Origin of the sequence: Neolewinella maritima (assembly GCF_923081025.1) — a bacterium.
GTDB classification, from domain to species: Bacteria; Bacteroidota; Bacteroidia; order Chitinophagales; family Saprospiraceae; genus Neolewinella; species Neolewinella maritima.
Map to the genome: position 1 here is coordinate 1 of NZ_CAKLPZ010000004.1, position 57,671 is coordinate 57,671.

At 57.8% G+C, this 57,671-nt stretch carries 52 protein-coding genes, 1 tRNA gene and 1 pseudogene (1 of these 54 running past the window's edge); 17 read left to right on the forward strand and 37 right to left on the reverse strand.

Going from position 1 to position 57,671, the window contains the following annotated elements; genetic code table 11:
- Positions 1-39: 39 nt before the first annotated feature.
- Positions 40-381, reverse strand: a complete 342-nt coding sequence (locus MJQ68_RS14220; RefSeq protein WP_238751799.1) for a hypothetical protein — start codon at positions 379-381, stop codon at positions 40-42.
- Between the two features lie 135 nt (positions 382-516).
- Here MJQ68_RS14220 and MJQ68_RS14225 point away from each other — a divergent pair, with 135 nt between their 5' ends.
- The gene (locus MJQ68_RS14225; RefSeq protein ID WP_406613005.1) at positions 517-1,605 is read left to right on the forward strand and encodes a hypothetical protein; all 1,089 of its coding nucleotides are present in this window, start codon (positions 517-519) and stop codon (positions 1,603-1,605) included.
- Here the strand turns inward: MJQ68_RS14225 and MJQ68_RS14230 are convergent.
- Positions 1,574-1,957 (reverse strand): hypothetical protein, encoded by a 384-nt coding sequence (locus MJQ68_RS14230; RefSeq protein WP_238751800.1) that lies wholly within the window; start codon positions 1,955-1,957, stop codon positions 1,574-1,576. The two genes, MJQ68_RS14225 and MJQ68_RS14230, sit on opposite strands and share 32 nt — an antisense overlap.
- Positions 1,958-2,055: 98 nt before the next feature.
- Here MJQ68_RS14230 and MJQ68_RS14235 point away from each other — a divergent pair, with 98 nt between their 5' ends.
- A complete protein-coding gene (locus tag MJQ68_RS14235) occupies positions 2,056-2,778 on the forward strand; it encodes a DUF4488 domain-containing protein (protein WP_238751801.1) in 723 nt (240 codons plus the stop codon).
- Here MJQ68_RS14235 and MJQ68_RS14240 read toward each other — a convergent pair.
- Positions 2,776-2,847, reverse strand: a tRNA-Arg gene (locus MJQ68_RS14240). The genes MJQ68_RS14235 and MJQ68_RS14240 overlap by 3 nt on opposite strands.
- Before the next feature lie 50 nt (positions 2,848-2,897).
- Entirely contained in the window at positions 2,898-3,446 is a 549-nt protein-coding gene (gene msrB, locus MJQ68_RS14245; RefSeq protein WP_238751802.1) for a peptide-methionine (R)-S-oxide reductase MsrB, read from the reverse strand.
- 97 nt (positions 3,447-3,543) lie between these two features.
- Here msrB and amaB point away from each other — a divergent pair, with 97 nt between their 5' ends.
- Genes amaB through MJQ68_RS14260 form a run of 3 tightly spaced genes read left to right on the forward strand, consistent with a single transcriptional unit; the run spans position 3,544 to position 7,386 of the window.
- Positions 3,544-5,073, forward strand: a complete 1,530-nt coding sequence (amaB, locus tag MJQ68_RS14250) for an L-piperidine-6-carboxylate dehydrogenase (RefSeq protein ID WP_238751803.1) — start codon at positions 3,544-3,546, stop codon at positions 5,071-5,073.
- Between the two features lie 3 nt (positions 5,074-5,076).
- A complete protein-coding gene (locus tag MJQ68_RS14255) occupies positions 5,077-6,114 on the forward strand; it encodes an NAD-dependent epimerase/dehydratase family protein (RefSeq protein WP_238751804.1) in 1,038 nt (345 codons plus the stop codon).
- A 3-nt stretch (positions 6,115-6,117) separates the two neighbouring features.
- Positions 6,118-7,386, forward strand: a complete 1,269-nt coding sequence (locus tag MJQ68_RS14260; protein ID WP_238751805.1) for a glycosyltransferase — start codon at positions 6,118-6,120, stop codon at positions 7,384-7,386.
- A gap of 75 nt (positions 7,387-7,461) precedes the next feature.
- On the opposite strand, the pseudogene MJQ68_RS14265 reads toward MJQ68_RS14260, so the two are convergent.
- Positions 7,462-9,171, reverse strand: a pseudogene (locus MJQ68_RS14265) (amidohydrolase).
- 99 nt (positions 9,172-9,270) lie between these two features.
- Between MJQ68_RS14265 and murA the strand changes: the two are divergent.
- A complete protein-coding gene (gene murA / locus MJQ68_RS14270; protein WP_238751806.1) occupies positions 9,271-10,584 on the forward strand; it encodes a UDP-N-acetylglucosamine 1-carboxyvinyltransferase in 1,314 nt (437 codons plus the stop codon).
- 5 nt (positions 10,585-10,589) lie between these two features.
- Positions 10,590-10,904 (forward strand): DUF4286 family protein, encoded by a 315-nt coding sequence (locus tag MJQ68_RS14275; RefSeq protein WP_238751807.1) that lies wholly within the window; start codon positions 10,590-10,592, stop codon positions 10,902-10,904.
- Between the two features lie 25 nt (positions 10,905-10,929).
- Here the strand turns inward: MJQ68_RS14275 and MJQ68_RS14280 are convergent, their stop codons facing one another.
- Positions 10,930-12,141 carry an N-acetylmuramoyl-L-alanine amidase family protein gene (locus tag MJQ68_RS14280; protein ID WP_238751808.1) on the reverse strand — a complete coding sequence of 404 codons (1,212 nt, stop codon included), beginning with the start codon at positions 12,139-12,141 and terminating at the stop codon, positions 10,930-10,932.
- A gap of 43 nt (positions 12,142-12,184) precedes the next feature.
- Here MJQ68_RS14280 and MJQ68_RS14285 point away from each other — a divergent pair, with 43 nt between their 5' ends.
- Both MJQ68_RS14285 and MJQ68_RS14290 read left to right on the forward strand, forming a co-directional pair.
- A complete protein-coding gene (locus MJQ68_RS14285) occupies positions 12,185-12,847 on the forward strand; it encodes a heme exporter protein CcmB (protein ID WP_238751809.1) in 663 nt (220 codons plus the stop codon).
- Between the two features lie 48 nt (positions 12,848-12,895).
- On the forward strand, positions 12,896-14,305 hold the full coding sequence (locus MJQ68_RS14290; RefSeq protein WP_238751810.1) for an L-serine ammonia-lyase: 1,410 nt from the start codon (positions 12,896-12,898) through the stop codon (positions 14,303-14,305).
- 1 nt (position 14,306) lies between these two features.
- On the opposite strand, the gene lptE is transcribed toward MJQ68_RS14290, so the two are convergent.
- The 19 genes from lptE to MJQ68_RS14385 all read right to left on the reverse strand — a co-directional run bounded on the left by lptE (position 14,307) and on the right by MJQ68_RS14385 (position 35,126).
- Positions 14,307-14,813 (reverse strand): LPS assembly lipoprotein LptE, encoded by a 507-nt coding sequence (lptE, locus tag MJQ68_RS14295; RefSeq protein WP_238751811.1) that lies wholly within the window; start codon positions 14,811-14,813, stop codon positions 14,307-14,309.
- 78 nt (positions 14,814-14,891) lie between these two features.
- Positions 14,892-15,584, reverse strand: a complete 693-nt coding sequence (locus MJQ68_RS14300; RefSeq protein WP_238751812.1) for a Crp/Fnr family transcriptional regulator — start codon at positions 15,582-15,584, stop codon at positions 14,892-14,894.
- A 105-nt stretch (positions 15,585-15,689) separates the two neighbouring features.
- Positions 15,690-16,283, reverse strand: a complete 594-nt coding sequence (locus tag MJQ68_RS14305) for an NUDIX domain-containing protein (protein WP_238751813.1) — start codon at positions 16,281-16,283, stop codon at positions 15,690-15,692.
- Between the two features lie 27 nt (positions 16,284-16,310).
- On the reverse strand, positions 16,311-16,679 hold the full coding sequence (locus MJQ68_RS14310; RefSeq protein WP_238751814.1) for a cupin domain-containing protein: 369 nt from the start codon (positions 16,677-16,679) through the stop codon (positions 16,311-16,313).
- 9 nt (positions 16,680-16,688) lie between these two features.
- On the reverse strand, positions 16,689-16,925 hold the full coding sequence (locus MJQ68_RS14315; RefSeq protein WP_238751815.1) for a hypothetical protein: 237 nt from the start codon (positions 16,923-16,925) through the stop codon (positions 16,689-16,691).
- Positions 16,926-16,935: 10 nt separating this feature from the next.
- Entirely contained in the window at positions 16,936-17,574 is a 639-nt protein-coding gene (locus MJQ68_RS14320; protein WP_238751816.1) for a DUF420 domain-containing protein, read from the reverse strand.
- Positions 17,558-18,202 carry a hypothetical protein gene (locus MJQ68_RS14325; protein WP_238751817.1) on the reverse strand — a complete coding sequence of 215 codons (645 nt, stop codon included), beginning with the start codon at positions 18,200-18,202 and terminating at the stop codon, positions 17,558-17,560. Before MJQ68_RS14325 ends, MJQ68_RS14320 begins: the two co-directional genes overlap by 17 nt.
- Before the next feature lie 150 nt (positions 18,203-18,352).
- Positions 18,353-18,772, reverse strand: coding sequence for a cytochrome C oxidase subunit IV family protein (locus tag MJQ68_RS14330; RefSeq protein WP_238751818.1), 420 nt, complete (start codon positions 18,770-18,772; stop codon positions 18,353-18,355).
- A 43-nt stretch (positions 18,773-18,815) separates the two neighbouring features.
- Positions 18,816-19,823 (reverse strand): cytochrome c oxidase subunit 3, encoded by a 1,008-nt coding sequence (locus MJQ68_RS14335; protein ID WP_238751819.1) that lies wholly within the window; start codon positions 19,821-19,823, stop codon positions 18,816-18,818.
- A 55-nt stretch (positions 19,824-19,878) separates the two neighbouring features.
- Entirely contained in the window at positions 19,879-20,469 is a 591-nt protein-coding gene (locus tag MJQ68_RS14340) for a cytochrome c oxidase subunit 3 (RefSeq protein WP_238751820.1), read from the reverse strand.
- Positions 20,470-20,474: 5 nt separating this feature from the next.
- Entirely contained in the window at positions 20,475-21,386 is a 912-nt protein-coding gene (gene cyoE, locus MJQ68_RS14345; protein WP_238751821.1) for a heme o synthase, read from the reverse strand.
- A gap of 95 nt (positions 21,387-21,481) precedes the next feature.
- The gene (locus MJQ68_RS14350) at positions 21,482-23,338 is read right to left on the reverse strand and encodes a cytochrome c oxidase subunit I (protein WP_238751822.1); all 1,857 of its coding nucleotides are present in this window, start codon (positions 23,336-23,338) and stop codon (positions 21,482-21,484) included.
- A 32-nt stretch (positions 23,339-23,370) separates the two neighbouring features.
- Complete coding sequence (locus MJQ68_RS14355; protein WP_238751823.1) at positions 23,371-24,891, reverse strand: OmpA family protein; 1,521 nt, start codon at positions 24,889-24,891, stop codon at positions 23,371-23,373.
- Between the two features lie 120 nt (positions 24,892-25,011).
- Positions 25,012-26,799 carry a hypothetical protein gene (locus MJQ68_RS14360; RefSeq protein WP_238751824.1) on the reverse strand — a complete coding sequence of 596 codons (1,788 nt, stop codon included), beginning with the start codon at positions 26,797-26,799 and terminating at the stop codon, positions 25,012-25,014.
- 40 nt (positions 26,800-26,839) lie between these two features.
- Positions 26,840-27,772, reverse strand: a complete 933-nt coding sequence (locus tag MJQ68_RS14365) for a c-type cytochrome (protein WP_238751825.1) — start codon at positions 27,770-27,772, stop codon at positions 26,840-26,842.
- Between the two features lie 26 nt (positions 27,773-27,798).
- Positions 27,799-28,404, reverse strand: a complete 606-nt coding sequence (locus MJQ68_RS14370; protein WP_238751826.1) for a DUF3341 domain-containing protein — start codon at positions 28,402-28,404, stop codon at positions 27,799-27,801.
- Positions 28,405-28,422: 18 nt separating this feature from the next.
- Positions 28,423-29,910: an NrfD/PsrC family molybdoenzyme membrane anchor subunit gene (gene nrfD / locus MJQ68_RS14375; protein WP_238751827.1), complete on the reverse strand. Its 1,488-nt coding sequence runs from the start codon at positions 29,908-29,910 to the stop codon at positions 28,423-28,425.
- An 11-nt stretch (positions 29,911-29,921) separates the two neighbouring features.
- On the reverse strand, positions 29,922-33,512 hold the full coding sequence (locus MJQ68_RS14380) for a TAT-variant-translocated molybdopterin oxidoreductase (protein ID WP_238751828.1): 3,591 nt from the start codon (positions 33,510-33,512) through the stop codon (positions 29,922-29,924).
- Positions 33,513-33,566: 54 nt separating this feature from the next.
- Positions 33,567-35,126 (reverse strand): c-type cytochrome, encoded by a 1,560-nt coding sequence (locus MJQ68_RS14385; RefSeq protein ID WP_238751829.1) that lies wholly within the window; start codon positions 35,124-35,126, stop codon positions 33,567-33,569.
- Between the two features lie 258 nt (positions 35,127-35,384).
- On the opposite strand from MJQ68_RS14385, the gene MJQ68_RS14390 reads away from it, so the two are divergent.
- The gene (locus MJQ68_RS14390) at positions 35,385-36,854 is read left to right on the forward strand and encodes a glycoside hydrolase family 130 protein (protein ID WP_238751830.1); all 1,470 of its coding nucleotides are present in this window, start codon (positions 35,385-35,387) and stop codon (positions 36,852-36,854) included.
- Here the strand turns inward: MJQ68_RS14390 and MJQ68_RS14395 are convergent.
- A complete protein-coding gene (locus MJQ68_RS14395) occupies positions 36,851-37,867 on the reverse strand; it encodes a glycosyltransferase family 4 protein (protein ID WP_238751831.1) in 1,017 nt (338 codons plus the stop codon). The two genes, MJQ68_RS14390 and MJQ68_RS14395, sit on opposite strands and share 4 nt — an antisense overlap.
- Positions 37,864-40,146 (reverse strand): glycosyltransferase family 4 protein, encoded by a 2,283-nt coding sequence (locus tag MJQ68_RS14400; protein ID WP_238751832.1) that lies wholly within the window; start codon positions 40,144-40,146, stop codon positions 37,864-37,866. The genes MJQ68_RS14395 and MJQ68_RS14400 overlap by 4 nt, the downstream gene beginning before the upstream one ends.
- 356 nt (positions 40,147-40,502) lie before the next feature.
- Between MJQ68_RS14400 and MJQ68_RS14405 the strand changes: the two genes are divergently transcribed.
- Both MJQ68_RS14405 and MJQ68_RS14410 read left to right on the forward strand, forming a co-directional pair.
- A complete protein-coding gene (locus tag MJQ68_RS14405; protein WP_238751833.1) occupies positions 40,503-41,441 on the forward strand; it encodes a ParB/RepB/Spo0J family partition protein in 939 nt (312 codons plus the stop codon).
- Positions 41,442-41,460: 19 nt separating this feature from the next.
- A complete protein-coding gene (locus MJQ68_RS14410; RefSeq protein WP_238751834.1) occupies positions 41,461-42,120 on the forward strand; it encodes a DUF5683 domain-containing protein in 660 nt (219 codons plus the stop codon).
- Here the strand turns inward: MJQ68_RS14410 and hemC are convergent.
- Genes hemC through MJQ68_RS14425 form a run of 3 tightly spaced genes read right to left on the reverse strand, consistent with a single transcriptional unit; the run spans position 42,104 to position 45,164 of the window.
- Entirely contained in the window at positions 42,104-42,997 is an 894-nt protein-coding gene (gene hemC / locus MJQ68_RS14415; protein WP_238751835.1) for a hydroxymethylbilane synthase, read from the reverse strand. The two genes, MJQ68_RS14410 and hemC, sit on opposite strands and share 17 nt — an antisense overlap.
- A gap of 12 nt (positions 42,998-43,009) precedes the next feature.
- Positions 43,010-44,443, reverse strand: a complete 1,434-nt coding sequence (gene asnS / locus MJQ68_RS14420; protein ID WP_238751836.1) for an asparagine--tRNA ligase — start codon at positions 44,441-44,443, stop codon at positions 43,010-43,012.
- 31 nt (positions 44,444-44,474) lie between these two features.
- Positions 44,475-45,164, reverse strand: a complete 690-nt coding sequence (locus MJQ68_RS14425; RefSeq protein WP_238751837.1) for an endonuclease III domain-containing protein — start codon at positions 45,162-45,164, stop codon at positions 44,475-44,477.
- Positions 45,165-45,207: 43 nt separating this feature from the next.
- Between MJQ68_RS14425 and MJQ68_RS14430 the strand changes: the two genes are divergently transcribed.
- The 3 genes from MJQ68_RS14430 to MJQ68_RS14440 are packed head-to-tail and all read left to right on the forward strand — an operon-like array spanning position 45,208 to position 46,632.
- Positions 45,208-45,972, forward strand: a complete 765-nt coding sequence (locus tag MJQ68_RS14430; RefSeq protein ID WP_238751838.1) for a sulfite exporter TauE/SafE family protein — start codon at positions 45,208-45,210, stop codon at positions 45,970-45,972.
- Positions 45,969-46,205 carry a MoaD/ThiS family protein gene (locus MJQ68_RS14435; protein ID WP_238751839.1) on the forward strand — a complete coding sequence of 79 codons (237 nt, stop codon included), beginning with the start codon at positions 45,969-45,971 and terminating at the stop codon, positions 46,203-46,205. Before MJQ68_RS14430 ends, MJQ68_RS14435 begins: the two co-directional genes overlap by 4 nt.
- Before the next feature lie 10 nt (positions 46,206-46,215).
- Positions 46,216-46,632: a molybdenum cofactor biosynthesis protein MoaE gene (locus MJQ68_RS14440; RefSeq protein ID WP_238751840.1), complete on the forward strand. Its 417-nt coding sequence runs from the start codon at positions 46,216-46,218 to the stop codon at positions 46,630-46,632.
- Positions 46,633-46,676: 44 nt separating this feature from the next.
- On the opposite strand, the gene MJQ68_RS14445 is transcribed toward MJQ68_RS14440, so the two are convergent.
- The 5 genes from MJQ68_RS14445 to MJQ68_RS14465 form a co-directional block, all read right to left on the reverse strand.
- Complete coding sequence (locus MJQ68_RS14445) at positions 46,677-47,705, reverse strand: HesA/MoeB/ThiF family protein (protein ID WP_238751841.1); 1,029 nt, start codon at positions 47,703-47,705, stop codon at positions 46,677-46,679.
- Positions 47,689-48,168: a cyclic pyranopterin monophosphate synthase MoaC gene (gene moaC, locus MJQ68_RS14450; RefSeq protein ID WP_238751842.1), complete on the reverse strand. Its 480-nt coding sequence runs from the start codon at positions 48,166-48,168 to the stop codon at positions 47,689-47,691. Before moaC ends, MJQ68_RS14445 begins: the two co-directional genes overlap by 17 nt.
- A gap of 12 nt (positions 48,169-48,180) precedes the next feature.
- A complete protein-coding gene (gene moaA, locus MJQ68_RS14455) occupies positions 48,181-49,155 on the reverse strand; it encodes a GTP 3',8-cyclase MoaA (protein ID WP_238751843.1) in 975 nt (324 codons plus the stop codon).
- 70 nt (positions 49,156-49,225) lie between these two features.
- The gene (locus MJQ68_RS14460) at positions 49,226-51,916 is read right to left on the reverse strand and encodes a valine--tRNA ligase (protein ID WP_238751844.1); all 2,691 of its coding nucleotides are present in this window, start codon (positions 51,914-51,916) and stop codon (positions 49,226-49,228) included.
- 84 nt (positions 51,917-52,000) lie between these two features.
- The gene (locus MJQ68_RS14465; RefSeq protein ID WP_238751845.1) at positions 52,001-53,179 is read right to left on the reverse strand and encodes a trans-sulfuration enzyme family protein; all 1,179 of its coding nucleotides are present in this window, start codon (positions 53,177-53,179) and stop codon (positions 52,001-52,003) included.
- Between the two features lie 122 nt (positions 53,180-53,301).
- Here MJQ68_RS14465 and MJQ68_RS14470 point away from each other — a divergent pair, with 122 nt between their 5' ends.
- Both MJQ68_RS14470 and MJQ68_RS14475 read left to right on the forward strand, forming a co-directional pair.
- The gene (locus MJQ68_RS14470; protein WP_238751846.1) at positions 53,302-54,354 is read left to right on the forward strand and encodes an RluA family pseudouridine synthase; all 1,053 of its coding nucleotides are present in this window, start codon (positions 53,302-53,304) and stop codon (positions 54,352-54,354) included.
- A complete protein-coding gene (locus tag MJQ68_RS14475) occupies positions 54,351-54,854 on the forward strand; it encodes a DUF1415 family protein (protein WP_238751847.1) in 504 nt (167 codons plus the stop codon). The genes MJQ68_RS14470 and MJQ68_RS14475 overlap by 4 nt, the downstream gene beginning before the upstream one ends.
- 2 nt (positions 54,855-54,856) lie before the next feature.
- Here the strand turns inward: MJQ68_RS14475 and MJQ68_RS14480 are convergent, their stop codons facing one another.
- Positions 54,857-56,251, reverse strand: coding sequence for a T9SS type A sorting domain-containing protein (locus MJQ68_RS14480; protein WP_238751848.1), 1,395 nt, complete (start codon positions 56,249-56,251; stop codon positions 54,857-54,859).
- A gap of 142 nt (positions 56,252-56,393) precedes the next feature.
- Positions 56,394-57,671, reverse strand: partial view of a Kelch repeat-containing protein gene (locus tag MJQ68_RS14485; protein ID WP_238751849.1) — the final stretch only. It continues 1,551 nt past the right edge of the window; the window shows 1,278 of its 2,829 coding nt (coding positions 1,552-2,829); the start codon falls outside the window, past its right edge; the stop codon is at positions 56,394-56,396.

Genomic DNA, 57,671 nt, shown 5'->3' on the forward strand with positions numbered 1-57,671 from the left:
ATCAGTAGCTCTACCAACTGAGCTACGCTAGCTTACTGTTTACCCCACCAGCTTAGCCGCCTCCACGTACTTCCAGAACAGTTGGAGGTCGCTCTGTGGGGTACGAACAAGGCCGGGTGATCCGCTCCAAACTCGACGAAGCCGCTTCCCACTGGGGAGCGGCTTTCGTCGTTTTATATCTTTGGTCCGCGCTACCTCTCCCCCACCATCCGACCCGTACCTCCCTCCACGCTCCGCTACCTCCTGCTCGCCGCGGGTCTGCTGCTGTGGACGATCAACTGGCTGTACAACCGACCGCTGTTCATCGACGAGGCCAACGTAGCTCGCAACCTGTTTGACCGTAGCTACGCCGAGCTGTTCGTGCCCCTGGATCACGAGCAATACGCGCCGCCACTGTACCTCGTATTCACCAAATTACTGGGCGAATTGCTTGGGTACCGGGAGTGGGTGCTCCGCATCCCCGCACTTATAGGCGGAATGACTGCAGTAGTAAGTATATGGTATATAAGTAAGAAAATGCTGGATGAGTACTGGGATTTACTCCCTCTCGTGCTCCTCTTCGGGAATCCGTTCGTCCTGCGCTACGTGACCGAACTAAAGCCGTACGGCCTCGACCTCGGCCTGGCGGCGCTACTAATCGCTCTACACCTTCGGGGGGCTCGGCACCGCACTGTAGGATTAGGTAGCTGGGCAGCGATCGGTAGCCTGGTACCATGGTTCTCGCTACCCAGTGTCTTCGTCCTTGCTACGGTAGGATTACGGGAACTACGGTATGATCGCCGCTGGTTGCTTGTCATCACGGGCTGGCTAGCTTCTTTCGCGCTGCTATACGTGCTCGTACTTCGCCCATCGATCGGGAGTAACTACCTCAACGATTTTCACCAGGATTACTTCCTCCCGCTGCGTCCTGATACGGCAAGCCTTGCTCAAGTAGGCCGTATTGTCTCGCGCTTGCTGCGCCTTTGTTTCGGTCTGACTCTCGTGGCACAAGTCTGGGGCGCCTTGCTGCTGCTAGCCGGCGGTCTACTCGCGCCCCGCAAGCTCTGGTTACTGCTTCCCCTTGGCATCGTAGTGGCAGTGTCGGGTATGCAGTTGTATAGCTTGATCGACCGCCTGATCCTGTTCGTCCTTCCGGGTGTCTGGGTAGTTGCCGCGCTTGGTGCGCAGAACCTGGCGGCCTACGTCCGTCGATCCAGACCGGCGTATGCAGTAGTGATTGTGCTCACACTGCTACTGGCGGGCGGCGGCAATATCTATTACAGGTACTGGCAGCCGGAGCACACGAGCGACGGCCGGGAGTTAGCAACCTACGCTGAGGGGCCACACACATACATTGACGAGAGCGCGGTACCGGTGGTGGATTATTACACGCGGATCCACCCGGCGACGCGCTACACCACGGCAGCAGCTAGAGCGCGTACACCACATACTGGACAGAGCAACTACACACTCCTATTCGACGTGATGACGGAACAGACTATACGTGTACGCGCAGAAAATGCAGCAGAGGCGGCGGCGGCGCGCGGGTGCGAAGTAAAGGAAGTGGACCTATTCCGGGCCCGCGTGGTGGAGCTTAGATGTCCCGTACGGAATTCCGATCCGTAACGACTTCCAGCAGCTCGCGTAGGAATTGGATCTGACCGGGGCTCAGGGTGTTTTTTAGTGCATCTTTGACGGTAAGGAAGGTACCCGACTCCAGTTCCTTAAGACGCTCCTTGAGTTCTCCGGCGTCTTCGTACAGCATTTGCTTTAGGCTGGGGATCTCGTGCCAGTCCCCCTCTACGGCAACGGCTTCCTCACGGTCGGCGGCCGGTTCCAGGGCAATGAGGTCTGGATTGTCGCGACGAAGCTCGGCTTCGGGGAGTCCCCACTCGTCGGACTGCTGCGTCAGAAAGACCTCCAGGCCGCGCTCACGAAACCGATAAATAATTAAGCGAGCTTTTTTGCGGAGTCCCATGGAAAATGTATTCAACTGCCTAATGGTGCAGGCGGGTATAGGTTCAAATATACAACGTTGCCCTCCTTCGAATCGTTACCTGCCCATAAGCTACCACTATGAAATATCTACTTTTTCTACTACTTGCAAGCCCCCTGTGGCTATTCGCTCAGTCCTCCCCTACCCCGCTGGAGGGCGCCTGGGAGAGCAGCTTCGCCGGAGGAGATGATGCGTCAAACGATCTACTGCTCATTGTGCAGGACGGATTCTTTGCCATGACGGCCTACAACGACAGTACCGCCCAGTTCATCGCCACCCTGGGGGGTAGTTATACTATCGAAGCCGATACCTTTATGGTTACCTACGAGTTCGACTCGTCCAATCCGGAAAACGTAGGCCGCACCGTAGCCATGCCCTTCGCCGTTACGGGAAGTCTGCTGGTCTTCAACGGAGATAAAGCCTGGCAGCGTCTGGATGACGGAAGCGGCGAGCTAGCCGGAGCCTGGGAGATTACAGGGCGCAAGCAGGACGGTGAGATGCGCCGCCGGCCGGTCACCGGACCGCGCAGGACCATGAAAATTCTATCCGGTAGTCACTTCCAGTGGATTGCCTATAACACCGAAACAGCGGAGTTTCTGGGTACCGGTGGCGGACGCTACTCCGTCAACGACGGACAGTACATCGAGTATATCGACTTTTTTAGCCGCGATCCACAGCGGGTGGGTAAGCAACTGAGCTTCGACTACAAAATCAGAAATAACGAGTGGCACCACATGGGTGTGAGCAGCTCCGACCAGCCCCTGTACGAAACCTGGGGGCACCGCCCGCCGGCCAGAAAGTAGCCCCAGCAAGACTCGAACTTGCATTTTCGGTTTAGGAAACCAACGTTCTATCCCTTGAACTATGGGGCTCGGTGGTCGCGATTGACCTGAGCAGCGGCGACAAATATACGGTAGCCCCGCTACAGGTCTTCGGCCGGAACGAAGTTGAGTGCTACCCCGTTGATGCAGTACCGCAGACCGGTGGGCTGAGGACCGTCGGGGAAGATGTGTCCCTGATGACCCCCACAGCGCGCGCAGCTGACTTCAGTGCGCTTCATCCCGTAGCGGAAGTCGCTGTCTTCGGTCACGTAAGCCGCATTGATGGGCGCATAGAAACTCGGCCAGCCCGTGCCGGACTCGAATTTAGTCTCACTACTGAACAGCGGCAGACCGCACGCCCGACAGGCGAACACGCCGGCGTGCTTCTCTTCGTTCAGTGGACTCGAGAAGCTGCGCTCCGTACCGTCTTCCCGCAACACGTTAAATTCCTGATTGGTCAGCAGTTCCTTCCAGTATTCGGTGGTGGTGTCGAAGGGCTCGACCTGTCCTTCGGTAGCGGGGGGATCGTAGCGGTAGTCGGGCCGCGTCTGCTCGGGGCTGGCCGCCACGTCACCGGATGCTACCGTGGTCTGTGAGGTGGAATTGCAGGCAAGTAAAATAGACAAACTGAGGAATACCAGGTAGCGCATAACGGGGACTTTGCCGGTACAACACCCGCACCCGGCGGGCCGGTTCATTCCGGGCTGCCGGCATAGTGTTACCTTCGCGACGCCCAACCACCATAGCATGAAAGAATTTTTGAAGACCCTAGGCCTTACCGAAGACAACGACGGCAGCAGCACCGGCCAGCAGGGGATGCACAATCCCGACCAACACCTGGAAAGCCACTCTCCGGTAGACGGTGCGCTGATCGGTCGCGTCAGCGTGACCACCCCCGAGCAGTACGCACAGATCGTCGGCGCCGCCACGGCCGCCTTTGCGGACTGGCGCATGGTGCCCGCCCCCCAACGCGGCGAGATCGTACGGCAGTACGGCCAGGCCCTACGCGAGAATAAAGACGCACTCGGCCGCCTGGTCAGCTATGAGATGGGTAAGAGCCTGCAGGAAGGCTGGGGCGAGGTACAGGAGATGATCGACATCTGCGACTTCGCCGTGGGGCTCAGCCGTCAACTATACGGATTTACGATGCACTCCGAGCGCGTCCTGCATCGCATGTACGAACAGTACCACCCCCTGGGCATCGTGGGCATCATCTCGGCCTTCAACTTCCCAGTCGCGGTGTGGAGCTGGAACGCCATGCTGGCCCTCGTTTGCGGCGACGTCGTAATCTGGAAGCCCAGCGAGAAGGCCCCCCTCTGCGGCGTTGCCTGTCAGAAGATCTGGGCGCAGGTCGCCGCCAATAATAAGCTATCCGAAGGCATCTGCTCCTTGATCAACGGCGACTACACGGTCGGCGAACTTATGACAAAGGACGGGCGGGTCCCCCTCGTCTCGGCCACCGGCTCTACCCGCATGGGCAAGATCGTAGCCCAGACCGTAGCCGGTCGCCTCGGCAAGACACTGCTCGAGCTAGGTGGCAATAACGCTATCATCATCACCCCCTCGGCTGATATGGATCTGGTGCTCACCGGTGCCCTGTTCGGTGCTGTTGGCACCTGCGGACAGCGCTGTACCAGTACCCGCCGACTCATCATCCACGAGAGCCGCTACGAAGAAGTGCGTGATAAACTGGCCGCTGCGTACGGACAACTGTCCATCGGCGATCCCCTGGATGAGGGCAACCACGTCGGGCCACTTATCGACACCGACTCGGTGAATACGTACCTCAAGGCCATCGAAGGCATCAAGGCCGAAGGAGGCACCATGGTTGTCGACGGAGGTCGCATCGATGGGCTCGGCTCGGACTGCTACGTGAAACCCTGTATCGCCGAAGTAGCTACCGACAGCGCTATGGCACAGCAGGAGACCTTTGCCCCCATTCTGTACCTGATGAAATACTCCACCCTGGAGGAAGCCATTGCGATCCAGAACAGTGTACCCCAGGGACTATCCTCCGCCATCATGACCACTAATATGCGCGAGAGCGAGCGCTTCCTCAGTGCAATGGGTAGTGACTGCGGTATCGCCAATGTCAACATTGGTACTAGCGGAGCGGAAATTGGCGGAGCCTTCGGCGGCGAAAAGGAAACCGGAGGCGGCCGGGAATCCGGTTCCGACAGCTGGAAGGCCTACATGCGGCGGCAAACCAACACCATCAACTACTCTACCGAACTCCCTCTTGCCCAGGGCATTACCTTTGACCTGCAAGCTATCTAGTATATGCGTTACCACCTCGTTTCCGGCGGCTGCGGCTTCGTTGGCCGCAATATGGTCAAGCGGCTCTATCGCACCACCTCCGATAAGATCTTATTCGTCGATAACCTCAGCGTAGGCACCCATCCCAGTACCTGGCTGGAGGCGGACCAGGTGCGCAAGGAAGGCGACCTGGAGGTCTACGGGCCCGATGAGCGACTACTGTTCCTGCACCAGGACTTTCGCAAATTCCTGCGGGATATCATTGATGATAGCAACTTCATCACCAATGCCTACGCGCCGGACTTCACCCGCTTCAGCGATGTGTTTCACTTCGCGGCTATCGTAGGGGGTCGGTCCACCATTGAGGGAGACCCCATGAAGGTGGCGCTGGATCTGAGTATCGACGCTGAGTTTTTCTATTGGGTCACCCGCCACCAGCCCGACCGCACCCTCTATCCCTCCAGTTCGGCGGCCTACCCCATTGATCTACAGACGGAGGGCGACGCGATCGCACTGGCCGAGTCCGACATCAACTTCAAGAAGATGGGGGAGCCGGATATGACCTACGGTTGGTCCAAACTTACCGGAGAGTTCCTAGCTAAGGTGGCCGCGGAACACTACGACCTCAAGGTCACTGTCATCCGCCCCTTCAGCGGTTACGGGGAGGACCAGGACCAGACCTACCCCATCCCCGCCATCGCTGCCCGTATCGCCCGCCGCGAAGATCCGGTCGAGGTATGGGGTACGGGCCGGCAGGGCCGCGACTTCGTCCATATCGATGATGTACTGGACTGCATCTTCTTCGCCATGGAGCGGGTCACCGACGGCACGGCCATCAATATCGGCCGGGGCGAGTTGCTCAGCTTCATCGACATCATCCATACGATGTGTGACATCGAGGGCTACTCCCCCGAGATCAAGCAGTTACTCGACAAGCCCGTAGGCGTTTTCAGTCGCTACTCCAATATGGACCTGGTGCACGACATGGGATGGCGCGCTACGATCTCCGTGCGCGAGGGTATGACCCGCGTACTGAATGCCCAGAAGCAAGCGCAAGCCTAAGCCATGTCCCGACAGACTATCGTGTGCTTCGGCCCCGGCCCCAAGTTCAAGGGAGGGATTTCGAACTACAATACCTCCCTGGCCAAGGCCCTGGACCGCCGTGGCGACTGCGACGTGCACATCGTAAGCTGGACCCAGCAGTACCCGGCCATCATTCCCCGCGAGTTTGTTGACAAGACCAGCCGGGTCGATCTCCTGGAAGGGACCAATGTGAAGGTCCAGTACGTACTCAATTACAATAACCCGCTGAGCTGGCAGCAGACCTACCGTCGAATCGTGGCGCTGCAGCCCGCTAAGGTGATCATTCAGTGGGCCATCGCCATCCAGGGTATTCCTCTGGGCTACCTGGCCCGCCAGCTCCGTAAGCATCCTGAGATCGAAGTGGTATTCGACCTACACTTCGTGATCCAGAAGGAAAACAGCAGCCTCGACCGCCGCCTCACCCGCTTCGGCATTGCCCGTGCGGACACCTTCATCGCCCACGCGTACAAGACCGTGGACGAGCTCAAGGAGCTCTTTCCTCAGCGTGAGTTCGCCGTAACGGAGGCGGGCACGCGGGTGCCGGGTCCTACCAATATAATCAAGCTATACCATCCCATCTATGAGCTCTTCGCTCCGCAGGATGACTTCGACGTAGCCGCCTTCAAGCGGGCTAATCAGTTGCGGGAACATGTCTTCCTGTTCTTCGGCTTCATCCGCAAGTACAAGGGGCTCCACAATGTGATCCGCTCCTTCGCCCAACTCGCCGAGCGGCGCGACGACGTGAGCCTGATCATCTGCGGAGAGTCCTTCTGGGACACGCTGCAGGCCGACAAATGGAGCACCAGACTGAAGAACACCCTGTTCGGCTTTGCTAAGAAACTCTTTCTAGCCAAATCAGACGATGAGCGCGACTACCGTCCCCTGGAACTGCTGGATACACTCGGCATACGTGACCGCGTCATGGTCAAAAACGAGTTTGTCGCCAATGAGGAAGTTCACAAGTACTTCCAGGCCAGCGATGCCGTGGTGTTGTTTTATTCCTACGCTACTCCCTCCGGGGTCGAATCCATCAGCTACAATTTTCAGCTACCGGCCGTAGCTACCCGCGTAGGTCACTTTCCCGAGACGATCAAAGACGGCTTCAATGGCTACCTGGCCGAGCCGGAAAATATCGACGATATGGCCCGACAGCTGGAGCGTATGATCACCGCCCCGATCCCCCGGGAGAATGTGCGGGCTACTACGGAAGACATGAGCTGGGACAACTATGCGGCTGCGATCCTCGCCTAGGTCGAGGCGTTGCACGCCGAGTGTATGTCGATACCCGCTGTGACTCGGCGTACAACGCCTCGACCTTATTGCAGCCTAATATTCTTTCCTCCCGGATACATAGGTCGCCAGCACTTCGGTACTGAGGATCTGATCATCTGCGCAATTGGTGAGGTCATTGCTGAGCAGTACAAAGTCTGCCTGTAGGCCCGGCACCAGCGTGCCCCGCACATCTTCCTGAAAGGCGGAATAGGCCGCGGCGGCGGTGTAACTGTGCAGGGCTTCCTCCCGTGTCATGGACTGCTCCGGGAAGAATACGGCCTTACCGTCCGCCCGGGCGCGGGTGACGCTGGCGTAGAACGACTCGATGGGGTTCACGTCTTCTACCGGGGCGTCGGTGCCATTGGTAACTACGGCACCGGCGTCGATCAGACTGCGCCAGGGGTAGGCACCCGAACGGGCGCGCTCGGTGCCGAGGCGGGTCTCGGCGAACAGGGCATCGGACGTACAGTGGATGCCCTGCATAGCAGCGATCACACCAAGCTTGGCGAAGCGGGGGATATCATCCGGATGGATGTGCTGGGAGTGCTCGATACGCCAGCGCTTGTCGTCGGTAGGGTCCACGTACTTGGCCATCAGGTCGAGGGTCTCGCGGTTGGCCCGATCGCCAATGGCGTGTACGCAGAGCTGCATGTTGTGGGTAATGGCAAGTTGGGCGATGCTGTCTACCGTGGCTACCTCCGTGGTGTTCTGACCGGTAAAGCCGGGGTTGTCGAAGTAGGGTTCCAGCAGCCAGGCGCCGTAGCTACCCAGTGCACCATCCAATTCGGTTTTAATGGCGCTGCACTCGAAGCGCTTGCCGTAGTGCGGTAGTCCGTCCATATTACCGGCCATCTCGTCGTAGGAGTGGCGTAGCATCACCCAGAGGTTCAGTCGGAGGCTATCGGCGGCATCAAGCTCCCGGTACCAATCGACCTCCCGGAACTTCGTGCCGGCGTCCTGAAACGAAGTGATGCCATTGCGGAGGCACTCGTCCTGGACGGCGCGGATACCCGCCAGCCATTCTTCCTTGCGGGCTTCGGGGGTCATGGTCTGTACAAAATTCTGGTAGGCATCGGTAATCAGATCCATGGCTCGCTCCTCAAATACCCCGGTGGGGTCGCCGGCCCCGTCGCGCAGGACGCGGCCGCCGCGTGGATCGGGCGTTTCGCGCGAAACACCCGCCAGGTCCATGGCTTTCTGGTTGGCAAACAGGGCATGGCCGCTGGCGTGCCGGAGTACGACCGGGTGGGTCTGGGTCATGGCGCTGAGTTCATCGTGTACGGGATATCCACCTACGCTATGGTTGTGGGGTTCATCCCACTTCTCCTGATGTCAGCCACGACCCGTGATCCAGTCGCCCTTGGGGGTATCCTCGGCACGTTCGGCGACTATGGCTACAATCTCTTCCCAGCTGCGGGAACGCAAAAAATTGAGGTTGCGCAGGCTACTTCCCAAGCCGCTAAAGTGGGCGTGGCCCTCGATGAAGCCGGGCATCAGAAACGCTCCGTCAGCATCTACCCGCTGGGTAGCTGTGGTGAGTGAGGCGGACCAGTCGGACGTGTCCGCGTCCATCCCGACCCGCTCGATGGTTCCATCTGCTGCCACCAACAGGGCGGTAGCGGGGGGCAGGTCCTTACCGGACCAAATTGCTGCGTTGTAGACCAACAGACTGGCAGAATCATTCCCCGCCGGGTCATCGTTGCTTGTACAGGCGGAGAGACAGAAGAGGAGGAATACGAGTAGGCAGCGCAGCGATACGATCATGCCACAGATTACGGCATTATTTGGAGAAGCACCGTATTGCGCTAGCTATCGGGGCCCCGCCCCCTGGCTATACAGTGGCCTTTTCCTACCTTGCCGGCAATGACGACGAACGGAACATTTATCGTGGAGGGCGGCCACCGACTGAGTGGCGAGATCATCCCACAGGGAGCAAAAAACGAAGCACTACAGATCCTCAGTGCTACCCTACTGACGGCAGAAACCGTAGTGGTGGAAAATCTGCCTGACATAGAAGATGTCAACAAGTTGCTCGGTCTGCTGGACGGACTCGGCGCCGAGGTAGAGCGCGTAGACCGGCAAACGGTACGGATCACCGCAGCGAACATCAACCTGGACTACGTGCTGAGTCCTGACTACGTCCGGGACGCCCAGCGTATCCGCGGATCGGTCATGCTTATCGCACCGCTTCTCAATCGTTATGGCCGCGCCAGTCTGCCCAAGCCGGGGGGGGACAAGATCGGGCGCCGCAGACTGGATACCCACCTACTCGGACTGCAGGCGCTGGGCGCCAACTTCGACTTCGACAGCGAGCGTAATATCTACGCCTTCGAGACGGACGGGCTCAAGGGCACCTTCATCCATATGGAGGAGATCAGTGTGACGGGCACCGCCAATGTACTGATGGCCGCCGTACTCGCGGAGGGGGAAACCACCATCTATAACGCGGCCTGTGAGCCCTACCTGCAGCAGCTGTCGCACATGCTCAACAGCATGGGTGCACAAATCGAAGGCATTGGCTCTAATTTGCTGAAGGTGCAGGGAGTGAGTCGCCTCGGTGGATGTACCCACCGGATGCTGCCCGATATGATCGAGGTAGGCAGCTTTATCGGACTGGCGGCCATCACCCAGAGTGATATTACCATCAAGGACGTGCGACTTGATAAGCTGGGCGTTATCCCACGGACCTTCGAAAAGCTGGGTATCCAACTGGAGTATCACGGAGATGATATCCGGGTGGTGCCCCAGGACCACTACGAGGTGCAGAGCTTTATGGATGGCGGGGTGCTCACCATCTACGATGCACCCTGGCCGGGCTTCACGCCGGATCTGATCAGTATTGCGCTGGTGACGGCCATTCAGGCCCGGGGCTCAGTACTGTTCCACCAGAAGATGTTTGAGAGCCGGCTGTTTTTCGTCGACAAGCTGATCGATATGGGCGCGCAGATCATTCTCTGCGATCCGCACCGCGCTACGGTGATCGGTCTGGACCGGCGTACGCCACTGCGGGGCATCCGCATGACCAGTCCGGATATTCGTGCCGGGGTGAGTCTGCTCATCGCGGCGCTCTCGGCAGAGGGTACCAGCCGGATCGACAATATCTACCAGATCGACCGGGGCTACCAGAATATTGATACGCGGCTACAGGCACTGGGCGCACAGATCGTCAGGGAATAACGCCTATGCTACTCTACAATATCACGAATAAGATCGACCACACCATTCACGACGAGTGGTTGGGGTGGATGCAACAGGCCTATATTCCTCACGTCATGGAGGCTGGCGTATTTGAAGACTACAAACTGAGTCGACTACTGGGAGTGGATGAGTCGGACGGCATCACTTATGCCCTGCAGTTCACGGTATCTAGCCGGCCGGCCTTTGACATTTACCAGGAGAAATACGCCTACGCCCATCAACAGATGCACGACCTGCGGTATAAGGGCAGTTTCGTGACCTTTCGGTCGCTATTATCGGTGGTAGACCACGGGGCGTAACGAAGTAGCCACTTGATATTCGGTCCTAATCCATCAGTCCGATCAGGAGCCAGTCAGCCAGTAGTTGCCGATTCGCCGGGCTTACGATCCGCACCTGGTCGCTGGCATTGGCGATGTTAGCCAATTCGATGTACACGCTACTGGGTTTGGTCTCGCGCAGCATGTGCAGGTCGCGGTAGCTCACGGTGCCCCCGTAGCCCCGGCCCGGCCGGTATTCTTCGTACTTCCCCTTCAGGGTACTCAAAATCTTTTCCGCACGCTTCGCACCCACCAGATCGCCCTCCGGGTGGTACAGGAATACGTCGAGTTGCTGTCCGCGGTGCCGGCTGTCGATGTGGATCGCTACCATGGTTTGGTCCGTGATTCCCTTAGCCAAATTCTCCTCGTAGAGTGCGTTGACGATATCCGAGCGCTGAAAGAGGCGCAGCTTCTGGTTTCGGGGCAGGGAAGCACCGCCCCAGACGGTCTCGTCCCGGTCCGGCTCCAGGTACTTATCGTCGCGAATCCCGTCGTTTTCATCCCGCACGATCATGTAGGGCGTACCTCCGTGCTCCAGGATGTTGCGGCATAGGCGCAGCGCTACGTCGTAGGCGTATTCGTCTTCGGCCAGCAGGTGACCCGCGCGCCGACCGATCGCGCCAGGATCAGGCCCGCCGTGCCCGGCAACGATATAGAAGATACGTCCCGCCATGGTCCGGTCGATGAGCGGTACCGTAGCGTAGGTCGGCCCGAAGATGTTGAAGGTGCGTGGTGCGGCGGTGGTGGACTGCGACGGCACCTCGATGATGGGCCGGTCGGTCGGTAGGGTAGCCGGAGTGACTGCACCGAAGGTGCTACAGTGATCGATGTGGTGGGGTACATAGAGTAGGCCATCCTGTCGGTAGTCGCGACTGCGCAGCCGCCGTTTTAGCAGCCACATATTGTAGGCTTTGATCGCTACCGCACGATCCCAGTTTTGGTCACGGGTCGTGGTACGAATACTCTCCCCGTCGTAGGGCAGTACCGTAATGGGCAGCTTGTACTGGCGGCCTACCAGCAGTTTGCTGTTGGGATTGAGGTAGTTGATGCGGCGAAACTCGGTGATGTTGCAACCGTGGTCGATCAGATCGTACCGCCGCAGTAGCGAGTAGATGCCGTCGCCCCGCTTCACCTCTACGTTCAGGTACTCTACCGCACCGGCGCATGTGGAGCCCAGCACGAGCAGTAGAAAAAGCATTAGGCGGAAGGAAGAGCGCATACCGTGTAGTTTCAGCGACGCACCGGTTATCTTTGCCGGCAGTATGTCCCTGCTCCGGCAAATTTATAAACTCCTGCGTTGGGAACTCACCCTGGAGTGGCGGGACAAATACGCCATCGGAAGTGTACTGCTTTACGTCGTGGCTACGGTCGTTATTGTCTATCTGGCCCTGCTACAGGGACTGAACGCCGACACCTTCAACGCCCTCTACTGGATCATCCTCTTTTTCGGGGCCACGGTAGCCGCCGGGCGGAGCTTCCTGCGCGAAGGCGGTAGGCGGCACCTCTACTACTACACCCTGGCCGATCCACTGGCCCTGCTCTTCAGTAAGCTACTCTACAACCTACTGGTGATCTGGCTGATCAGCGGACTCACGTTTGTCCTACTACAGCTATTCGCCGATCAGGTCAGCATCCCCGCTCCCCTACCCCTGTTTCTGGCCACGCTACTGGGAGGCATCGGACTATCGGCGATCCTTACCTTCGTCTCTGCCCTGGCCGCGCGCGCGGGAGGCAACGGTACGTTGATGGCGGTACTGTCCTTTCCCCTGGTGATCCCGCTGCTCAAACTGCTGGTGGATAGCGGTACCTATGCGATGGACCTGGGTATCGACGATCCATCACGTCCTATCTTTCTCATTCTGGCCGTTGATCTCTTAGCGATCGCGGTGGCCATTGTGTTGTTTCCCTTCATTTGGCGGGATTAGGTGCACCCCACTACCGGCCCTTCCCACGTTATTCTCCAAACACCCCGCATGGTCACCCGTCTATCCGTTTTCGATATCTACAAGATCGGTGTCGGACCGTCCTCCTCCCATACCCTGGGTCCGTGGCGGGCTGCCCTCGATTTTCTCACGGTACTCGACCGGGCGGGGTCGCCGGTGCAAAGTATCGGAGTACAACTGTTCGGAAGTTTGTCCAAAACGGGACTGGGACACGGCACGGACATTGCGGTCATGTTAGGCCTACAGGGGTACGATCCGGTGACGATCCTCACGCAGCAGATCCCGACGATCATCGACCGGGTACGCACTGAACGCCAACTTCAACTGCACGGCACGGCGGTTCCCTTCGACTACCGCAACGACCTGGTGTTTCAACCAACCACCCACCCGGGGCATCCTAACACCCTAACCTTCACCGGACTACTCGCCGATGGTCAGTTGATCATACAAACGTATTATTCCCTGGGTGGAGGCTTCATCGAACGCGAGGGGGAGGAAGTGACCGAAGAAGTGGTGTATCCCTTTATCCACGATGTATCCTCCGGGGAGAAGATGATCCGCTTGTCCCATGCTTCCAAAAAGACAGTCACTCGCCTACTCTACGAGAACGAACGCTGCATCTACTCCAGTCAGGAGATACACAACCGGATCGAAGCGATCTTTCAGGTCATGCTAAACTGCGTGTACCGCGGCTGCCATACCGAAGGTGTCCTGCCGGGCGGACTGAACGTAAACCGCAGGGCCGCCCATCTATCCCGCAAGCTACTGGCGGGCAAGAGCTACCCCGACCGCAAGAGTTGGCTGGAGGCGATCCGCAGGACGGCCCGCGATTTCTCGAACGTCAACCAGTGGATCAGCTGCTTTGCCCTGGCGGTCAATGAGGAGAACGCCGCCCTAGGACGCGTGGTGACCTCCCCTACGAACGGCGCCTCGGGGGTGATCCCCGCCGTACTACTATATCACTACCTCTTCGGTAACTTCGGAGAAGATGACTTGCTGCGGTTCTTCCTCAGTAGTGGACAAATCGGTGCCCTATTCAAGCAGGGGGCTACGATCTCCGCCGCGGTGGGCGGGTGCCAGGCGGAAGTCGGGGTGAGCTCGGCCATGGCAGCCGCCGGCCTGACCGAGGTACTGGGAGGAAGCACCCGACAGGTACTGCAGGCTGCGGAGATCGCTATGGAGCATCACCTGGGCCTCACCTGTGATCCTATCGGAGGGCTGGTCCAGGTGCCCTGCATCGAGCGCAATGCCATGGGAGCCATGAAGGCCATCACCGCCGCCAACTTGGCACTGGCCGGTAATGCCGCACATGCGGTAGTCAAGTTTGATGAGGTGGTCGCTACCATGTGGGAAACCGCCCAGCACATGCACAGCAAGTTCAAGGAGACCGCGGAGGGGGGACTGGCCGTTCACGTTTCCGTGGCGCTACCCGAATGCTAATCTACCAGTCGCCGGCAAAGGCGCGGTTGAAGATCTTTTCGTTGATGTTATCCAGGATGGTCTCTACGGCTTCATCCTGTACGCTGGCCAGAGACACTGCACCGTCGAAGGGATAGAAATCAGAGAAGTTACTTTTCCACCCTTCATCCGTGGGGTCCCGCAGGTTTTTGTACTCTACGGCAACGACGATGGTCAGGTGGTTCTGCTTGGAGAAGGCGGCCACATCGCCTGCCGGACTTGCACCCTCGGCGGTCACGCGGAAGTCGACCAGTGTGCCGATCAGTTGGATGTCCGGGTTATCCTCCGTGATCACTAGTCTTGCCTCATCGCGCACCTTATCCCGCAGCGTTTCCGTGGCATCCAAAAACAAGGTAGGGGGAGCCGTGAGGGCGTTGTTTTTGAAATTAGGCACATAGGCAGACTGTACGCCCTCCGGAATGGATATGCCCCGGAAGGAATAGCAGGCCGTCAGCAGTACGGAAAAAGCAAGCAGAGTGAGGTAGCGCATCGTGTAGCTAAACGAAAAAATCCCTTCCGGCGTTGCCGGCGGAAGGGATAAGGTAATTGGGATTACGGGAGGACTGTACTAGGCTGCACTAGCCAGCAGTTCGTCCATATCACGTACCAGAATGCGGCCGCGATTAAAGTAAATCAGGTTCTCTTTACGCAGATCGTTCAGGACCAGGGTCACGGTCTGCCGGCTGGTGCACGTAATATTGGCGATATCCTGATGGGTTAGACTATGCTTCAGGAGCATCTCGTAACCTACGCGACGACCGCGTTCGGTCACCACCTGGTGCAGGAAACCGACGATGCGACTGCGTGCGTCCTTAAAAATTAAGTTCTCCAGCTTGTTCTCGGCTGCCATCATGCGCTTGCCGAACAGACCCAGGATCTGGCGACTCAGCAGGGGGTTGCCAAAGACAATACGCTGGAAGTCGGCTACGCGGATCGTGTAGTAGTGCACTTCTTCCTTAAGCGACTGGGCGGTTTCGTTGCGGGTCACCTCTCCGACCAGGCTTAACTCGCCGAAGATGGCGTCGGGGTGGATGAGCTGCTTGATGACCTCCTTACCCTCGTTGCTGTGGGTACTGATCTTGATGGGCCCCTTGGCTAATAGGTAGATATGGTCGCTTGCGTCACCGGGCTGGTAGATTATCGAGTAACGTGGCTTGGTCTTGAACTCCATGGTCTCGGCCAGCCGCCGCTTCTCTTCAGTAGTGAGACCATCAAAAAGATCGAAATTTTCGAGCAGGGAGATTTTATTCGCGGTATCCATTGGGTGACATTGAGGGTTAAGCAAGAGCGCCGGTGGCGGCCGGGACCAGCTAAATGCATCGTCCCTTTGTCTTCTAGACCCCGATTGTCATACGACCCCCTAAGCTTACACTGTTTTATTTTGAGAATTCTTTCCGTCGGTTCCCTTACCTAGTGTGCCATCTAGTAGCGCAACACGCTGCAGGGCCAGAATACTGAGGGCATCCGTGATTCGTCCGTCGAGCGTCATGGCTATTGCTTCCTCCAACCGCAGCCTGCGTACGCGCAAGTCTTCTGTGTCTTCCGGTTCGGCGGCCTCCTGGCGTAATCCTTCCGCCAGATACGCTACCCCCCACTCATCGGAAACGGAATTACTGAGGTGGAACTCCATAAGCTGCGACCACCGGGTGGCGACCAGCCCCGTCTCTTCCTTCAGCTCACGTTGAGCGGTCTGTAGGGGGTCTTCCCCGACCGGGCAGCCGCCCTCGGGGATCTCCCAACTGTAGGCATCCAGCGCGTAACGGTACTGACCGACCAGGTAGGTATAGCCGTCAGCATCTACCGGTACGATGCCGATCGCGTGGTTTTTGTAACGGACCAGTCCGTAAATACCGTCACTACCACCCGGAGTGACGACCTCGTGGTGCTCGATCTTTATCCAGGGATTTTCGTAGGGTGTACGGACGGATTTGGTCGACCACGGATTCACTGCTTCTGCCATACGGCGAAGGTAGTTCGGTGCGTAGGACTACAGTCGGTCGTAGCGGCTGACCGTAAGGGCATGGGCTACCTCGCCGGTATGTTTGGTAGCGATAGGCTCAAGCAACAGCAGGTGGACCTCCTGGCCTGTCTCGGTACGGGGCCGGTGCAGCACGCCCCGCGGGACAATGTAGAACTCACCGGGCTGTAGCTTCACCGTAGTCCGATCCTTGAAGTCTATATAGAGGGTACCCTGAAACACTAGGAATAACTCGTCCTCGTCCGTATGATCGTGCCAGACGAACTCACCCGCAACCTCAGCTACTTTGACGGCCTGACCGTTGAGTTCGGCGATGACCTTGGGCGACCAGTGGTCGTGAAACTGAGCAAACTTCTGCGCGATGTTGATGACGGACATACGGGATGACTAGACGATCTCGTGCTCCTTGCGCCGGTTGCGCCACCAGATGAAGCCAACCGTGGCCACCAGCACGTAGGGCATACCCAAAAGGTACAGAATACCCTGGTTGAGCCCCTGACCTTCGGTGCCTCCGTTGGCCAGATTGCTTTCTGCCGTAGCGCGGCACATGGGGCACTGAGCGAGTAGCTCACCGCCGGTGCCCAGCAGAACGAGTACGAGAAGCAAAGTGAGGAAGCGTTTCATGGCGACTGAATTAGGGGTAGTAGGAACGAAGCATAAGGTAGACCACCGGTCCGGTGATGGCGACGTACAGCCACAAGGGCCAAACGTAGCGCGCCATCTTGCGATGTAGCGTCCATTTACCGGCTATGGCGCGTACAGTAGTTAACAAGATAAAGGGCAAAAGGATGCCCGCCAGTGTGATGTGAGTAATCAGAATGACCAAGTACCAGGGGCGGGTACCGCTCACCGCAGCGCGTTCCATATCAGTGAGTACGCCGTTCTGATCGGCATCGCCAAACAGGACCTCGGGGGTAGTGAAGTGATAGGCGACGTAGCAAAGCAGGAAGAGTACCGAAAGCCCCAGTGCGGTAGCATTGGCGTTGCGATGCTTGACGAACTGCCCCTTCTTCACGTAATAGAGGGAGAACAGTAGAGCCACTGCGGTGAGGCCATTTAGGGTAGCGTTAACGGCGGGTAGAAAGCGAACATCCCAGTCAACATCCAGGGTGATCTCCCGCATGGCAAAGACGAGTAGCAGTACCACGGCGGAGAACACGTAGGTAGCGATCTTGAGTAGCCGCTCTTTATTCGGATACGTAGCCAGCTCGGGATGGGCGCGTCGCCGTGGGGTTGGCTGGGTGTTCGTGATGGTACTAGAGTTCTCGGCCACGATCTAGGATTATGTCCTGCTTAGCAGGCAGCGGGATAATTAACGAGATGAGCTGGACCAGACCGATCGCTTCGTCACGGCGGGCCAGGTCGTAGTGCTGCACAATGGTGAGCGAACTATCGACCAGCGCTACGATGGGCTGGATACCGGGGGAATCATAGCTCCCCAGCGGAAGCTGGAAAGCCTCGGCCGTTGCCGCGAAGTCGCGCTCATCCGCTTGTAGAAAGCTGAGCATGTCGGACGCCGGAAGATTGTAGGTAGTAGTAAAGTCCTCTACGGCAGCATCGGGATCCTGCGCCAGCACGATAGTGGTAAAATACAGGTTAGGGCTATCCTGAAACTGCTGATACAGACTATCCAGCATGTGTCCGTACAGCCGGGTGCCTTCTTCCTTTGTGGGGTCCAGCCAACCGACCACCGTCATAGCTCCTTGCCACTGCTTCGGCACCTCACCACGTATGGAGACTAACCGACTGATGGACGGCATCTTTCCGTAGTCACCCATTGCCTCGATGGCCGAGCGCCGGTAGTTGGCCCCGTTGCGCAGGTAGACGAACGAGACGGCTGGTAGTCCGACCAGGATAAACAGCACAATCGCCGTACCGAACCACTTCTTGGCCCTTGCCATACTAAGGTGTTTGTACTAACAACCCGCTTTCGGCTACAGGGATTAGCGTGTTGTTCAATGTGACTGAATTATGTTACCATCCAGGTCTAACTACGGAAGGTTTGGGAACCCTTGTTTCCCAAACCTTCCGTAAGTGCATGCAGATTGCTATTAAGCCGGTACCTCCTCCAGCATATATACATCTTCGAGCAGGCCAACTGGTGCGGCTACGGGAGCCTTGGCTTCGTTGCGGAACTCGATCTTCTCACGATTCTTGCGCCAGGCATCTCCTTCGTTGAAAAAGGCGATCAGCGCCCAGAGTAAGAGAAAGGTAGGTAGCAGGACACTCATGGCCAAGCCCTTCACTTCGTACCCCATGTGCATGAACTCGTAGATAATGAAGTAGGCCTTATAGACCGAGAGGGCAATGATCAGCAGCGATGCGACGTAGATCAATGGACGGATATTCTCCGCAAACTCGGCTGCCTTGAGCAGGGAGAGAAGTACTTCGACCACCGTGACTGCGGCGAGCAGTCCAAGGCCCTTCCAGACTCCACTGACTGATTCCTCGTAGCTTAAATGTTGTGCCATGATATTCTATTAGAGTGTAAGTAAAGGTTGGAGTAGTCCTGGATCACAGGAGGTAGAAAACGAGGAATACAAAAACCCATACCAAGTCTACAAAGTGCCAGTACAGACCGATCTTTTCGACCATCTCGTAGCCGTTCATCCGGGCGGTGTACACACCGCTACCGGCGTTGATCAGGATGATAAGTAGGAAGATAACTCCGGTAGCTACGTGAAAGCCGTGGAAGCCGGTGATTCCGAAGAACAGCGCACCAAAGGCTGTAGGTCCGAACTCCTGTACGCGAACGTACTCTGCTCCATCCTCCTCTACTACATACTTGCGGTGAATGAACCGCTTGGCATTTTCGTTGATGGTGCCGTCCGCCTGTAGACCGTCGACCACGTAGCCTGGGTAGTCACCCGGTACCTCACTGTAGGTGAAGTGGTCCGCTCCTTCGTGCTCTTCTTCACCTCCGTGTACCTCACCGGCTACATGAAGCAGGTAGGTCTCGCCGGCTACCACTTCTTCGTCGCTGCGCTCGCCGGTCTCAGGGTCCAGGTAGTACCCGTTATCGGTGTAGGTGCCGAAGGGATTAGTCGTCACCGTCATATTTTCCTTGACGATCAGGTTAGACCACTCCCAGGCCTGACAGCCCAGAAAGCCTGCACCGCCTAACACGGTGAGTAGCATCCAGAAAACTACACCACGCTTATTCTCCCGTGCGCCCTCCTGAACGGCACGTACCATGGTACCCGAACTGATAATGAGCAGGAACGACATGAAGGTGACGAAAATGAGGGGGGCCTGCTCGTTCGGAAATAATTCATTGATGCCGAAAGGGGCCGTAGCGAATACCCGGTCTGGAACGGGCCAGCTGGGGCTACTGAAGCGGAGTGCTCCGTAAGCGATCAGGAAGCCCGCAAAGGTGAAGGCATCCGATAGCAGGAAGTACCACATCATCAACTTACCGTAGGACGTGCGGAAAGGCTTCCGGTCCCCACCAGCCCAGTCGCTGTTCAGTTCAGGTTTCTGATCCTCGGCGATGATGATATCTGTATCGCGTTCTTCGGTCATGATTAGGGGTTATAGTGGGTATACGTAGTGAGTGAGCTGTACGTAGTAGTACAGCTTAGCGCTGCAAACTTAAGAAGATGATCAGGTAAAGCCAGAGCACATCCACAAAATGCCAGTAGATCATGATCAATTCCAGGCGTAATTGCCGGACCGGCGTCCGCCGGAGCTTGAGCACGAAGGCCAGCACGACCGATACGGCCAGGGCTGCGATACCACCCACCACGTGGGCGGCATGTAACCAACTGATGCTGTAAACAAAATCGCCTGCAGGATTGATCTTTAGTGGGACTCCCTGGGCGGCAAGAGCTTCCCAGCCCATGTACTGCAGCACCAGAAACGCGATACCGAGTACGAGCGTGGTAACGATCCATCCTTTATACGCACCACTTCGTTCACGTTTGAAGGCCCGGTGTGCGAGCTGCAAAGTTAGGCTACTGGTCAGGATGACCAAAGTGTTGATGTAGAAAATCCCGGGAATAGAGAACTCCAGCCAGTTGCCCGATGCGCGACGTACGATGTAGGCGCTGGTGAGCGCGATAAACATCATGACCAGACTCGTAATACCGACGTAGAGCACCATCTTGTGAGGGTGCACCTTATTGCGTCGGGTAGCCGCCTCGATCTGCTGATCTACGCGTGTCTCCATTGTACTCATAACCAAATCATTTTGCCCGCCCAGTACAGGGTAAACACGAGGGGCAGGTATGCGAATGAGTAAAACATCATATTCAGGGCCGTACGGCGGTCGGGTGCAAGCCAGAAGCGCCAGGCGAAGTAGCAAAAGAGTACACTCAGTGCTACAACAAGTGATACAGCCCACAGGGCCGAAATGCCCAAGAAATAAGGCAGTACACCGAGCGGAACCAGGATAGCTGCTGCCACCACTGAGTCCCGACCCAGCAGGGGTGCATCGACACTGCCGTTGCGTTCGGGTACCAACTTAAAACCCGCCTTCTGATAATCCGCAGCCCCTAAGAAGCCGATGGCGTAGAAGTGCGGAAGCTGCCAGAAGAACTGAATGGTAAACAGCGTGATGCCGAGTGAGGTGATGGACCCTTCCGCCGCTGCGCATCCAATGAGTGCAGGTAGCGCACCGGGGATAGCACCTACAAGTACGGCAACCGGCCCTACCCGTTTGAGGGGGGTATAAACAAAGGCATAGCTGATGAGCGATACCATTCCTAGAAAGGCAGTCCAGGGATTAAAGAGCGCAAGCAGACTGATGCCGCCGATACTGGCAAAACCCGCCAGAAGTAAGGCGTCGCTGCTAGACATTCTACCGTCTGCGATAGGCCGGGCTTTAGTGCGCTCCATCTCCCGATCGTAGTCCTTCTCGAGTATCTCGTTGATGATGTTTGCTGCGGCGGTGGTGAGAAATCCACCACCCGTCAGTACGGCTACGGCCCACCAGCTAAAGCTTCCAGCCGACAGGGCTACTAAGTAGGCCAGTACGGAGGATAGCACGACGGTAGCGGAAAGCCGGAACTTGACGAGTGCACCTAGGTCAGATAGCCACCTGCTCCATGCGCTTGCTTCCACCTGACTTGTACTCGATGCTTTCATGCTGCTGTAAAAAACAACCCGTAGTTCAAGGCGACGGGCCTACGAACTACGGGTCGCCGGAAGAAGAACATTCACTTGGTGTTCTCCGGGTTCAATTAATGATCGTGGGTTTCACCCTCCATGATGGGCTGAATCTGAGGGATGTAGTCGATACCGTCCTTGCTGTAGTCATACGCCCAGCGTTGTACGGTAGGTAGTTTGCCCGGCCAGTTACCGTGACCCGTCTCGATCGGAGTGGTCCACTCCAGCGTGTTAGCCTGGTAGGGGTTCTTAACCGTGAGCTTACGTCCCTTCCAGATGCTCCAGAAGAAGTTGATGACAAACAGCAACTGGAAACCGAAGGTGATGATCGCCGCGATGGTGATGAACTTGTTCATTCCATCAAAGTGACCGAAGGTTTGGAAGTTGTCGAAGCTGTAGTAGCGTCGGGGTACACCGGCCATACCTAGATAGTGCATGGGCCAGAAGACACAGTATGCACCGATCAGCGTGCCCCAGAAGTGAAGCTTACCGAGGGTTTCGTTCATGAAGCGTCCGTACATCTTGGGGAACCAGTGGTAGACACCCGCATACATACCGAAGAAGGCGGCGACACCCATAACGATGTGGAAGTGAGCTACTACGAAGTAGGTATCGTGCAGTTGAATGTCCAGTGCCGAGTTACCCAACCAGATACCGGTCAGACCACCCGAGATGAACATCGATACGAACCCGATCGCAAACAAGCTGGCCGGGTTGAAGCGGATGTCTCCCCCGTACAACGTAGCGATCCAGTTGAAGACCTTTACCGCGGACGGTACCGCGATGATCAGCGTGAAGATCACGAAGAAGTTAGCGATGAAGGGATTGATACCCGACATAAACATGTGGTGTGCCCAAACGATGAAGGCCAGAAACGCAATCGCCAGGATGGAGAACACCATGGCCTGGTAGCCGAAGATCGGCTTGCGGGCATTAACACTTAACACTTCCGATACGATACCGAAAGCCGGTAGGATGATGATGTACACCTCTGGGTGACCCAGGAACCAGAACAAATGCTGGTAGAGGATCGGACTACCACCTACGTGGTCAAGAGCAGCACCTCCGATGTAAATGTCACTAAGGTAGAAGCTCGTACCTACGCCACGATCCAGCATGAGCAGGAAGAAGGCGGAGGTGAGTACGGGGAAGGAAAGCAGTCCCAGAATAGCCGTGACGAAGAACGCCCAGATGGGCAGCGGCAAGCGCCACATGCTCATCCCCTTCGTACGAAGGTTAAGTACCGTAGTGATGTAGTTGATACCACCGAGCAGTACCGAGACTACGAAGAGTACCAGGGAGATAGTCCAGAGCGTCATACCGGCACCGGAACCGTCCATGGCCTGTGGTAGAGCGGACAGGGGTGGGTAGGCTACCCAACCGCCGGCAAAGGGGCCGGTAGAAAGGAAGAGCGAGGCAAACATGATGGTTCCCGAAATGAAGAAGAACCAGTAGCTAAGCATATTGAGCAGCGGCGAAGCCATGTCCCGGGCACCGATCATCAGGGGGATGAGTAGGTTGGAAAAGGTTCCAGACAGTCCGGCAGTAAGCACGAAGAATACCAGAATGGTACCGTGCATAGTGACCAGCGCATAGTAAAAGTCAGCAACCAGCGTACCTACACCATCTTCGTTGATCGCGATCCACTTACCGAGTACCGGCTGTAGCCACGCCAGACTCTCCTCAGGAAAGCCTAGCTGCATGCGGAAGATCAGCGACATGGCACCACCAATGATGGCCCACATCATTCCCGTGATCAGGAACTGCTTGGCGATCATCTTGTGATCCTGACTAAAAATATAGTGGGATACGAAATTCGACTGATACTTGTCACCGTGGTGGTGCTCGTGAAAGTGGTCGTCGTACCCAAATTCCTCGATAAGTGCGTCATCGCGCTTTACGGGGGCCGTAGTAAGAACTGCAGTAGCCATGGGATCTAGATTAGGATGTGTGTAAACCTATATTATTTGGATGCTTCCTGAGCGAACTCTGGCTCGCTGGGTGCTCCTTCTACAATGTAAAATTCCGTGCGACGGTTGCGCATTCGCCCCGCTTCAGTAGCATTATCTGCTACCGGACGGTCAGCACCGTAACCCCGGCTTCCGAGGCGGTTGTTGGCAATACCGCCAGCCGATAGATAGTCGCGTACTGCACGAGCGCGTTGCTCGCTCAGCGTGAGATTTGCTGCCGCATCACCGGTATCGTCCGTATGACCGAGTAGCATGGCGCTGACACCTTCGTTCGACTGTAGGAAGCCGATCATATCGTTCAGCTGGTACTGGCTACTATCGGTAAGGGTAGCGGAGCCCGTTTCGAACGTCACGTAGTCCAGCGTGATGATGTTGTCGTCGTTGTCTGGAGTGGCCAGGGCATTGTCAGCCAATTGGGTGAACTCCTGACGGCGTTCTTTGACCTGAGCCATGAGTAGCGGGTCATCCTTGGTGCCCTTCACGTTGCTCAAGTAGTAGGATTTCTGTCCGGCATACCAGACATCGAAGTCCTCTTGCTCCATAATAGTCACGACACGTGCCATGGAGTAGTGACCCTTTCCACATAGTTCGGCACACGCAAGCTCGAAATTGCGCGTTTCCCACAGTTCCTTACCGTCGTCGCTTTCCGGATCAGGAATCTGATACTCCGCGTACTCGGAAAGGCTTTGCCGCCACTCCCGGGTGGTCTTGGTAGGAGTGAAGACGAAGTAGGTAGGTAGTCCCGGTACTGCATCCATTTTCACGCGAAACTGCGGAAGGTAAAAGTCATGCAGTACATCTTTAGCCGTGATACGGACACGTACTTTCTGATCTACCGGAAGCGTCACGTCATTGACGAGAATATCATCATGGTTCTTGGGATCGGTCCAGTCCTGGCCCAGGGGATTCGCACCTGTGATTAGGCGGAAGTCCTTACGCCCTAACAGGCCATCGGGACCGGGGTAGCGCATCTGCCAGGCAAACTGATAGCCGGTGGCTTCGATCTCCATGTAATTGTCATCAGCACCGACATCACTCATGATATCGTTCCAAGCGTCCAGTCCACCTACTACGAGGAATGTCATGACAATAGCGGGGATACCCGTCCATACCAACTCCACGGTATTGTTGTGGCTGAGGTACAGTGCCTTATGACCTTTGCGGGTACGGAACTTATAAGCGTAGTAGAACAGCGCGAAGTTGGTGAGCAGGAAAGCTGCATACGTGATACCTAGCGTCCACTTCATCATGGAATCGATGGAACTGCCGTGTAAGGAGGCAGATTCGTGCGGACCGAAACCAAGAATCCAGTTCTTATAGTAGTAGGCGGAAACAGTAGTCAAGACAAGGAACACGATCATGAAGACCAGTAGTCCCTTCCCCGTGGAGGCTACCGCGGTAGCTTCTACTTCTTCCTTGCCGCGAAGCTGCTTGGCCAGGTCCCGTACACGGGCGATCTGGACGATGATGAGCAGCAACAACGCGATACACAAAAAGACGATCAACGTAGTCATTCGAGTAGATTAGCTTGGTGAAAGCCCACAAACCCAACGGTTTGTTTAGGATACAAATTTAACGATAGACGCCTCGGATGGTTACCTCCTTGCATCTTGTTTAGACTAAGTCTAGATAGCCTAGGTATGGTGGTGGACGCTCTCCTCCAGGTAGGGGTCATTTTTAGGTTCCAGCCGTGCCTTGGTAAGCTGTCCTAGCGTAAAGAAGAGGAAGCCTCCCAAGAAGCCCAGGAACGTTCCTATCTCCAGCAGTCCGGGCAGGGTGTAGCCTGACTTGAAGCCTAGGGTGTGGCCACCCTCTTCGTGTCCACCCGCTGCTTCCAGTTGCCCTACCATCTCCAGCTCGGTGTCGTCTACGTATTCTTCCTGGATATAGTGATTGGGTTCGAAAACATCGACATCGTTACGTTCCATCACAGCCGCAAACTCACGCGGACCGTCGGTGCCAGATCCTTCGGTCGGTCCTCCCCGGAATTCGGTCGTGATGGGTACGTCGTTGTTGGTCAGCGCCGCCTGACCACCTACCTGCATACGGGGATTATCAGGATCGGTAGGTACGGGTAGCCCCGCACTGTTTACGTTCTGCCCTTCGGTGCGCAGGTTGTCGATCTCTTCGATGTCCGTAGCATCAGCATACTTCTCTTCGGCCGAAGGAGCACCCTCCTCGCTTACTAACTCTTCTGCGTGTACATCCGGCAGATCGTCAGGACCATGCTCGTCCACTACGTGTAGTTCGTCGTCTGCATGATCTCCGTCGTGATCACCAGCGTGATCCATGGTAGCATGCTCCTCATCTCCATGAGCGGTCGCGTGCTCGTTCAGTTCGATCAGCGTGATGCGCGCACCGGGCTTGATCATATTGAAGTAGTCCAGCCAGTGGCCAAAGAAGACAAAGGCCGAAGCAAAGAACAGCGTACCCATCTTGCGCTTGGTGTCGTTGCGCATAAGGATGAAGAAAGGCAGAACCAGATTGATAGCAAGGTTGGCCCAGAACAGCACAGGGTAGTTATCCATCCGCTCGCGGAAGTAGATCGTTTCCTCACCGACATTCGCATACCAGATCAGCATAAACTGGCTGAACCATAGGTACGCCCAGAAGATAGAGATGGCAAACAGGTACTTACCCAGATCGTGAAAATGCTCTGCATTGACCCCCGTATAGTAGCCCCGACTCTTGAGGTAGATCAGCAGCATGATCGTCAGGGCGGTCATAGCTACGAAGAGCGATGCGGTGGCATACCAGGCAAACATGGTAGAATACCAGTGGCTATCGATCGACATGATCCACTGCCACATCAGTGCTGCGCTGGTGAATCCGAAAATAGGCAGGAAGATCGCGGCGTACTTCTTGTAGCTGCGGTAGTAGCTGAAGGTTGTGTCCCGGTCGTCTAGGTCCTCCGCCATGCTGATGTTGCGCATTTTGCCCAACAGGAAGTACCAGATCCCTACGAAAAGCACCGTGCCACCGGCGTACCAGTACTTGTTGAGAAAGGACGCCTTGTGGGTCAGAATGGCGTCCCCGGCTACTGCCGCTTCGTCATTCCAGTGATACAAGTGATGGCCGTGGGTGAAGAGTCCTACAATGAGTATACCCATGAGGAACAGTCCGGGCAGCAGGAAGGAAGCAAAGCTCTCCCACACCCGCTTGAACTGTACGAACCACCCGGCGTAGGCCGTAGTAAAGGCAGCTAATGCAAAACCTGCCAGCGCCGCGATGCCCAGAAAAAAGACGGAGTTATGCAGCAAGTTGGTCCAGAAGCGCATGTGGTGCCCCTCGCCCCCATCGACGAAATAGGTGGCTATCAGACAGATCAGACCTACGCCCATCAATACCAAGGTAGTAGTCTTAGCGCGAGAGGAGAACACGAAGTTCTCCTGGTTCTTTTCTTCAATTCGTATCGATGCCATGGGCTCGGAGCTAGTATGCGGGGGGGAGTGTTGGTACTAATTATTTCTTACGTAGCGTGGGCTGAATACGGCCACCGGGGGCGGCAGCATCACTCAGCTGGGGACTATCGGGCTTAGGCTCGTCGTCCGATACCTGCTGCGCCAGCGGGTCGTATTCGCCGAGTGGCGTACCCAGTGCGGGGTCCAGGGTATTGACGACCTGGTTATACTCCAGCCCGGCATCCTTAGCTTGTAGGTTTCGGATATAGTGGATCACCTGCCACCGTTCCTCGTAGTCCATCTTATCCGCATACGCGCCCATTACATTGTAGCCATACATGATAGCGTGGTAGTAGCGTCCGTTGGATGCTTCGACGTATTCCGGACGAAGCAGATTAGCCGGTGCGGCAGGGTACTTCGCCTGTGGGTTCTTGTCGGTATCGTAGATGTACCCCAGGCCGTTACCTTCCTCTCCGTGGCAGATGGCGCAGAAGATGTTGTAGATGTTGCCACCGGTGACCAATCCGTCATCCGTGATGGGGAACGGGTTCATTTCATTCGCGGCGATAGCTGCCTCACGCCCTTCGGGGGTATCCTCGTAGTAGTACGGTACGTGACCGTTAGTGGGCACTGCTACAGCGTAGGGAATGCTACCGAGACGTTCTCCCTGATTGGCTACCTTACCGCCTACCATGTAGCGGGCGTCGTCGATCTGAAAGGGGGGAGTCATACCGGGAGTATATTGTCCGGCGTATCCCCGGGGTACGGCTCCTTCCACCGTGTACTTAGGGTAGACGAGCTCACCGAGCTTGATGGTCGACCGGTCATTCCAGGTGTTGTAGTAATAATAGTTGTAGGCATTGGCCTCTACGGCGACCGAGTGAGCCATGTCAGGCATGTACTCGCTACCGGTTTCATTGACCCCTGCGTCGCCGCAAGCCGTCAGTAAGACGGCAAGCGTAAGGGACAGGGCCAGAAGATGCAGATCTTTCATGCTTGGATATTTACTAGGGTTAGGCACTACGCGGCTACCGTTTTGCGGTGAACCGTCTCTACCCCGGTACGCTCAAAATACTGACGCAGCTGATCGATGCTCGTGTCATCGGAATCCGTCACGTCAAATGCGATACAAAATTTGTCATCAGTAATACGATCGTGTAGACGCCGGGGTTCCGCGCCAGGACCGAGTCCGTTGATGATGTAAAACACTGTCACCATCCCCACGGCAGCGAACAGGACCGTAAGCTCGAAAGTGATGGGAATAAAGGCAGGCACGGACCAGTACGGCTTACCACCGAAGATGATCGGCCAGTCCCGGGTGAAGACCCAGGTCATAAACCCAAAGCCAAACAGACAACCGATGCTGCCAAAGATGAATCCGGCTACGTGCAGGCGGCTCTCCTCTAACCCAAGTAGCGGATCGAGTCCGTGCACGGGGAAGGGCGTATAGACGTCGTCGATATCCAGGTGATCAGCATTAGCTGCCTTGACCGCCTCAAGTAGTTTTACCTCATCGTCGTAAAGTCCGAAGAGAATGTCGCGACCGCCGGTCACTGTCGTGTTGGCCGGCTCCGTGCGTAAGCTTGCACCTGCGTCCCCGCCCTGATCGATACGTATGGTTGCCATGTGGTAGGTAGTTTGGGGTTAGTCGAGGGGTTTGTCATTCGCTCCGTCGATGTCGACGGTGCTGCCGGCCGAGAGGTCATTCACCTCAGCAGGTACGGTGTGTCCGTTTGCATGATTGGCGTGCGCATGGGCTACGGCGTTGGGACCGATGTACTGGTCACCGGCCGTCTTCAGGATACTCTTGATCTCCGCGATGGCCACTACCGGAGCTACCCGGGTGAAGATCAGGAACAGGGTGAAGAACAGACCGAGCGTGCCGATGAAGATGCAGATCTCCACCCAGCTAGGTACGTAGTAACTCCAGCTCGAAGGCAGGTAGTCGCGCGACAGTGTAGTAGCGATGATGACGAAGCGCTCGAACCACATGCCGATGTTGATGAAGATCGACATGAAGAAGGTCCAGAACAGGCTGGTGCGGATCTTCTTGCTCCAGAAAATCTGGGGGGAAAGCACGTTACACAGCATCATACCGATGTAGCTCCAGTAGTAGGGACCGAGGACGCGGTTGAGGAAGGCGAACTGCTCGTAGACGTAGCCCGAGTACCAGGCGATGAACAGCTCGGTCAGGTACGCTACTCCGACGATGGAGCCGGTCAGCAGGATCACCTTGTTCATCGACTCGATGTGCTCGATGGTGATGTAGTCCTCCAGGTGCAGCACCTTACGGGCGATCAGCATCAGGGTGAGTACCATGGCGAAGCCGGAGAAAATGGCTCCCGCTACGAAGTAGGGAGGAAAGATCGTAGTGTGCCAACCCGGGATGACCGAGGTAGCAAAGTCAAAGGATACGATGGTGTGTACTGACAGTACCAGTGGCGTGGCTAGACCGGCCAGGATCAGCGACAGACTCTCCCACCGCTGCCAGTGTTTGGCCGAGCCGTTCCAACCGAAGCTTACTACGCCGTAGATCTTCTTGCGTAGGCCCACCGCACGGTCACGTACCGTAGCGAGGTCAGGCACCAGTCCGGCGTACCAGAACAGCAGCGATACGGTGAAGTAGGTAGAAATAGCGAAGACGTCCCAGAGTAGTGGGCTGTTGAAGTTGACCCAGAGGGGACCCCGTGTATTGGGATAGGGGAAGATGAAGATGGCGAGCCACAGGCGACCCATGTGGATCAGCGGAAACTGGCCCGCACACATTACGGCGAAAATCGTCATCGCTTCCGCCGCCCGGTTTACCCCCGTGCGCCACTTCTGGCGGAACAGCAGGAGAATAGCCGAGATCAGTGTACCGGCGTGACCGATACCTACCCACCAAACGAAGTTGGTGATGTCCCAGCCCCAGTTGATGGTGCGGTTGAGGTTCCAGGAGCCGATACCGATCCAGACCGTCCAGGCTACGCTAAAGGCAAACAGCCCCAGCAGCATCACGGAGATGATAAAGGTAATTACCCACGACAGCGAGGGGGCCGTCTCGGTGGGCCGGCAAATGTCCTCCGTGATTTGGTGATACGTCTTGTGACCAGTGATCAGCGGTTGACGTACCGGGGCTATATGTCCACTCATTAAATCTTACTTTAGGCGTCTAAGGCTTCTACTGGATTGTGTACCCGGGCGGCGTAGAATACGGACGACTGGGTGTTTGTCTCCTCCAACACAAGGTAGTTGAGGGGGTTTTGCAGTTTGCGACTTACGTCTCCCTGCTTGTTGTTGCGGTCGCCAAAGGTGATGGCACCGGTAGGACAGGCCGTCTGACAGGCCGTCCGCACGTCCGAATCACGCAGGGCGCGCTTCTCGATCTTGGCGGTCAGTTTACCGGCCTGCAGGCGCTGAGCGCAGAAGCTACACTTCTCGATCACGCCGCGGCTACGCACGGTCACGTCGGGGTTGAGCACCATCCGCGTCAGGTTATCCGCGCCGAAGGGCAGCTCCTCGCCATTGAGTTCGGGCTCGTTGCTGCTGAACAGGTCAGCGGTCGAGAAGTCCAACCAGTTGAAGCGCCGCACTTTGTAGGGGCAGTTGTTGGCGCAGTAGCGGGTACCGATACAGCGGTTGTAGATCATCTGGTTCATGCCCTCGTCGCTGTGCTGACTAGCGTTCACCGGACAGACGTTCTCGCAGGGTGCGTTGTCGCAGTGCTGGCACATCATGGGCTGGTAGACGGCCCGTGGGTTCTCGACGTCCCCGTAGAAGTAGCGGTCGATACGCAGCCACTTCATTTCGTGGTGGCGCCACACTTCGTACTTGCCTACGACCTGTACGTTGTTCTCCGACACACAGGCTACTTCACAGGCTGCACAGCCGATACAGGCCGTCAGATCTACGTGCATGGCCCACCAGTGGCCCTGGCTGTAGATGTCCTTGACGTACTCCTCGTAGGGGTAGAGCGTCTGCTCGTTCAGGTGCTGCGCTTCGGTGCGCCGCTCGGCGATCTCCTCGCGCAGGTCCGGCAGACCCGCAAAGGTGCCCTGGAAGATGATCGAACGATCGGTCAGACCGCCCTGCATATCTCCTAGACTACCACCATTACCGTTCATCACGGTCGCTTCGTCTACGTGGTAGGGCTCGAGGTATTCGAGCTGCTCCTCGTTCAGTACACCGGCAATCGTTTCCTTCTCGCCGGTCCGGGTGTTGTAGTATACGGTTCCGGCTTCGTCCTTGGTGGTCAGTCCCATCGTATGGTGGTACTGTACGCTGGCAAACTCCTCCTCCGTACCGACCTGATCACTAATGGTTGCTTCGGTCGTGTAGTACTGTACGTAGCCATCTTCGTCGATGGTCAGCCAGGGGTAGACGTTCACGCCGACTTCATTACCGATCGCTTTGCCTACCGCACCCGTCATGCGTCGTCCGTAACCGAGCGCCAGGCCGAAGGTGCCAGCAAGCTGACCGAACTGCCGTACGGCGGTCACCACAGCGGGTTCTGCCTCCGAAGTTCCTACGCTCACAGCCACTTGATCGGCTTTTCCTTTGTACTCTTCTTCATTCAGGTCCTTATAGGCGGTGTAAGTGTACCCACCTTCGTAAGAAACCGGAATAGTGAGGTAGTTGCCCCAGACGGTACGGGTAACGGGGTCCGGCAGTTCTAGCAACCAGGGGTTGTTACCGTAGACACCGTTGCCCATATTTACCGTCTCATAGAAGGTAATTTCATTTTCGACATCCAGTCCCGCAGCGATGCGACGGCTGGCATCATTGTAGTCTACCGTACGTACCACTGGATTTACCGATGCTACTACGGGTACCACATAGGTGGTGTCGGTAGCAATAGCATCGACGGGCGGGGTCGCAGGTGCGGCGTTTACCGCGCTGTAGCCGATACCGTAGTCCGCAATGGTTCCGGTGGCAGCGGTATTGAGCACACCATCGTGTAGTGCACTATCCCAAAACGGACGGAAGGTCGTGAAGCGGTCCTGACCGCCAAAGGCAGATTCCTCCCAGTTCCGCATGACGTAGCTCATGTACGGTTGTTCCGCCGCGGGATCGTAGCGCTCACGCTCTTCGGCCCAGATCAGCAGACTCTCCCCTTCCTGGCGGGTGCCGTAGCGGTTGACTGCACCGAAGATCGGTACGATAGTAGGCTGAATGAGTGAATACACACCCTGTACCGCCTCTGCATCACCCCAGCTTTCGAGGTAGTGGTGGTTGGGGGTGACGTATTCGCAGAGCTGACTGGTCTCGGTTGGTACCGTGCTCATGCTTATGGCTAGCATCCGTCGGAACGTACGGGATACGGGATCCAACTGAATGGCGTCGTCCAGATCACCGTCGCTCTCTTCCTTGGCGTCGGCCTGCTCGCTACGATCATCGATCTCACCGACGATGTTGTCGCGTTCTACATAGGCCCCGTTGCGGAAAGTAGGGTCGTTGGCCTGTAGGGCGGCGGTAAAGCGGCCAGCCCAAGCATTATCGTAGGCAGGGTTCGCCCCGTCTAGTACGATCACTGCATCCACGGTGCCGGCTTCAAGCTCCTCGATAAAGCGCGCCATATCCTGATCGCTTCCCTGACGCTGCAGACTCCAGCGATTGGTTTCGATGGTGCTGCCGTAGCTACCCAGCGCGCGGTTGATCGCGATGACCAGTTGCTGCTCGTAGAGGTTGTTGCTGCCGCTGACCACTAGGCTCGCGCCACGTGCACTACGCAGTTCGGTAGCGAGCGCATCCATCTTAGCGGCTGTCGTAGTATCCAGATTTTCGGTAGCTCCACCACCGACTACGGCATTGTAGAGCGCTAGCAGGGCCTGACCTTGCTGGCTCGGCTTGACCATAATACGGTTGTCCGCATTCGAGCCGGTGAGACTCATGTGGCTTTCTACCTGAATATGACGCGACATGCGGTCTGCATTCGTACGGCGCCCCACGGCGTACTGCCGCGCGTATTCGACCGGACTGATCCAGGTGCCGAGGAAGTCCGCGTTGAATGCCACGATCACGTCCGCATTGTCGAAGCGGTAGTGGGGCACGGCGCGCACCCCAAAGGCGGCTTCGTGCGCGTCGAGTAGCGCAGACGAGCTGATGGGATCGTACTGGACCGCTACGGTGTTGCCGGGCATCCGGTTCTTGAAATCCCGGATAGCCATCTTGAGCGATGGGCTCAGGATGGTGTGTGATACGATCCGGATCTCCCGGGCCTGCCGCAGGCGACCACCAATCTGGTCATCGATCTCTTCCCAGCTGGGGTTATCGGCGTAGATGCGTTCGCGCACTACTTTACCACCGCTAACCCGTGCGGGACCGTCGAAACGGCTCGTGTCGTACATGCTCAGTACACTGGCCTGCGCCCGTGCGCTGGTGCCGCCCTCGGTGATGGGGCTCATGCTGTTGCCCTCGATCTTGATGGGCCGACCCTCACGGGTCTTCACCAGTACGGGGACGTAGTCTCCGCCCTGCACGAAGGTGGAGGCGAAGTAGGTAGCTACGCCGGGCACGATGGTGTCGGGCTTGGATACGTAGGGGATCGCTTTGCGGACAGGAATATCACACGAAGCGATCGTGGCCGCCGTCATACCGAAGCCGAGGTACTTGAGAAAATCGCGGCGGGTAGCTTCCAGGCGGGGGTTCTCGATCTGCTGCTCCTGGGCAACTTCGACATCGGTAGCCGCACGGTAGGCGGGGCTATTCTCGAGTTGATCGGTACCGATCCAAACCTGCTTATTCTGCTTCTTCATACGAAGTGGGCTGTAATTGGGGAGCTACCCGCAAGGGGGCAGCGTAAGGTTTAATTAGTAGTGGCAGCGCTGGCAATTCAGACCGCCTACATCCTCGACGGTAACTCCGTCACGAACACCGGCTTTGAGTTCTTCGTGGTAGCGTTCGTAAGACTTGTAGTAGTCGTTGTCGTCGAACTGCACTTCGGTCTCGCGGTGACAGTTGATACACCAACCCATACTTAGGGGGCTGTACTGGTAGACGACCTCCATCTCCTGTACGGGACCGTGGCAGTTCTGGCACTTTAGCTGGCCTACCGTGACGTGCTGTGCGTGGTTGAAGTAGGCGTGATCGGGCAGGTTGTGGATACGCGTCCACTCGATGGGCCCGGCAATGCGTTCGTCTCCGGTGTACTCGTTGGTCAGTGCGACTTCGATACCCTCGAGTTGTTCTTCTACCACACCCTCGATGTCATCGGCTTCTACGCCCTCGGTCAGGTTCTTGTTAGCGATCCACTTGCTGTAGACGTCCTTGATCTGCTCATTGGTCATCTGGTCGTAGTTCGCGATGTAAGCATTCTCGAGGGGATCCCAACCGATAGAGGCGAAAATCTTAGTGATCTCGGCGGTGCCGTACTTGCTACCGTAGCTGATGGCCCGGTGGCAGTTCATACAGGTGTTGACCGCGGGGATGACGGAGTGCTTGGAACGGCGGGCACCGTCGTGGCAGTACTGACACTCGATCTCGTGCACACCCGAGTGGGTCTCGTGACTGAACTTGATGGGCTGACCGGGCTGGTAGTCTTGCTGACGACCGAGATCGATCGCGTGGTTCACCGTTGTGTAGCCGAACAGTACCACCAGGGCGAAGACGGCAAAGGCAATAACGCCGCGGCTCGTAAGCACCTGTACGAGGGTCCGCCGTGCGGGGGCACCACCCTCCGTAGAGGCGACCATGTACTGTAGGTTGCTGGTGATGCGGGCGAGGATCAGCGATAGCAGCAGCAGGGATACACCCAGAATGATGAATAGCCAAGTGTTGTCTGCCTCTTCCACTTGGGCTACGTCTGCACCCGGACCGATGCCGGCGGGCTGACCGTAGGTACCGGTGTAGACACCCTGAATAAAGGCCAGTAGGTGCTCTACATCACCGTCGCTCAGGTTCACGTAAGCCGACATCTGCGTAGGCTTCCACTCGTTCCAGACGGCGATAGCCCGGGCGCTCTCTCCACTGCCGATCAGCTTCTGCGAGTTCTGTACCCAACGGTACAGGTGGTCGCGCGGCTCACCCGCCCAGCGGGCTTGCACACCACCCAGTGCGGGCCCAGTGAGATTGTCCTTCATATTGGCCGCGTGGCACTGCCCACAGCCTACGGTCTTCCAGATGTCTTTGCCGAGCGCGGGATCACCCGCACCCTCAGCGACTACCCCATCGACGGGTGGTGCCTCTGAGTCGAGGGCCGTAGCGACATCATTGTCCGCATTCGCGGCGGGTGTGGTGGCAGGTGCCTGCTCCAACACGGAGCCAGGGGTTAAGGCCTGGGAGGTACCGTCCTGACCGAAGGCTCCGCCGCCAAAGGCGAACAGACCAAGCAGTAAAAGGAGGTACTGGGGGGTTTTGGTACTATATGTCATTGCAAAGTTGACATTTGAAGGGGCATCATAATGGGAAGAACTACGGGCCTTAATGCTCCCGCAAAGATACTTTGATGACAATTCTTTAACAAACTTGTTGCGGTATGGGGGTCTTGTTTAGATCAAGTCTAGATAATTCTTATAGCACCTGCGCGCCGCCGCCCGCATGCGACTCCACCATAATATATCGTTACTTGCGCATCTAACGTTGCAACAATCTTTCCGTCTCGTCCCCACCCCATCCGTAGTTTTTCTCTTATGCAATTACCCATAGAGCGCAAACCCCTGCGCATGTACGGCGATTCCACCCGCGTCATTGGTCGCTTTTTCTGGGCCGGCAAAGATCGGGCCTACCAGCTGATCGACCGGGTGATCGACCTCAGCGATCAGGATACCCACGACACGCTGATGCGCGCACTTCGCGATTTCGCGCGTCGCCACCGCAACACCATCGGCCTGTTCCGCCGCCACCTCAACGCTGCGCTGGACCGGGTGCCGGAGCAACGAGAAAAAGTACTGCTCCTGAGTGAAGAAAAGCAAGCCCTAATCGGTGCGTACTTCACCCACGAGTACAGCATCGAGTCTGCTGCCTTCTTCAACCCTTCGGTAGTACCGGCGCTGGATCAGACCGGCTTGCAGCGGGGACAGCAGCGCATCGTGATGAGCATGCGCGCCGTAGGGGAAGGTCACACCTCCTCCATCGTGTTCCGTAATATCATCCTGAGCGAGGACAATATGCCGCTGGCCGAGCCTACGAATCAGTTTGTTGGTCTGGCTGAGCGCATCTACTACAGTCAGTACACGAAGTCGGCTTTCTACGACCGCTGTCACCAGCAGGATGATATCGACGAGGACATTTACGATGAGTTGATCAAGGACCTGCCCGATAATTTTAACCACCGGGAGCTCTATGAGCGCTACTGGCACCTCTGGCTGAAGTACCCGGAAGACAGCAATGAGCGCGATCAACTCAACCACCTGATGACGGTGGCCGACCGCTACTACGAACTTCACTTCAGTCTCGATACGGATATCAGTGAGCGGGTGCTTTATCCCATGATCGACTTCGAGATGAAGGGCATGGAAGATGCACGCTTTCTGCAGTTCGTCTACGAAGACGGGCGGAAGATCTACTACGGCACCTATACCGCTTACAACGGGCGGCAGATCCGACCGATGATCATTGAGACCGAGGACTTCTACAGCTTCACCATCCGACCGGTTTACGGAGACGCTGCAGTAAATAAAAACCACGCGATCTTCCCCCGCAAGATCAACGGCTCGTACTACGTGCTCTGCCGAATCGATGGCATCAACAACTACATCATCAAGAGCGATCGACTACAGGTTTGGGACGACGCGGTAAAGCTTAGCGAACCGCGTTATCCCTGGCAGCTCTATCAGGTAGGTAACTGCGGTGCACCCCTGGAAACGGATCGCGGATGGCTGGTAGTCACTCACGGCGTAGGTCCTATGCGACGCTACTGCTTGGGCGCGATGCTACTGGATCTGGACGACCCGACTAAGGTGATCGGACAGTTGAAGGAGCCGCTGATCAGCCCCATGGACGACGAACGGGAGGGATACGTACCCAATGTGGTATATAGCTGCGGCAGCATCATCCACAACAAGCAACTATTCATTCCATATGGCATCTCGGACGAGGCGGCACGCTTTGCTACCGTCGACCTGGATACACTGCTCGATACGCTGTTGGAGGACGCCTAGGGTTTACGATCCAGAATGGTACGGTACACACTGATGTAGCCGTCTACCATGCGCTCTACGCTGAAGCAGTCGCGGGCTACCTCCGCCACGTGCCAACGATTCAGATCACCGCAGGCGCTGACCAGATCGACCGCTCCGTCTACGTCTTCGGTCAGATAACCGGTCTTGCCGTGCTCGATCAGTTCGGGCATCGATCCGCGGTTGAATGCTATAACCGGGGTACCGGTCATCATACTTTCGGCTACGCTGAGTCCGAAGGGCTCTTCAAACGAAATAGGATGGAGTAGAGCCACTGCGTTACCTAGAATACGATTACGCTCGTCGGGCCCCACATTACCCAGATACTTTACACGATCGCCATCGATGTGGGGAGCAATTCGCTCATCGAAGTAGGCCTGGTCCTGCACCAAACCGGCCATGACCAGGGGCATATCGCTCTTCTGCGCTATCTCGATAGCTTCAGCTGCGCCCTTTTCCGGATGGATGCGGCCGAAGTAGACCAGATAATCTTCGGGGTGGTCTACGAATGAGAACTGCCGCGTATCGACCCCGTTATATACCGTTGAGATGTAGTCGATACGGTCGTCCCGATCGGCGTCGCTGATCGAGACATAGTCCGTGCTATCGTTATACTTCTCGTAGACCGGTACGATCTGCTCGCTGCTGAAGCCATGCACGGTGGTCACCATGGGTGTATCGACGAGATTACCGTAGCCCAGGGGCATAAAATCAAATTGATTGTGGACGAGATCGAATTCGTGTGCGACACCCATGACTTGACTGATGTGCAGGTATTCCAGGACTTTTGGGTCCTGCCCTGCGCGTTCGGCGTAGCCTGCCGCTACCGTGGCTACTAATTTTGCGGCGGTCTTGCTGGTCGCGGTGGCGAACAGCGTAACGTCAATGCCCCTTTGTACCAATCCTTCCGTGAGGTGACTGGTGACCTGCTCCCACGGACCGTAGGCGGCCGGCGGAGTGGCCCATGCTATGGGGGCTAGCATGGCAATTTTCACGAAGTCGCCTGTTTAGCGCCTCCGTCTGACTCGCTTACTACATCTTCCGTTAGGGCAAAGCCATTCAGGAGGGCCTTCAGTGCTGCCTTGCCGGTATCGGGGGTGTTTACCCGCTGCTTGTCGCTATGGGCGATCGTAAAATTTTCGATTACGACTCTACTCACGAGGTAAGCAATCAGGCTTTCCGCACCCTGGTTATGGTTCACGCCCGACTCCATCAATCCATCACAGCATCCGCCGGTTTCGGGATTGTACATCGGGGCCTTGAGATCGTTCTGCCCAGTGAACCAGGCGAAGGCGATCGGAACGTTGGCGCAGTGGGGTTGTAACTCCTGGTGACGGCACGCCTCGTTGAAGAGGAGCACCTTACACATCACGTCGATCGGCTGCTGATCATACTGAGGACGTGCCTTACGGAAGGTGAATGGCTTATTGCAGCCGATAGGGCTGAGTACGCCATCCACGATAGTCTGCTCAGCGAGGAAGTTGGTAGACTCCACCGCCACGGCGCGGATAGTTTCCTTGTTCAGGTGGTTCACCGCGCGGAACAGCGCAAAGGGTAAAATACCGTTACTGTAAGTTAGGTAATTTTCAAACCAATTCCAACCCTCCGCCCGACTATCGTTGTAGTGATCGATCAGCCGGCTGCACATCCGGTCGAGCAGGTTGAGCATACGCTCGTCCGTAGGCTTGTAGTCCAGGTAATAGCTGGCGGCAAGCACCCCGTAGGCGATGGTGCGGGGACTGGTCATATTCTCCAGGTGATCAATGGCCCGCAGATAAATCTCCTCCAGTAGCGGACGCTGATCGGCCCGCACCGGATGCGCCAGGCAGAAGCTTACGCCCCAGAGTGCACGCCCGAAGCTGTCTTCCGAACCCGTGCGCTCCAGAAAGCGCCGGTCGTAGGCCATGAAATTGCGGAAGGTGCCATCCAGATTCTGGGCATGAAAGATGTAGCTGATGTAGGTGTCGGAGAGTCTACCCAGCAGATCACTATCTGCAAGGCCGTCTTTGGCCAACATTCCTACCAATAGTAGGGCCCGACCGTTATCGTCCAGGCAGTACCCTTCGTAGCGATTGGGAATGGCATGCTTGCCGTGCTGTATGATACCACAGTCATCCGTTAGCCGGACTAGGTGGTCCAGCTTGAGTCGTGGGAGGTGTGTACGCTGACGGGACTGTGCTTCTTGTGTACGGAAAGCCACTTGGGCTTCCCCCAATACGGTGAGATACTGCTTACCAATTTTGGGCCACAGCAGGTGCGCTCCGTAAGCAGCAGCCCGCTCCCGCATAGCCTGCAGCTCGGCGGGTTGGTCAAACAGTCCGATCACGGTAGTAGCCAGGGCCTGACTATCGTGAAACGGGAAGAGCTTACCCCTACCCTCCCGCAGTAGTTCGGCTGCGTGCCAGAATGGGGTGCTTACGATGCCCGCCCCGGCACCCACGGCATAGGCAAGCGTACCACTGGTGATCTGTGCTTCGTTCGGGTAGGGAACGACGTATACATCAGCTGCCCGCAGGCAGTCGAACAGTTCTTGTTCCGAGGCAAACTTGCTGATCATACGCAGGTTGTCGCCTACGCCGAGTTCCTGTGCCAGATCCTGCAGGTATTCGCGGTATTCCTCGCCATTGTGCTTGATGACGTGTGGGTGGGTCTTGCCCAGTACTACGTATAGCGTGTCAGGATAGCGGGCTACGATCGCAGGCAGTGCCCGGATGGACGTCTCGATGCCTTTACCCCGACCCAGGAGTCCGAAGGTGAATAACACCCGGCGATCGGACCATCCCAGTTGTTTGCGCAGGGTCTCCCGAGGCGCGGACTCAATGACCGGGACGCCGTGCTCCACCACATGAATCTTGGACGGCGCTACGCTGAACACTTTGTCCAGAAGTTTGCTGGCCAACTGAGTCATGACCACTACGGCCTGTGCCCGGTCGGCGATTCTGCTGAGTACATCGCGCTGCGAAAAGCTTGGTTCTTTGAGTACGGTATGGAAGGTGACGATGAGGGGGATCCGCAGCTTGTCGAGCAGATGCATGATATGGGTACCGTCGTTGCCGCCGAAAATGCCGTACTCATGCTGCAGTAGCAGAAGATCGAACTTACCGTCATTCAGGTAGTCTGCCGTATCGCGGTAGTCCTGCGGTACCTGCGGACGGATACACCGCGTCACTTCCTTCGGGTAGTCGTGCTGGTCACTGGCATCTTCCATCGCAATGATCTCGGCGTACTCATCGATTGAGCTAGCCTTCAGATTACTGAGGATGGCCCTTGCCAAGCTGTTGGTAAAGGTGCCAATGCCGCAAGCTTTCGGCGGATAGTTCCCCAGGAATGCAATTTTCATTGACGGTAATAGGTCTTAGCGTGTTGTTAAAAAGCGTATAAATTTAACCTCCCCCTCACCCCATAGGTTCGGTATTCTCTAGCGAGCGCCACCCACGCAGAATATTTACCAGCTGATCTTCATACGATATGTTGTGGGTAGCAGTACAAGTACAAGACAGTAATCAACAAAAAGTTTGAATTATTTTCCTTTCTGTTGGCGCAAGGTCTAGTCTAGCTTATCTCAATCCTCGGTAGGATAGCCCCCGGGTCGTTGGGGTGAAGTATCTTTACCCCTACCCTACCGATACCATGGCAAAAAAATTCAGGGGCGGTAAGCCCAGCAGCAACGACCTTAAGAGCAGTCTGACCAAGTTAGGTGGCACCAACGGGCTGAGTGCCCTCTTCCCCGGTCAGCGCCTCGATAAGGCCAACGAAGAGGAAACGATCAAGACGCTGAGCCGCAACTTCGCGATGCTGCCCATCGACGCGATCTCCGCCAATCCGGATCAGCCCCGACAGGACTTCGACACCGAACCCCTCCGCGAACTCGCCGAAAGCATCCGCGTCCACGGCATCATCCAGCCCATGACCGTGCGGCATATGGGGGATGGTACTTACCAGATCATCAGCGGGGAGCGTCGCTTCCGGGCCAGTCAGCTGGCGGGCTTGCGTGAAGTGCCCTCCTTTATCCGCACGGCCAACGACCAGACGCTGCTGGAGATGGCCCTCATCGAGAATATCCAGCGCGAGGACCTCAACCCCATGGAGGTAGCTTACTCCTACCTGCGGCTCCAGGAGGAATTCAACCTCACACAGGAGCAACTTGCCAACCGCGTAGGAAAGAAGCGCTCGACCATCACCAACTACCTGACCATCCTGAGTACCAGCAACCGGGTGCGCCAGGCCATTAAGGACCGTAAGATCAGCATCGGGGCGGCCAAGACCTTTTCGGGCATCAAGGACATCGGACAGCAGGAGACCTTCCTCGACGATATTCTCTCTCACCCTAACTGGTCAGTCCGCGACATCGAGCGCGAAAGCCGGGTGTACAAGAACAAGAATAAGGTCGGTAAGGGTACACCAGCCACCAATCAGGACGCCCGCCGGGTGGAGCAGGTCTTCGCGGAATTCTTCGGCACCAAGAAGGTGAAGGTGAAGCTCGACACGCAGGAAGGACGCTCGGGCACCATCACCCTGCGCTTCGAAAGTAAGGAACAGCTCGACCAATTCTATAAAGCGGTCGAGTAAGCGGGCAACTATTCATCGCATGCGCCCATCCCTACTCACGATGCAGCTACCCACTACCATCCTCGTTCTGGCCTTCCTGGCCCTCCTCCTGTCCACCGCACCGGCGGCCGCGCAAACTACCGAGGTGGACAGCGTACGGACCCTGCGGGATATCAACCGGGGACCAAAGCGCGCGCTACTCTGGGCTGTCGTGCCCGGTGGCGGACAGGTATACAACCGGGCGTGGTGGAAGGTGCCCCTGGTGTATTCCGGACTGCTCGGTGTGGTAGCCGTGGCGGATTACAATCAGACGCAGTACAGCCGCTTTGTGTCTGCCCTGGAGGCGCGCTGTCTGGGGGATGGCAACGTCATCGTGCCGCCAAATGCAGCCTGTATACCCCAGGACGATGATTTTTTTGGGGGACAAGTATCCAGTCAGGCACTGGTCACCGCCCGTAACAACGCCAACCGAAGCCGGCAGACAGCCTACTTCGGTATCATCGCCGTGTACATCTTGCAAGCGGTCGAAGCGTTCACGGATGCGCACTTGCAGGACTTCGACATCAGTGATGACCTCAGTATTCGTATCACCCCGGTGGTGAGTCCAGAAGGTATAACGGGAGCCGGACTGGTAGTGCCGCTGGGCAGCGGACGCAAACGGCAGATCGAGCGGCAGCGGGCCGCTACACTTGCACGCTGAGCAACTGCTCGACGACTTCCTCGGGTAGTCCGGCGCGGGTGGAGCGACTCACCTGCACCCGGACCAACGGAGCAGTAGCGGAAGCGGCGTAGCTGGCCCACACGTGGTAGTTGCCCAGTTGATCCTTCTCGCAGTACACACCCAGGGGCATGGAGCAGCCACCCTGCATAAGGTTGAGTACGGTGCGTTCGACGTTGGTGCACTCCCCCACTACGGGATGGTGGAGCAGGGAGAGCTTCTTGCGCATCTCGATGTCTTCCTCGCGGGTCTGGATGGCCATAACTCCCTGACCCGGCGCGGGTACGAACTCGCGGGGGGAGGGCTTGATGACGAGCAGTCCACTGAGGTCTAGCTCCAGCCGTTCGAGGCCGGCGGCCGCCAAAACCACGGCGTCCAATTCGCCGGATAAGGCTTTCTTCATGCGGGTGGGTACGTTGCCGCGGATGTCTACCGGCAGCAAGCCCGGATGTAGATCGTGCAGGATGGCCTTCCGCCGGTTGCTACTGGTACCTACCGTGGCGCCGTCGGCTAGGGAGAAGGGCTTACCCTTCACTACCCTATCCTGGTGAACAAGAATGACGTCTTCTACGGAGGCCCGGTAGCTGAGGGCGGCCAGGACCAGTCCGTCCGGCTGATTAGTGGGCAGGTCTTTGAGGCTGTGCACGGCGCAGTCGATCTGACCGGCCAGTAGTGCGTCCTCGATCTCCTTGGTAAAGAAGCCTTTGCCTTCGAGCTTATCGAAGCCCAGGTGCTGCACGCGGTCGCCCTGCGTTTTGATGATCTCCAACTCGCTCTCAATGCCGTGCTTGCGCAGTTCGGCCTGAACAAAGTGAGCCTGCCAGAGGGCGAGACGGGAGCCGCGGGTACCGATTTTCATACGTAGGGGGAGTTAAAAGTCTGCCAGACGAGGCGCACGGGGAAAAGGAATGACGTCGCGGATATTACCCATCCCGGTGATGAACTGCACGATCCGTTCGAAGCCCAGGCCGAAGCCGGCATGGGGACAGCCCCCGAAGGTGCGCAGTTGCAGGTACCAGGCTAGCTCGTCGGCATGTACGTCCATTTCCTGCATCCGCTGTCGCAGTTTGTCCTCACGTTCTTCCCGCTGACTGCCACCGATGACCTCACCGATGTAGGGGAATAACACATCCATGGCCGCTACCGTTTTACCGTCATCGTTTTGCCGCATGTAAAATGCTTTGATATCCTTGGGATAGTCGCGCACGATGACGGGCCGCTCGAAGTGCTTCTCCACCAGGTAGCGCTCGTGCTCAGCCTGCAGGTCGGTACCCCAGGAGAGGGGGAACTCGAACTTACCCTTCTTGTAGGCCTTTGAGCGCATCAGGATATCCAACGCTTCGGTATAGGTGACCCGGGCGAAGTCGTTGGCTACCACGAATTTGAGGGTGTCGACCAGTCCCATAGGACGACGGTCCGCCGTCTTCATGTTCTTCTCGCTATCCTGGATGCGTTGGTCCAGATACGCTAGGTCGTCCGGGTACTGCTCGAGGCAGAAGTTGATGAGGTACTTCACGAAGTCCTCCGCCAGATTCATATCGTTGTCGATGTCGGCAAAGGCGATCTCCGGCTCGATCATCCAGAACTCGGCCAGGTGCCGGCTGGTGTTGCTGTTTTCGGCCCGGAAGGTGGGTCCGAAGGTGTAGACCTTGCCCAGCGCAAGGGCACCGATCTCGGCCTGCAACTGACCGGATACGGTCAGGTTGGTCGCCTTGCCGAAGAAGTCCTGGTTATAATCGATCTCGCCGGCCTCGGTGCGGGGCGGGTTGATGGGATCCAGGGTGGATACACGGAACATCTCCCCGGCGCCCTCCGCGTCGTTGCCCGTGATGATGGGCGTATGGAGGTAGTAGTAGCCCCGGTCGTGGAAGTACTTATTGACCGCATAGGCTACCCCGTGCCGCACCCGGAATACGGAGCTGAAGGTGTTGGTCCGCATGCGAAACTGCGCGTTCTCGCGCAGGTATTCCATGGTTTGCTTCTTGGGCTGAAGGGGGTAGCTGCTCAGGTCGTTAGCGCCCAGGATCTCGAGCTGCTCTGCCATCACTTCTACGGACTGCCCGCTGCCCTGACTGGCCGTGAGCGTGCCCACCACGCGCACGCAGGCGTGGAAGCCGATCTGCCGGACGGTTTCTTCGGGAAATTTATCCTGGTCCACGACGACCTGGAGGGTCTGCGGTCCGGAGCCGTCGTTGAGCACCATAAAACGGTTACCGCGCCAGGCCCTGACCCAGCCCATCACGGTGACTAGTTCGCCAACGGGAGGCTGCTGCAGTAAGTGCTTGATTTCCTGACGTACGATCATGGGGTCGAATTTGGGCGGCGAAGATAGGCCCCTAGGCCGGTTCCCCCTTGTCGGGATAGTCACACCATGGTCGGATCACGCAGCGGTGGCAGTCCGGTCGCCGCCAGTGACATACCCGCTGTCCATGCCGCATATAGCCCTGGTGGGAGTCGTAGACCCGCTGCCCGTCCCAGTCCTCCGGCACGTAGCTCTGCAGGAGCAGCGCGCACTTCTCCAGACTGGCCCTGGCGGGCACCAGTCCGATCCGCTGCGCTACCCGCTGGTGGTGGGTGTCCACCACGAGGGCCGGCATCCGCAATCGGCTAAAGCTCAGGACCGCCGCACTCGTCTTCGCTCCGATGCCCGGGATCACCTCCAGCCAGTCGCGCGCCTCGCGCACCGGCAGCTCGGCCAGGAAGTCGAGCGACAGTACCCCGTCGCAGCGATCTTTTATCTGTTGTAGGGCAGCCTGTATCCGTGGCGCTTTCACTTCCGGAAAGGTCACTGCGGTAATCGCCTGCTCGACCCGCGCGGTGGGGGCGTCCATCACCTCCTCCCAGGTAGGGAGCTCCTGTACGAGCTGCTGAAAGGCTCCGCGGGTGACGGCGTTCTTCGTGCGGTGCGACAGCAGCGAACCCACCAGTTCGCTCACCGGATCCCGGTAGCTGAAGGGGATGAAGGGCGCGCCGTACTCCTCGCACAGTCGTTCGTCGATCAACAGGGCACGCTCTTCTACCGTCATGCCTTGTTGATGTTGCTACCTTACCCCAAAGTTTATCACCGCCATGGAATATGTCTGGCTCTGCGGGGCATTCTTCGCCGTGGCGCTGCTCTACTCCGCGGCGGGCTTCGGCGGTGGCAGTAGCTACCTGGCCCTACTGGCCCTGGCCGGACTCCCCCCCGGCACCATCCGTCCCATCGCCCTGATCTGCAACCTGGCCGTGACCGGCGGGGCTTCTTACTCCTTCGCCCGAGCCGGCGTCACGCCCTGGCGCAAAGCCCTTCCCCTGATCCTCGCCAGTATGCCGGCCGCCTTCGTAGGTGGTCGGGTACAGCTACCGCGCGAGCAGTACCTGCTGGCACTCGGTGCGCTCCTGATCCTGGCGGGACTACTGATGCTACTGCGCCGCACACCTTCTGAAGCGGAATCTGCGCTGAGTCACCGGGGCGGGGCCGCAGGTGCGGTACTGGTCGGGGCGGCCGTGGGCTTCGTTTCTGGGGTGGTGGGGATCGGGGGCGGCATATTCCTGAGTCCGCTATTGTTCCTGAGCCGGTGGGCGTCGGCGCGCGCCATTGCTGCTACTACTAGTTTGTTCATCGCCCTCAATTCCGCAGCCGGCCTGGCCGGTCAGCTGAGCGTGGGGATGATCTTGGATTATCCCCTCACCCTGCTACTTGTGCTGTCGGTGATCGGGGGAGGCTACCTGGGTACCCGCCTGACGCTGCGCCGCCTAACACCTTCCGCCATTCGCAGGCTGGCGGCCGGACTCATCCTTTTGGTCGGTCTGCGGTTAGTATGGTCTAACTGGTCCGTAGTACTAAGCTTATGAAGATCGCCTGTTTTGGAGTCGCGCGTGAGATCGCCGGTGGCCCCTCCCTCCGTCTGCCGGATATTGAGGGCAGCACCGTAGCAGAGCTGCGGCAGAAGCTTATCACAGCCTATCCGGCCTTCGGAGGATTAGTCAGCTTCGCCATCGCCCGCAACGAAGCCTATGCCCTGGACGGCGATCGCATTGAAGCGGGTGATGAACTTGTTATCATTCCCCCCGTAAGCGGTGGATAGCGCTATACCCATGATCGACATCGCCCTGCGTGCTACCCCCCTCGACCTCACGGAATGTTCCCAATTCGTGAGCCACCCGTCCTGCGGCGGCCTCTGCTTTTTCGTCGGTACGATCCGCGATCTTAACCTCGGCCAGACCGTAACTCATCTGGAGTTCGACACCTATGACGTTATGGCCCTCAAGGAGATGCATAAGATAGCCGAAACGGCCCGCGAACAGTTCGGATTACATGCCGTGGCGCTACATCACCGCAAAGGGGAGCTCACGATCGGCGAGGTGGCGGTGATCGTAGCCGTGAGTAGCGTGCACCGTGCCCCGGCCTTCGCCGGCTGTGAATTTGTGATCGATGAGCTGAAGAAGACCGTCCCGATCTGGAAGAAGGAATTTCGGGCCGATGGTAGCCACTGGCTGGCGGCTAGGCCCTAGCAGACGCGCTCACTGTCACTGCATCTGAAGTAGCTCAGTTGCCGCTACAACGCCTTTATACCCCCCTTCAGACTGTACACCTGCAGCTCCGGACGGGTCTTGCGCAACTGAGCGGCCAGGACTAGGCTGAGCTTGCCGGAGTTGCAGTACAGCAAGTATGGTTCTCCATCCCGCATCTGCGAAAGGCTATCACCGAGTGGATCGCGCGTATCGAGCCGAACCACCCCCTCGGGCAGCGTGGGCTCGCGCTCTTCGGAGAGCATACTGAATACCGTAGTGTAACCTACCGGCGTCAGGCTTTCAGCCACGACCTCCAGATCAGCGCGGGTGCGGCTGCCCCGGCTTGGGGCGGGCAGGGTGATCTCACCCTCGTATGACTTTTGTAGCCGAACACGGTGCTGCGAGTTGTCCAGCGCATTGTACGTCAGCAATTGGTCGATGGGGGGATTACCGATCTGGAGCAGATAACACAGCGCTGCGTTAGCCTGAAGCATGGCTACGATGCCTACCGCAGTGGGGAGCACGCCGGCGGTTGCGCAGTCCGGCAGACTGGGATCGGGCTCGGGATACACATCCCGTAAATGGACGCCCCCGGCTCGGTTCTCGAATACGGCGAGGTAACCCGCAAATCCCTGAGCGGCGGCATACACCAGCGGGAGTTGAAGTAGCACGCAGGCGTCGTTTATCAGGTGCTTGGTCCTAGCGTCATCCGTACAGTCCAGGACCAGGTCGCCCCCCCGGAGCCGCGAGCGTACGTTAGCTTCGTCTAGCGGCTTGTCGTGGGTCTGGATCTTGACCGTCGGATTAAGACGGCGGAGGTGATCGGCCAGTTGTTGGACTTTAGTGCCCGGCCGGTCGGTGCTGTAGAAGACCTGCCGGTGTAGGTTACTGAGCTCGGGGGTATCGCCGTCGATCAGGCGAATCGTGCCTACACCCGCAGCCGCCAGGTAGGCAGCGGCCGGACTGCCGAGTCCGCCGCAGCCCACAATAACTACCCGGGCGACGGTGAGCCGGGCCTGTCCCTCCTCACCTACTCCATCCAGAATGGTCTGCCGACTATACCGCTGGTCCATCGAAATCACTTTTACCGCCCCGCTTACGGACTAGCCGAAGATCCTCGATGCAGATCGCGTGCGACATGGCCTTACACATATCGTAGACCGTAAGCGCGGCAACACTCGCTCCGTGAAGCGCTTCCATCTCGACCCCCGTCTTTCCCTCCGTCGTCACCGTACAACTGATGTACATACTCCGGTCGTCCTGCGCCTCTACGGTCACGCTACAGCCCTGAATCGGGAGGGGGTGACACAGCGGAATCACGGCCCAGGTCTGCTTGACGGCCATAGTGGCAGCGATGATGGCCGTCTGGGTCACGGACCCTTTCTTGGTCGCGAAGTCGCCAGCTACCAGCGCTTGCATGATCTCGGTGCCCAGGACCACCCGTGCCTCGGCGGTAGCCGTCCGCTTGGTGACGGACTTATCGCTGACATCGACCATCGCGGGCCGACCCGCTTCGTCTAGGTGGGTAAGGGGCATAGGGTAAGTAGATTAACCGCCGATACTGGTCATACTGGCAAAGATATTCCCCTGCTGCTCGTGGCGCTCGGTATCGTGACCAGTAGCATACTTGCCGTATACAAATGCCTGAATGAGCTCGGTGAGTTCGTCGCGGGGGATGCCGGCCCGCAGTAGCGGCAGCAGCTCCAGACCCTTGGTCGAGTACAGGCAGTTGAGCATAGTTCCCTTTGGAGTGAGGCGAAGGCGGTTGCAGCTACCACACAGGCTACGGCTATAGGCGGGTATGATCCCTACCCTACCCCGGGCGCCCGGCAGGCGGAAGGTCACCGCGCTGCCCTCCTGCTCATGCGACTGTTCCAGATCAGGATGAGCGGCGCGAATACGGTCGAGCATGGCCTGGTACGACAGGAAAACATCGTGGTTGCCATCATCGTCGTTAAAGGGCATCGCCTCGATGAAGCGTACATCCAGCGCATTATCTCGGGTGAGGGCTACAAAATCGAGTAATTCGTCATCGTTCTGTCCGCGCATGACTACCACGTTGACCTTCACGTAATAGTCCCGTTCCAGCAGCAGATCCAGCGCGCGCCGGGTGCCGCCGTACTCGTCCCGGCGGGTGATGGCGAAGAAGCGATCCGGGCGCAGGGTATCCAGGCTCAGATTGAAACGGGTGAGGCCGGCGGCCGTCAGTTCGTCGAGGTACTTGGGTAGCAGGATACCGTTGGTGGTCATCGCCAGCTTCGGGAACCGCTCACCTAGTCCGCGTACCAGCACCGGAAGATCGCGGCGTACGAGTGGCTCGCCGCCCGTCAGGCGCACCTTCGTCACGCCCTGTTCGGCCAGCACATCGGCTAAAAATAAGATCTCATCGTAGGTCAGCAGCGCATCGCGCGGCGCAAAGTCGATACCCTCGGCTGGCATGCAGTAGCGACACCGCAGGTTGCAGCGGTCGGTCACCCCCAGCCGGAGGTAGGTAAGTTGGCGGCCGTGTTGGTCGATGAGCATCGTAGAGGATACACTGTCCGGACGGGATAGTTACTAAACTACCCCACCGGACGCTCATCCCACGCGCAGATCAAAGTAATTTTTCCAGACTCTCGATCTTGGCTGTGGCATCGGCCTGCTTGCGGCGCTCGAGCTCCACCACCGCATCGGGGGCGTTGGCTACGAAGCGTTCGTTGCCGAGTTTTTTCTCTACGGACTGTAGGAAGCCCCGTAGCCGCGTGAGTTCTTCCTCGGTCTTGGCCCGCTCGGCGTCCAGATCTACCGGCTCGTTGAGCAGGAGGTAGGCCGTATCACTGCCAATCAGGAAGGGCAGTCCGTTGGAGGGAGCTTCGTCGACCAGATCAACGCCGGCCAGGTTGCCCGCTTTCTGGAGGAATTCCTTTGCACCTGCGTTCGCGCCCAGGAGGGATTCGGTGTGGGCGCTGCGCTTGAGTACCAGCTGTAGCATGTCGCCGTGGGATACGCCTCGCTGATTGCGGATGTCGCGGACGTTGGTGATCGTCTCCTGAAGCTGTGCAAACAACTTAAGTATGGCGGGGTCGGCCGGTGCGGCGGTAGGCCAGCGGCTGGCGATACAGTCTTTGCCCTTTCCACGCTCGCGTAGCTGGTGCCAAACCTCTTCGGTGATGAAGGGCAGGTAGGGGTGCAGCAGGATCATCATGCGCTCGAAAACGGAAATGGCGGCGTCATATGTGGTCCGGCTGATCGTGCTGTCCGTAGGCTTGATAGCCTCCAGGTACCAGCTGCAGTAGTCGGACCAGATGAGGCGGTACAGCGTCACCATGGCCTCGCTGAGGCGGTACTCCTGCATGAGGCGATTTACCTCGGTGATGGTCTGGTTGAGCTTGGCTTCGATCCAGCGCGTGGCCAGGGCGGCGGCGGGATCGGCCTGGCGGTCGGCTACTTCGAATGACTGGATGAGACGATTGGCATTGAAGATCTTGTTGCAGAACTTGCGGCCCTGCTCGCAGAGCTGGCTCTCGTTGAGCACCTTACCGTCCTGGATCGGTGCGTCGAATACGATATCGTTGCCGGCCGCGGCGCTGGAGAGCATACCGTAGCGCACGCCGTCGGCCCCGTAGGTCTGGAGTAGCTCCATGGCATCGGGGCTATTGCCCAGGGACTTGGACATTTTGCGGCGTTTCTCGTCGCGCACCATACCCGTGAAGTACACATCGCGGAAGGGCACCCGACCGTGCTCCCTGACGAAGTCCGCCCCCAGCAGGTCCTCGCTAAACTCGTTGCCGGCCATGATCATACGGGCTACCCAGAAGAACATGATGTCCCAGCCGGTGACCAGGTCGTTGGTAGGATAGTAGTAGGCCAGCTCCGTCTTATCCTCCCCGAAGCCGTCGAAGACGGACATGGGCCAGAGCCAGCTGCTGAACCAGGTATCGAGTACGTCGTCGTCCTGCTGCAGTGCGCTGGCGTCCAGACCGGGATGGTTTATCCTAGCCTGCTCCAGCGCCTGCTCGGCGGTCTCGGCCACGTATACCTCATCGCCGTGGTACCAGGCGGGGATACGCTGGCCCCACCAGAGCTGTCGGCTGATGCACCAGTCGCGCACGTTATCCGGCTCCAGCCAGGAGCGGTACATATTGACCATACCTTCCGGGTGGAAGCGGATGTCACCACCCGTAACGGTCTCCAGGGCTTCTGCTGCAGTATCCTTCATCTTCATGAACCACTGCAGGGTCAGGCGGGGCTCCACCACGGCGTTGGTGCGCTCGCTGCGGCCGATCTTGGTACGGTACTGCTTGATCTCCAGTAGGTCGCCGCTGGCCTTCAACTGTTTGATGACTTCCACGCGGCCGTCGAAGCGGTCCATACCTACGGCCACCTGGGCCAGCTCGTTGAGCTTACCATCGGCGGTGAGGATATCGATCACCTCCAGCCCATACTTCTCGCCCAGGGCGTAGTCGTTGACGTCGTGGGCGGGGGTGATCTTCAGTGCTCCGGTACCGAATTCTGGATCGACGTAGTCGTCCGGTATGATGGGGACGACACGGTTCACCAGCGGTACGATCACGTTGCGGCCGTGGTACTGCTGGTAGCGCTCATCGTCAGGATGCACGGCCAGCGCGGTATCGGCCATGATGGTCTCCGGCCGGCTGGTGGCGATGGTGATGTACTGATCATCGGTGCCCTCCACTCGGTAGCGCACATGGTAGAGGTTGCCGTTCTCTTCGGTGTGGACGACCTCTTCGTTGCTCAGTACGGTCTGGGCCTCGGGATCCCAGTTAGTCATGCGCAGTCCGCGGTACAGCTTGCCCGCACGGTGCAACTTGACGAACACCTTAATCACCGCATCGTAGAGGGCCGGCTCCATAGTGAAGCGGGTGCGCGACCAGTCGCAACTGGCTCCTAACGAACGGAGTTGCTGTAGAATGACACCGCCGTATTCCTCCTTCCAGGCGAAGGCGTGCTTCAGGAATTCCTCTCTGCCGATATCGGACTTCTTGATGCCCTGCTCGCGCAGTTTCTTGACCACCTTAGCCTCAGTTGCAATGCTGGCATGGTCGGTGCCGGGAACCCAGCAGGCGTTCTTGCCGTCTAGCCTCGCTTTGCGGACCAGGATGTCCTGCACAGTGATGTTGAGCATGTGCCCCATGTGCAGCTGTCCGGTCACATTGGGGGGCGGAATGACCAGGGTATAGGGCTCGCGCTCGTCCGGCACGCTGCGGAAGTAGTCGTGCTCCATCCAGTGGGCGTACCATTTGGATTCGACCCGTTGGCTGTTGTAGGATTCTTTGGCGGACATGTCTATCGGTTGGGGACCGGCAAAGATAGGTCAGCGGGGCGGTCCCCGATGAGGCCGAGGTGGTGAAGGCGGGCTTACCTGGTCTCAGCCGATAGCCTGCTCGAGGTCGCCCAGGATATCGCAGACGGCCTCGATGCCGACGCTTACGCGTACCAGCTCATCCTTGATGCCGTATGTCATCCGCTGCTCCCGGGGGATCCCCCGGTGGCTCATCGTAGCGGGGTGTAGCACGAGAGTGTCCACGTCGCCGAGCGTCGGCGTGAGCGTGCAGAACTTGAGCCGATTCATAAAGGCCATAGCGGCATCTAACCCGCCGGCTACCTCGAAGCTCAGCATACCACCGTGCATGGACATTTGCTTGCGGATGGTACCGCAGTCCGTATGCCCCGCTAGTCCGGGGTAGTGCACGGCGGCTACCTTCGAATGGTTGCAAAGGTAACTGGCTACTTGCTGCGCATTCTCACAGTGGCGTTCCATCCGGATCGCTAATGTCTTCAGTCCGTTGAGCACCATCCAGGCATCCCAGGGGTTTCCCGACCCACCGAATAACCGGTAGGTAGGCAGGAAGCGCTGCATAAGCGCCTCGTCGTGGCAGACAATGGCACCGGCGACCCCGGTGCCGTGTCCGTTCAGGTACTTCGTCGTGCTGTGCACGACCACGTCCGCCCCCAGCCGGAGCGGCTGCTGTATGATCGGCGTAGCGAAGGTATTATCCACTACCACCAGGGCACCGTAGTGGTGGGCCAGGTCAGATAGGTACTCCAGGTCCGTACAGCGCAACAGGGGATTAGAGGGCGTCTCCACGTAGACCACGCAGATGTCGGCGCAGTCCGCCAGGCAGTCCTCGATCTTCTCCGTATTGCGCAGATCGGTAGTTATCCGTCGGATGCCGCGGCTACTGAGGTCGTCCAGCAAGCTACTGGTGCCTCCGTACAGGTCGCCCTGCGTGAGTACCGTTCCCCCACCCTCACATAGTGACAGAAGTACCGTAGCGATGGCGGCCATTCCGCTGCTACAGAATAGGCCGTAGCATGGTTTGTCCATACCAAATCCCTCCAGGGCGGCAATCTTCTCGGCTGCCGCATCGATGGTCGGATTACCGAAACGCCCGTACACGTGACCGGCTTCCTTACCGTCAAAGATGTCCATGCCCTGCTCGATCGAGCCGAATACAAAGCTGGAAGCCGCTACGAGCGGTACCTGGTGGGGAGGGTTGTAGTGGTTGACCTTGGGGTCCCGTACCACCAGACTCGATAATTTCATAGTGCAACTGACTAGCGATCTCCCGGTCACCTTGCCGGACTATTGCACCGGGGGTGACGGAGGATCTTACACTACCTGAGTCCGACCCTATTGTAAAGGTAACACTTAACTACCTTTGCACCATGGAAGATGTGGAGGAGGACGAAACACTGTACGAGGTGCAGGAAATACGGGTGGATCCGAAGCAATCACCCGTCCGGATCGATAAATTCCTGACCGATAAACTGGCCCGCGTAAGCCGCAACCGTATCCAGAATGGCATCCGTGATGGCTCCATCCTGGTAGACGGTGCGTCCGTCAAGCCCAACCACAAACTCTCCCCGGGCGAGTTGATCAGTCTGGTCATCCCTACCCATCCGGGTAAGGACGCCGGACTCCTGCCGCAGGACATCCCCCTGGACATCCGCTACGAGGACGACGCGCTGATGATCGTGCACAAACCACCGGGCATGGTCGTCCACCCCGGCGTAGGCAACCCCTCGGGCACCCTGGTGAATGCACTGGCCTACTACCTCAAACAGGAGGACATCCCGGTGCTGCCGGGCAACGACCGGGACCGGGTAGGACTAGTACACCGGATCGACAAGGACACCTCCGGTCTACTCGTGATCGCCAAGACCGACCAGGCCATGGCCTCGCTGGCCCGGCAGTTCTTCGACCACAGCATCGAGCGCACCTATCAGGCGATCGTCTGGGGATCACCCGACCCATCCGACGGCACCATCGAGGGCAACATCGGACGCCATCCCCGCATCCGCCAGAACTACACGGTGTTCCCCCCCGACGAAGGAGGAAAGCACGCCGTAACGCACTACCGGACCCTGGAAGATCTCTACTATGTCAGCCTCTGCGAACTGCGGCTCGAGACGGGGCGCACCCACCAGATCCGCGTACACATGAAGTCGGCCGGCAATCCGGTGTTTCAGGACAGTAAGTACGGTGGCGACCGCATCGTGAAGGGCACCGTGTACTCCAAATTTAAGACCTTTGTTGAGCGCTGCTTCGAGCTATGTCCGCGGCAGGCACTCCACGCCAAGAGCATCGGATTCATCCACCCCACCACCGGGGAGCACGTACAGTTCGACTCCGAGCTTCCGGACGACATGCAGGCCGCCCTGAACCGCTGGCGCACCTACGTAGGTCACCGCCGGCTCACCAACTCGCTGGGAGAGTGAGCCCCTCGCAACGTACCCTACAGTGGGTAGAAGACTTCGTGATCAAACTTCAGCTCTGTCCGTTCGCGGCGCGTCCACACCGTGAGCAGCGCGTCGTATGTATAGCGTGTACGCTACCGGATGTCCCTTCCGCCTTCTACTGGGCGGGCGCGCAGGTGCAGCAGTTCGTACAGCAGGATGCGGTGGACGTCGAGACTACACTACTGGTCTTCACCGAGGTGCTTAGTGAGTTCGAAGCCTTCCTGGATTTCATCGAGGAAATACAGTTGCTCTTAGACGAGAGCGGTGGTAGCGAGCTGGTACAGCTCGCGCACTTCCATCCACACTATGTGTTTGCGGAGCAGCCTGCGGACGATCCGGCCAATGCGACCAACCGGTCCCCCTACCCGACCCTGCAGTTACTGCGGGTAGCGCAGGTGGCGAAGGCCGTAGCAGCGTATCCCGATCCGGAAAAGATTCCGGAGCGAAATGCTACGCTGCTACGGCAACGCAAGGTTTAAGCCTACTGCTTTACGAAGGGACGACTGCTCACGCCCAGATCGGACGTGAGGAGCACCCGGTACAGTCCGGGCGAGAGGTCCTGCACGGACACCTCTATATTGAGGTAGCCCGCAGTGTTAGAAAATACCTGCTGCGAAAGCACCCGTCCGGTCATATCTACGATGTGCAGTAGTACCTGCCCCCTGACGGCGGGCGAGTTAAACTGCACGTTTAGCCGGCTGCTGGCGGGGTTAGGGAACAGGCTGAGCTGACTCTGTAGATCGAGTGGCGCACGCACGGGCGTCAGGGCGTTTACCGCACAGTTGAGGGCTACCTTACCGAAGCCGGTGGGGGCGATAGTGTCCTGCCGCAGGTGAATTTTATCGAGTTGCGTACCGGCTTCGCGCTTGGCTACGTATAGCGTGTGCTGACCGGCCGTGAGGTCTACGGTCACCGTATCGCCAGTGTTGTTGACCTGCTTCCACTCGAAGTCATCGGCTAGCAGGGCGCCGCCACCGAGCTCATTGCTGAAATCGATCCAGTCGTTGTCGTCTACTTTGACGTAGAAGGAATTTTTGCCGACGTCTGGCGTAGCCATGAGGAAGTACATGTAGTACGTACCGTCCTGATCGACGTCGATGGTATACTCGATCTGTCCCGGCTCACCGACGGCGGTAGGAATACCGATACTGCTGGGCTGCTTGCCCTCGAAGTATCCGCTATTACTGGTACGCGTGTCGTTGCGGTAGATGAAGCCAGTAGAGTCGGGCACGCCGCACTCCGCCTCGATCCACACCTCACCGGCACAGTCTTCGGGGAAACGCTCGCAGTCATTGCTCATCTCGCAGTTGACTACATCGGTGTCAGCTCCCTGGGGGGCGGACCGTAGGGAGGAGACGTAGATCTTATCCAGCCGGGTATTCGATTCTCGGTAGGCGAAGTCGATCGTGTTGGTACCGGCGTCCAGGAAGAACGGACTGCCCTGTACTTCCCGCCAGATCCACTGACCTTCGAACCGCAGGCGGCTAAACCACTTGACCCATTCGCCGTCGTTTACGCGTACCCAGTAGGAGTCTTCCGAAGGGTTATTGGCGAGCACGCGGGCCCAGAGCTTGAAGGAATCGCGCTCCTGTACACTCACGGTGAAGGTGACTTTATTAGCAGCCACATCCTCCGGAGGGCTATCGAGCGAGCTCAGACCGGGCTGTACGACCACGAAGAAGGTGTCGGAGGCCAGACTATCGGATTGCTTGCGCCAGTTCGCACCGACGGCCGCGCATTCCGCCTCCATATAGACAGCGAAGGGGAGTGTCGAAGTAGGCTCCGGAGCCTGGGCGAATGCCGATGTGGTGAAAGCGGAGAAGAAGAGTAGTACGCAACAGACACGTACGGTAAGGGTGGGTAGTAGTCGGTTCATGTGTCGGATTTGGTGTTGGGGTATAGTATTCTGCTATTGCAGAAATTTCCGCCAAAGTACTCCTTATGCTAGATATCCGATGTCATCTTAACACTCTATAACGCCAAGTTGCCGATATTCTGTGCTTTTACTACCCTGTCCGTTAGCTTCCTTTCACAAATGTCCGGACGATACGCTGCTGCTCATCTCCTAAGCGGACGGCCAGCCGATACATACCTGCTGGAAGCAGGCTGACGTCCAGGCGCTCCGTCCATTCGGTACTCGTAGACTGGTACTCACGCTGCGTGATGGTTCTGCCGTGAACGTCTACTATCCGGATGGCTACGGTTCCGATCTGCTCAGCTACCAGGCGTACTGTCAGCGTCTGCCCGACCGGATTGGGGAACAAACTCAGCACGGGGGCTTCGCTCGCGGCCGATCCGAAGGCGGCTACGCCGGTTTGAGCGGCAAGGCTTGCGCTGCTGTTCTGCGCGGCCCGGTTGCAATCGGACGCACCGTCAAGGGCATTTTCCGGTTGTACTTCCTCTGGCTGTAGCACTACCTTATCCAGGCCGGTTCCACTTTCGCGGTTGGCTACCTCGAGGGTATGACTTCCCGCTGCGAGGGTCAGGGTTACCGTATTGAGATCGTCCGTCAGACGGCGCCACTCAAAGCCGGAGGTCAGCATATTTTTGCCGGTGGTTTCCCGCCAGAATTTCATCCAGTCTCCCCCGTCGATACGTACCCACATGGAGTTGTTAGCATTGGTAGGGGCATCGAGCCGGAAGTACGGATAGTAGGTTCCCGCCGTAGGTACATCAAGCTTGAAGGTGAGCACGCTGGTCGCACTTGCGCCGGGCATTGCGTAGGAACTCGCACCAACGGCAACCTGATAGGCGGTACCGGCGCGATTTGTTTTCACCAACTGCCAGGCACCCGTTGCCGTGGCACACTCCGCTTCGGCAAGCACTGCAGTTACGCAGTCCGCAGTGGCACAGGGATCAGGGGTCGGCTCGGGTTGTGGCTCGGGGGGTACATCGCCCTCATCTTCCCACTCGCAGTCAGCTAACTCAGGTCCCAAACCGGTAGGTAGGGAATTAGACGTGCTCAGTGAGATCTTATCGATCTTCAGGCCGTTCTCGCGGTAGGTGATGTCTATAGCTACAGGACCTGCAGCTAGAAGGAATTCCTCCGCGCCGTAACGCCGCCAGTCGAAGGGGCCCTTTGTTTGTAGTCCGTTGCCCCAGTTGATCCAGCTACCACCGTTGACCCGAAAGTAGAATGAGTCATCCAGGTTGGTAGATGCTGCCACGCGGGCGAACAGTTGGTATACCCCCGCCTCCGGAACGGTGATGGTCACCCGCACCTGATTGTCCGCCACGTCAGCGGGCAGTGCGGTCTTGGAGGTCTTGCCCGTAGCGGGCGTAAGGTATGCGGAACC

Bases quoted from the DNA above. Each gene is read 5' to 3' on its own strand.
- MJQ68_RS14225 (WP_406613005.1), top strand. From the start codon at position 517: ATGCTGGATGAGTACTGGGATTTACTCCCTCTCGTGCTCCTCTTCGGG.
- MJQ68_RS14230 (WP_238751800.1), bottom strand. From the start codon at position 1,957: ATGGGACTCCGCAAAAAAGCTCGCTTAATTATTTATCGGTTTCGTGAG.
- MJQ68_RS14235 (WP_238751801.1), top strand. From the start codon at position 2,056: ATGAAATATCTACTTTTTCTACTACTTGCAAGCCCCCTGTGGCTATTC.
- msrB (WP_238751802.1), bottom strand. From the start codon at position 3,446: ATGCGCTACCTGGTATTCCTCAGTTTGTCTATTTTACTTGCCTGCAAT.
- amaB (WP_238751803.1), top strand. From the start codon at position 3,544: ATGAAAGAATTTTTGAAGACCCTAGGCCTTACCGAAGACAACGACGGC.
- MJQ68_RS14255 (WP_238751804.1), top strand. From the start codon at position 5,077: ATGCGTTACCACCTCGTTTCCGGCGGCTGCGGCTTCGTTGGCCGCAAT.
- MJQ68_RS14260 (WP_238751805.1), top strand. From the start codon at position 6,118: ATGTCCCGACAGACTATCGTGTGCTTCGGCCCCGGCCCCAAGTTCAAG.
- murA (WP_238751806.1), top strand. From the start codon at position 9,271: ATGACGACGAACGGAACATTTATCGTGGAGGGCGGCCACCGACTGAGT.
- MJQ68_RS14275 (WP_238751807.1), top strand. From the start codon at position 10,590: ATGCTACTCTACAATATCACGAATAAGATCGACCACACCATTCACGAC.
- MJQ68_RS14280 (WP_238751808.1), bottom strand. From the start codon at position 12,141: ATGCGCTCTTCCTTCCGCCTAATGCTTTTTCTACTGCTCGTGCTGGGC.
- MJQ68_RS14285 (WP_238751809.1), top strand. From the start codon at position 12,185: ATGTCCCTGCTCCGGCAAATTTATAAACTCCTGCGTTGGGAACTCACC.
- MJQ68_RS14290 (WP_238751810.1), top strand. From the start codon at position 12,896: ATGGTCACCCGTCTATCCGTTTTCGATATCTACAAGATCGGTGTCGGA.
- lptE (WP_238751811.1), bottom strand. From the start codon at position 14,813: ATGCGCTACCTCACTCTGCTTGCTTTTTCCGTACTGCTGACGGCCTGC.
- MJQ68_RS14300 (WP_238751812.1), bottom strand. From the start codon at position 15,584: ATGGATACCGCGAATAAAATCTCCCTGCTCGAAAATTTCGATCTTTTT.
- MJQ68_RS14305 (WP_238751813.1), bottom strand. From the start codon at position 16,283: ATGGCAGAAGCAGTGAATCCGTGGTCGACCAAATCCGTCCGTACACCC.
- MJQ68_RS14310 (WP_238751814.1), bottom strand. From the start codon at position 16,679: ATGTCCGTCATCAACATCGCGCAGAAGTTTGCTCAGTTTCACGACCAC.
- MJQ68_RS14315 (WP_238751815.1), bottom strand. From the start codon at position 16,925: ATGAAACGCTTCCTCACTTTGCTTCTCGTACTCGTTCTGCTGGGCACC.
- MJQ68_RS14325 (WP_238751817.1), bottom strand. From the start codon at position 18,202: ATGGCAAGGGCCAAGAAGTGGTTCGGTACGGCGATTGTGCTGTTTATC.
- MJQ68_RS14330 (WP_238751818.1), bottom strand. From the start codon at position 18,772: ATGGCACAACATTTAAGCTACGAGGAATCAGTCAGTGGAGTCTGGAAG.
- MJQ68_RS14335 (WP_238751819.1), bottom strand. From the start codon at position 19,823: ATGACCGAAGAACGCGATACAGATATCATCATCGCCGAGGATCAGAAA.
- MJQ68_RS14340 (WP_238751820.1), bottom strand. From the start codon at position 20,469: ATGGAGACACGCGTAGATCAGCAGATCGAGGCGGCTACCCGACGCAAT.
- cyoE (WP_238751821.1), bottom strand. From the start codon at position 21,386: ATGAAAGCATCGAGTACAAGTCAGGTGGAAGCAAGCGCATGGAGCAGG.
- MJQ68_RS14350 (WP_238751822.1), bottom strand. From the start codon at position 23,338: ATGGCTACTGCAGTTCTTACTACGGCCCCCGTAAAGCGCGATGACGCA.
- MJQ68_RS14355 (WP_238751823.1), bottom strand. From the start codon at position 24,891: ATGACTACGTTGATCGTCTTTTTGTGTATCGCGTTGTTGCTGCTCATC.
- MJQ68_RS14360 (WP_238751824.1), bottom strand. From the start codon at position 26,799: ATGGCATCGATACGAATTGAAGAAAAGAACCAGGAGAACTTCGTGTTC.
- MJQ68_RS14365 (WP_238751825.1), bottom strand. From the start codon at position 27,772: ATGAAAGATCTGCATCTTCTGGCCCTGTCCCTTACGCTTGCCGTCTTA.
- MJQ68_RS14370 (WP_238751826.1), bottom strand. From the start codon at position 28,404: ATGGCAACCATACGTATCGATCAGGGCGGGGACGCAGGTGCAAGCTTA.
- nrfD (WP_238751827.1), bottom strand. From the start codon at position 29,910: ATGAGTGGACATATAGCCCCGGTACGTCAACCGCTGATCACTGGTCAC.
- MJQ68_RS14380 (WP_238751828.1), bottom strand. From the start codon at position 33,512: ATGAAGAAGCAGAATAAGCAGGTTTGGATCGGTACCGATCAACTCGAG.
- MJQ68_RS14385 (WP_238751829.1), bottom strand. From the start codon at position 35,126: ATGACATATAGTACCAAAACCCCCCAGTACCTCCTTTTACTGCTTGGT.
- MJQ68_RS14390 (WP_238751830.1), top strand. From the start codon at position 35,385: ATGCAATTACCCATAGAGCGCAAACCCCTGCGCATGTACGGCGATTCC.
- MJQ68_RS14405 (WP_238751833.1), top strand. From the start codon at position 40,503: ATGGCAAAAAAATTCAGGGGCGGTAAGCCCAGCAGCAACGACCTTAAG.
- MJQ68_RS14410 (WP_238751834.1), top strand. From the start codon at position 41,461: ATGCGCCCATCCCTACTCACGATGCAGCTACCCACTACCATCCTCGTT.
- hemC (WP_238751835.1), bottom strand. From the start codon at position 42,997: ATGAAAATCGGTACCCGCGGCTCCCGTCTCGCCCTCTGGCAGGCTCAC.
- asnS (WP_238751836.1), bottom strand. From the start codon at position 44,443: ATGATCGTACGTCAGGAAATCAAGCACTTACTGCAGCAGCCTCCCGTT.
- MJQ68_RS14425 (WP_238751837.1), bottom strand. From the start codon at position 45,164: ATGACGGTAGAAGAGCGTGCCCTGTTGATCGACGAACGACTGTGCGAG.
- MJQ68_RS14430 (WP_238751838.1), top strand. From the start codon at position 45,208: ATGGAATATGTCTGGCTCTGCGGGGCATTCTTCGCCGTGGCGCTGCTC.
- MJQ68_RS14435 (WP_238751839.1), top strand. From the start codon at position 45,969: ATGAAGATCGCCTGTTTTGGAGTCGCGCGTGAGATCGCCGGTGGCCCC.
- MJQ68_RS14440 (WP_238751840.1), top strand. From the start codon at position 46,216: ATGATCGACATCGCCCTGCGTGCTACCCCCCTCGACCTCACGGAATGT.
- MJQ68_RS14445 (WP_238751841.1), bottom strand. From the start codon at position 47,705: ATGGACCAGCGGTATAGTCGGCAGACCATTCTGGATGGAGTAGGTGAG.
- moaC (WP_238751842.1), bottom strand. From the start codon at position 48,168: ATGCCCCTTACCCACCTAGACGAAGCGGGTCGGCCCGCGATGGTCGAT.
- moaA (WP_238751843.1), bottom strand. From the start codon at position 49,155: ATGCTCATCGACCAACACGGCCGCCAACTTACCTACCTCCGGCTGGGG.
- MJQ68_RS14460 (WP_238751844.1), bottom strand. From the start codon at position 51,916: ATGTCCGCCAAAGAATCCTACAACAGCCAACGGGTCGAATCCAAATGG.
- MJQ68_RS14465 (WP_238751845.1), bottom strand. From the start codon at position 53,179: ATGAAATTATCGAGTCTGGTGGTACGGGACCCCAAGGTCAACCACTAC.
- MJQ68_RS14470 (WP_238751846.1), top strand. From the start codon at position 53,302: ATGGAAGATGTGGAGGAGGACGAAACACTGTACGAGGTGCAGGAAATA.
- MJQ68_RS14480 (WP_238751848.1), bottom strand. From the start codon at position 56,251: ATGAACCGACTACTACCCACCCTTACCGTACGTGTCTGTTGCGTACTA.